38 protein-coding genes are annotated in these 43,840 nt (G+C 36.1%); 19 read left to right on the top strand and 19 right to left on the bottom strand.

Annotated features, from left to right (window positions below):
• Positions 1 to 206: 206 nt before the first annotated feature.
• Together DRF58_RS13195 and ruvC are read right to left on the bottom strand one after the other, a co-directional pair.
• Positions 207 to 2,333: a helix-turn-helix domain-containing protein gene (locus DRF58_RS13195; protein WP_116036121.1), complete on the bottom strand. Its 2,127-nt coding sequence runs from the start codon at positions 2,331 to 2,333 to the stop codon at positions 207 to 209.
• Positions 2,334 to 2,453: 120 nt separating this feature from the next.
• Positions 2,454 to 3,008 carry a crossover junction endodeoxyribonuclease RuvC gene (ruvC, locus tag DRF58_RS13190; RefSeq protein WP_116036120.1) on the bottom strand — a complete coding sequence of 185 codons (555 nt, stop codon included), beginning with the start codon at positions 3,006 to 3,008 and terminating at the stop codon, positions 2,454 to 2,456.
• A 77-nt stretch (positions 3,009 to 3,085) separates the two neighbouring features.
• Here ruvC and DRF58_RS13185 point away from each other — a divergent pair, with 77 nt between their 5' ends.
• The gene (locus DRF58_RS13185; RefSeq protein ID WP_116036118.1) at positions 3,086 to 3,955 is read left to right on the top strand and encodes a phosphatase PAP2 family protein; all 870 of its coding nucleotides are present in this window, start codon (positions 3,086 to 3,088) and stop codon (positions 3,953 to 3,955) included.
• A gap of 127 nt (positions 3,956 to 4,082) precedes the next feature.
• A complete protein-coding gene (locus DRF58_RS13180; RefSeq protein WP_116036116.1) occupies positions 4,083 to 6,815 on the top strand; it encodes a M16 family metallopeptidase in 2,733 nt (910 codons plus the stop codon).
• Between the two features lie 53 nt (positions 6,816 to 6,868).
• On the opposite strand, the gene DRF58_RS18935 is transcribed toward DRF58_RS13180, so the two are convergent.
• The 4 genes from DRF58_RS18935 to DRF58_RS13170 form a co-directional block, all read right to left on the bottom strand.
• Positions 6,869 to 7,000, bottom strand: coding sequence for a hypothetical protein (locus tag DRF58_RS18935; protein WP_262510767.1), 132 nt, complete (start codon positions 6,998 to 7,000; stop codon positions 6,869 to 6,871).
• A gap of 21 nt (positions 7,001 to 7,021) precedes the next feature.
• Positions 7,022 to 7,171, bottom strand: a complete 150-nt coding sequence (locus DRF58_RS19145; RefSeq protein WP_394338496.1) for a hypothetical protein — start codon at positions 7,169 to 7,171, stop codon at positions 7,022 to 7,024.
• A gap of 89 nt (positions 7,172 to 7,260) precedes the next feature.
• Positions 7,261 to 8,319, bottom strand: a complete 1,059-nt coding sequence (gene hemH, locus DRF58_RS13175) for a ferrochelatase (RefSeq protein ID WP_116036115.1) — start codon at positions 8,317 to 8,319, stop codon at positions 7,261 to 7,263.
• A 169-nt stretch (positions 8,320 to 8,488) separates the two neighbouring features.
• Positions 8,489 to 9,367: a NifU family protein gene (locus DRF58_RS13170; RefSeq protein WP_116036113.1), complete on the bottom strand. Its 879-nt coding sequence runs from the start codon at positions 9,365 to 9,367 to the stop codon at positions 8,489 to 8,491.
• 265 nt (positions 9,368 to 9,632) lie between these two features.
• On the opposite strand from DRF58_RS13170, the gene DRF58_RS13165 reads away from it, so the two are divergent.
• Together DRF58_RS13165 and DRF58_RS13160 are read left to right on the top strand one after the other, a co-directional pair.
• Complete coding sequence (locus tag DRF58_RS13165; RefSeq protein WP_116036111.1) at positions 9,633 to 10,151, top strand: gamma carbonic anhydrase family protein; 519 nt, start codon at positions 9,633 to 9,635, stop codon at positions 10,149 to 10,151.
• A 39-nt stretch (positions 10,152 to 10,190) separates the two neighbouring features.
• Positions 10,191 to 11,129 (top strand): YihY/virulence factor BrkB family protein, encoded by a 939-nt coding sequence (locus DRF58_RS13160; RefSeq protein ID WP_116036110.1) that lies wholly within the window; start codon positions 10,191 to 10,193, stop codon positions 11,127 to 11,129.
• A 1-nt stretch (position 11,130) separates the two neighbouring features.
• Here DRF58_RS13160 and DRF58_RS13155 read toward each other — a convergent pair whose 3' ends face one another.
• Positions 11,131 to 11,565 carry a hypothetical protein gene (locus DRF58_RS13155; RefSeq protein ID WP_116036108.1) on the bottom strand — a complete coding sequence of 145 codons (435 nt, stop codon included), beginning with the start codon at positions 11,563 to 11,565 and terminating at the stop codon, positions 11,131 to 11,133.
• A gap of 204 nt (positions 11,566 to 11,769) precedes the next feature.
• Here DRF58_RS13155 and DRF58_RS13150 point away from each other — a divergent pair, with 204 nt between their 5' ends.
• From DRF58_RS13150 to DRF58_RS13140, 3 genes are all read left to right on the top strand, one after another.
• A complete protein-coding gene (locus DRF58_RS13150; RefSeq protein ID WP_116036106.1) occupies positions 11,770 to 12,654 on the top strand; it encodes an ABC transporter ATP-binding protein in 885 nt (294 codons plus the stop codon).
• Entirely contained in the window at positions 12,647 to 16,348 is a 3,702-nt protein-coding gene (locus DRF58_RS13145) for a M1 family aminopeptidase (protein ID WP_157966735.1), read from the top strand. The genes DRF58_RS13150 and DRF58_RS13145 overlap by 8 nt, the downstream gene beginning before the upstream one ends.
• A gap of 167 nt (positions 16,349 to 16,515) precedes the next feature.
• Complete coding sequence (locus DRF58_RS13140; RefSeq protein ID WP_116036128.1) at positions 16,516 to 17,595, top strand: DUF4407 domain-containing protein; 1,080 nt, start codon at positions 16,516 to 16,518, stop codon at positions 17,593 to 17,595.
• Positions 17,596 to 17,669: 74 nt separating this feature from the next.
• Here DRF58_RS13140 and DRF58_RS13135 read toward each other — a convergent pair whose 3' ends face one another.
• The 11 genes from DRF58_RS13135 to DRF58_RS13085 all read right to left on the bottom strand — a co-directional run bounded on the left by DRF58_RS13135 (position 17,670) and on the right by DRF58_RS13085 (position 29,156).
• Positions 17,670 to 18,983 (bottom strand): T9SS type A sorting domain-containing protein, encoded by a 1,314-nt coding sequence (locus DRF58_RS13135; RefSeq protein WP_162300308.1) that lies wholly within the window; start codon positions 18,981 to 18,983, stop codon positions 17,670 to 17,672.
• A gap of 358 nt (positions 18,984 to 19,341) precedes the next feature.
• The gene (locus DRF58_RS18600) at positions 19,342 to 19,998 is read right to left on the bottom strand and encodes a response regulator transcription factor (protein ID WP_206605222.1); all 657 of its coding nucleotides are present in this window, start codon (positions 19,996 to 19,998) and stop codon (positions 19,342 to 19,344) included.
• A 156-nt stretch (positions 19,999 to 20,154) separates the two neighbouring features.
• The gene (locus DRF58_RS13125; RefSeq protein WP_116036102.1) at positions 20,155 to 20,502 is read right to left on the bottom strand and encodes a hypothetical protein; all 348 of its coding nucleotides are present in this window, start codon (positions 20,500 to 20,502) and stop codon (positions 20,155 to 20,157) included.
• Between the two features lie 79 nt (positions 20,503 to 20,581).
• The gene (gene guaB / locus DRF58_RS13120) at positions 20,582 to 22,042 is read right to left on the bottom strand and encodes an IMP dehydrogenase (RefSeq protein ID WP_116036100.1); all 1,461 of its coding nucleotides are present in this window, start codon (positions 22,040 to 22,042) and stop codon (positions 20,582 to 20,584) included.
• 210 nt (positions 22,043 to 22,252) lie between these two features.
• Complete coding sequence (locus DRF58_RS13115) at positions 22,253 to 23,932, bottom strand: BamA/TamA family outer membrane protein (RefSeq protein ID WP_245955454.1); 1,680 nt, start codon at positions 23,930 to 23,932, stop codon at positions 22,253 to 22,255.
• A gap of 37 nt (positions 23,933 to 23,969) precedes the next feature.
• Positions 23,970 to 24,764: an SDR family oxidoreductase gene (locus DRF58_RS13110; RefSeq protein WP_116036099.1), complete on the bottom strand. Its 795-nt coding sequence runs from the start codon at positions 24,762 to 24,764 to the stop codon at positions 23,970 to 23,972.
• A 76-nt stretch (positions 24,765 to 24,840) separates the two neighbouring features.
• Positions 24,841 to 25,419 carry a Uma2 family endonuclease gene (locus DRF58_RS13105; RefSeq protein WP_116036097.1) on the bottom strand — a complete coding sequence of 193 codons (579 nt, stop codon included), beginning with the start codon at positions 25,417 to 25,419 and terminating at the stop codon, positions 24,841 to 24,843.
• 76 nt (positions 25,420 to 25,495) lie between these two features.
• Positions 25,496 to 26,719 carry a 3-phosphoshikimate 1-carboxyvinyltransferase gene (locus DRF58_RS13100; RefSeq protein ID WP_116036095.1) on the bottom strand — a complete coding sequence of 408 codons (1,224 nt, stop codon included), beginning with the start codon at positions 26,717 to 26,719 and terminating at the stop codon, positions 25,496 to 25,498.
• A gap of 80 nt (positions 26,720 to 26,799) precedes the next feature.
• Positions 26,800 to 27,126 carry a nucleotide pyrophosphohydrolase gene (locus DRF58_RS13095; protein WP_116036094.1) on the bottom strand — a complete coding sequence of 109 codons (327 nt, stop codon included), beginning with the start codon at positions 27,124 to 27,126 and terminating at the stop codon, positions 26,800 to 26,802.
• A gap of 2 nt (positions 27,127 to 27,128) precedes the next feature.
• Complete coding sequence (locus tag DRF58_RS13090) at positions 27,129 to 28,520, bottom strand: hypothetical protein (protein WP_116036092.1); 1,392 nt, start codon at positions 28,518 to 28,520, stop codon at positions 27,129 to 27,131.
• A 219-nt stretch (positions 28,521 to 28,739) separates the two neighbouring features.
• Positions 28,740 to 29,156 carry a T9SS type A sorting domain-containing protein gene (locus tag DRF58_RS13085; RefSeq protein ID WP_116036090.1) on the bottom strand — a complete coding sequence of 139 codons (417 nt, stop codon included), beginning with the start codon at positions 29,154 to 29,156 and terminating at the stop codon, positions 28,740 to 28,742.
• Between the two features lie 356 nt (positions 29,157 to 29,512).
• On the opposite strand from DRF58_RS13085, the gene DRF58_RS13080 reads away from it, so the two are divergent.
• The 12 genes from DRF58_RS13080 to DRF58_RS13025 all read left to right on the top strand — a co-directional run bounded on the left by DRF58_RS13080 (position 29,513) and on the right by DRF58_RS13025 (position 42,887).
• Complete coding sequence (locus DRF58_RS13080; protein ID WP_116036088.1) at positions 29,513 to 31,594, top strand: alpha-ketoacid dehydrogenase subunit alpha/beta; 2,082 nt, start codon at positions 29,513 to 29,515, stop codon at positions 31,592 to 31,594.
• Positions 31,595 to 31,843: 249 nt separating this feature from the next.
• Complete coding sequence (locus tag DRF58_RS13075; protein WP_116036086.1) at positions 31,844 to 32,443, top strand: TetR/AcrR family transcriptional regulator; 600 nt, start codon at positions 31,844 to 31,846, stop codon at positions 32,441 to 32,443.
• 40 nt (positions 32,444 to 32,483) lie between these two features.
• A complete protein-coding gene (gene paaE, locus DRF58_RS13070) occupies positions 32,484 to 33,566 on the top strand; it encodes a 1,2-phenylacetyl-CoA epoxidase subunit PaaE (RefSeq protein WP_116036085.1) in 1,083 nt (360 codons plus the stop codon).
• A 271-nt stretch (positions 33,567 to 33,837) separates the two neighbouring features.
• A complete protein-coding gene (gene paaA, locus DRF58_RS13065) occupies positions 33,838 to 34,797 on the top strand; it encodes a 1,2-phenylacetyl-CoA epoxidase subunit PaaA (RefSeq protein WP_116036083.1) in 960 nt (319 codons plus the stop codon).
• Between the two features lie 204 nt (positions 34,798 to 35,001).
• The gene (gene paaB / locus DRF58_RS13060; RefSeq protein WP_063970555.1) at positions 35,002 to 35,289 is read left to right on the top strand and encodes a 1,2-phenylacetyl-CoA epoxidase subunit PaaB; all 288 of its coding nucleotides are present in this window, start codon (positions 35,002 to 35,004) and stop codon (positions 35,287 to 35,289) included.
• Between the two features lie 114 nt (positions 35,290 to 35,403).
• The gene (gene paaC, locus DRF58_RS13055; protein WP_116036082.1) at positions 35,404 to 36,168 is read left to right on the top strand and encodes a 1,2-phenylacetyl-CoA epoxidase subunit PaaC; all 765 of its coding nucleotides are present in this window, start codon (positions 35,404 to 35,406) and stop codon (positions 36,166 to 36,168) included.
• A 131-nt stretch (positions 36,169 to 36,299) separates the two neighbouring features.
• Complete coding sequence (gene paaD, locus DRF58_RS13050; RefSeq protein ID WP_116036080.1) at positions 36,300 to 36,785, top strand: 1,2-phenylacetyl-CoA epoxidase subunit PaaD; 486 nt, start codon at positions 36,300 to 36,302, stop codon at positions 36,783 to 36,785.
• A 144-nt stretch (positions 36,786 to 36,929) separates the two neighbouring features.
• Positions 36,930 to 38,084 (top strand): 3-hydroxyacyl-CoA dehydrogenase NAD-binding domain-containing protein, encoded by a 1,155-nt coding sequence (locus DRF58_RS13045; protein ID WP_116036079.1) that lies wholly within the window; start codon positions 36,930 to 36,932, stop codon positions 38,082 to 38,084.
• 87 nt (positions 38,085 to 38,171) lie between these two features.
• Positions 38,172 to 38,549 (top strand): GxxExxY protein, encoded by a 378-nt coding sequence (locus DRF58_RS13040; protein WP_116036077.1) that lies wholly within the window; start codon positions 38,172 to 38,174, stop codon positions 38,547 to 38,549.
• 148 nt (positions 38,550 to 38,697) lie between these two features.
• Entirely contained in the window at positions 38,698 to 39,903 is a 1,206-nt protein-coding gene (gene pcaF, locus DRF58_RS13035) for a 3-oxoadipyl-CoA thiolase (RefSeq protein WP_116036123.1), read from the top strand.
• Between the two features lie 93 nt (positions 39,904 to 39,996).
• Positions 39,997 to 42,042: a phenylacetic acid degradation bifunctional protein PaaZ gene (paaZ, locus tag DRF58_RS13030; protein WP_116036076.1), complete on the top strand. Its 2,046-nt coding sequence runs from the start codon at positions 39,997 to 39,999 to the stop codon at positions 42,040 to 42,042.
• A gap of 89 nt (positions 42,043 to 42,131) precedes the next feature.
• On the top strand, positions 42,132 to 42,887 hold the full coding sequence (locus DRF58_RS13025; protein ID WP_116036074.1) for an enoyl-CoA hydratase/isomerase family protein: 756 nt from the start codon (positions 42,132 to 42,134) through the stop codon (positions 42,885 to 42,887).
• A gap of 260 nt (positions 42,888 to 43,147) precedes the next feature.
• On the opposite strand, the gene DRF58_RS13020 is transcribed toward DRF58_RS13025, so the two are convergent.
• Complete coding sequence (locus tag DRF58_RS13020; RefSeq protein ID WP_116036072.1) at positions 43,148 to 43,657, bottom strand: hypothetical protein; 510 nt, start codon at positions 43,655 to 43,657, stop codon at positions 43,148 to 43,150.
• Positions 43,658 to 43,840: the final 183 nt, after the last annotated feature.

The following is a 43,840-nucleotide window of genomic DNA, read 5'->3' as shown; positions in this document are numbered from 1 at the left end:
GTCTTGATACCTTTGACACAAAATGGTTCACCCTGTTTCTTGTGAATGATTTTTAAATTATAAATCTAATCTTGTATTTTTTATTTTGCAAACTAAAGGACGCAAAATTCTACTTTACATAAATTTTAAAAGTCGCAAATTAAACTTTGCGACTTTCTTTTTTATTGAATTGAAAATTATTTGCGACTTTGCAATAAAAATTAAAACTATTTCTTCAAATTCAAAAAGTAATTCCAAATCAATCGAATCTCACCATAATCAAAATCCGAAGGCAAGACAGACTTCCAATCATTGATATTCTCTTTTGGATCAGCCTTGAATTGTTTTTCGAAAGCTTCAACTTTATTTTTCGGATAAATTCTTAAAAGGTCATTTCTGTCCAAGAGATTTTGCTCAGCATATTTTGAAAGATGCCCAAAAATCGTGGAATTCACCAAGCCTCTTTCTTTCGCAATCTCAGCAACAGTTTTTCCATTTTGAAACAACTGATAAGTCAAAACGTGCGTCGGAACTTTCTTGATGGTCATAGAAACTTCCACATCTTTTTCTTTATCAAATAATGGCGTTTCCAAAAGGTAAACCTCTTTCAAATCCTTCAGATAATCTTCGATATCGTCCAACCAAACACGGAAATCTTCATTAAAAGCTTTCAAACCTTTTACACCTTTGGTTTCAGAATAGAAATCTTTGAGCGGAGAAAATATTTTCTCATTCACATTCGAGAAAAAGAAATTGACAGCACCTTTGGCCTTGACTTCAATCTCTGTCCATTCTTCCTCATCTTGCAGGAATTTTTGAGTTTTCTGAACCAAGATTCTTTCGAATTTTTGGAAAATAGTAATGTAATTTTCGATATCAGCTTTCAAGCAATGATAGAGATAATTGGCTTTTTCTTTATCAATGAATTTACTGCTTCGGCTGATAACCATCCAGTTTTCCAAAGCGGACTGAAACCATACACAATCGATTCTTCTAATGACTTTTTGAATGCTATAATCGTATTTTTCAGCATTAAGGATTTCCTCGATTTTCGAATTCGCGTGCGTCTCATCCTGAAACTTCGAAACTCGTTTGTCGGAGAAAATAACTTCGGGTGTGATTTTAGATTTAAGGACAATTCCTTCCAAAGTTCGGCAACGCGACAACGCTACATAAACCTGACCAGAAGCGAAACTTTTTCCTGCATCAATAATCAATCTATCAAAGGTCAAACCTTGACTTTTATGAATCGTAACCGCCCAAGCCAGTCGAATCGGAAATTGTTTGAAACTTCCCAAAACTTCCTCCTTGATGTTTTTTTCATCATCCAAAGAATATTTTTTCTGCTCCCAAGTTTCCGCTTTCAAAGTGATTTCTTCTTCGCTTCCATCAAGAATTACTGAGATTTCATCTTCGTCGAGATAAGAGATTTGAGCGAGTTTTCCGTTGTAATATTTTTTATCAGATGAGGTGTCATTTCGGATGAACATAATCTGCGCTCCGACTTTCAACTCCAGAACTTCATCATTCGGATATTGTGTTTCTTTGAATTCCCCTACAACATCCGCGGTGTAAGTATGCGATTTTCCGCCAAGTTCTTTGATCTTTTTTTGATTAATGTCGTCCGCCATTTTGTTATGCGAACAGAGATAAACGTAGGCTTCATCTTTTGGGTCAAAGTCCGGTTGATATCTTGCATTCAGAGCTTCGAAGTCAATGTCTTCTGTAATTCCGTCTCTAATCGCATTTAAAATTTCTAGAAAATGTTCATCGGTTTGTCGATAAACTTTGGTCAATTCTAATGTGATGAAGTTACTGCCTTCCAAAGCTTTGGCGTGAAAGAAAAACGGAGAAGAATAATACATTGATAGAATGTATTCATCTCTCACAACAGGAGGTAACTGATAAAGGTCGCCAATGAACAACATCTGAACGCCTCCAAATTTCTGCTGATTTCTGCGAACGTGACGAAGAGAAAAATCCATCATATCCAAAACATCCGCACGCAACATTGAGGCCTCATCGATAATGATAATTTCGATTTCGCGTAGAAGTTTGAGTTTGTCTTTTCGGTACTTGAAATGTGGCATCAAATCGGCAATGTTGTTCGCCAGATTTTGGTCTATTCTTTCTGTAGTTGGAAGAAAAGTTCTGAGCGGTAAACCAAACATAGAATGGATGGTAACACCGCCTGCATTGATAGCGGCAATTCCCGTAGGCGCAACTACAATGTGTTTTTTCTTGGTTTTTTTTACAAAATCGTTGAGAAATGTAGTCTTTCCGGTTCCTGCTTTTCCTGTGAGAAAAATGCTTCGGTTGGTGTGTTCTACGATTTCAAAAAGAGAGTCATTCATCGATTCAAAGATAGAGAATCGAGAAACAAGAATCAAGTTTAAAGAGACAAGAAAAAGGATTTAATAAAAAGGCTTCGAGAGCCTCAGCCTGACAAAAATCTATCAATAATCAACCAACAACTATTTAATCCTATCAGGATTCTGTTTCAGAAAGCTATCCCAACCAGAATAAGATTTGTCTGTTGAGAGACTTCCGGAATTGAAATGATGACAAACAGCAACCGCCAAACCATCAGATGCGTCAAGATATTTTGTAGGAAATTCTTTTAACTTAAGAAGATTCTGGAGCATTCCTGCGACTTGTTCTTTGCTGGCATTTCCGTTTCCTGTGATAGCCATTTTGATTTTCTTTGGAGAATATTCTATGATGGGAATATTTCTGTGGAGACTTGCAGCCATTGCAACACCTTGAGCTCGTCCTAGCTTCAACATACTTTGAACGTTCTTTCCAAAAAATGGCGCTTCCAAAGCGGTTTCATCCGGATGATATTCATCAATCAAAGCTAAAGTTTTATCAAAAATGACTTTTAGTTTGGTTTCGTGATTTTCGTATTTTTTAAGGATTAATTCGTGGATGGCAATCAGCTCCATTTTACTTCCTTTTACAGAAATAATTCCAAATCCCATTACTGCAGTTCCTGGGTCAATTCCTAAAATTACTTTTTCCACTAACATATTGGCAAAATTACAATTATTATCGAGATGTTTTTCTATTGGCTTATCTTTGCACGTTGAATGTAATCGATAGATTTATGAAGTGTTTTCTTATTCCGTTTTTCCTATTTGTATTTACCAATACCTTTTCTCAAAACTCTGACAGTCTTAAAATTGATAATGTCAATGTAGAAATTGATAGCTCAAAAGTTGATTCCAAAGCATCTATCGGTCGACAACTGGTATTAGATGGTAAACAGATTGTGAATAATATTTTCCATAGCTACACGAGACCCATTTATTGGAAAAAAGATAACTGGTTGGATTTTGGAGGAGTGGCTCTTGGAACAGTTTTGCTCTATTCTGTAGATAATGATACGAGTCGTTTTTTTATGAAACAAGGAGAGAAAGCGCCAGAGGTTCTTAAAAGTTTTGGCTACTACTTCGGAAGTCCACAAAATAATTATGGTATTACAAGTGCGGTTTACCTTACAGGATTATTTACTAAAAATGAAAAAATCCGAAATACAGGTGTGCTGATGATTTCTTCCGCAACCACTGCTGGTGTATTGCAAACATTTATGAAAACCTTAGTTGGAAGAGCACGTCCTGGAGCAGGCGAAGGCAAATTCTATTTCAAGCCATTCAGCGGACAACCAGCTTATAGGTCGTTTCCATCTGGACATACGATTTTGGTTTCAACTACGATGTTTGCATTGGCAAAACAGTTTGAAAATCCTTGGGTAAAAGCCGGAATCTATACTGTCGGAGCTATTACGCCTGTGTCAAGAATGTGGGATGGCGCTCATTTTTTCTCGGATGTCTTTCTGAGTGCGGCAATTAGTTATTTTGTGGTTGAGGGAACTTATCGCTATATGAATCATTACGATGATAAAAAATCTCAAAAAATGGTGAATTGGAAAGTAAGTGCTTCTCCTAATATGTTAGGATTGACAGGCGTTTTTTAGATGGATTGCTTTTTTTTGTTGTTGCATTGATAATAATGTGTTAAGATTTTCACAAACATGAGGCGGGAAGCTTGTTTTAAATGAAAAGTTGTTAATTTTAAACCTCTAAAAAATTAACAATCAAAATATGAAGAATCTTCTACTGACAGCGGCGGTCGTGTTCTATGCAGGTTATGCAACACCTGTGTTTTCTCAAAAAGCCGAAATACCTAAATTCATTGCTAATACTGAAGGAATCAAAGAATATTCTTTAAGTAACGGGATGAAAGTACTTTTGATTTCTGATGCTTCTCAAAGTAATGCTGTCATCAACATCGTTTATAATGTTGGTTCAAAACACGAAGGTTACGGCGAAAAAGGGATGGCGCACTTGCTGGAGCATATGTTGTTCAAAAGCACAAAAAAATTAGGCGATATCAAAAAAATGTTGTCTGATAAAGGAGGAAATGCCAACGGAACAACTTATTATGACAGAACCAATTATTACGAAGTTTTCCCTTCTAAGGATGAGAACTTAAAATGGTTCTTGGAAATGGAAGCTGACAGAATGGTAAATGCAACTATTCTTCAGACAGATTTGGATAAAGAATTTTCTGTTGTTAGAAATGAGTTCGAGATTGGAGAAAACAGTCCAAGTGGTGTTTTGATGGAAAGAATTATGTCAACGGCTTTTCTTTGGCATAACTACGGAAACAGTACAATCGGGAGTAAGGAAGATGTAGAAAGAGTAAAAGCTGTAACGCTTAGAAAATTCTATGAAAAATATTATCAACCAGATAATGCAACCTTGATTGTTGCAGGGAAATTTGATGAGAAAAAAGCTTTGGACTATATTGCTCAATATTTCTCAACTATTGCAAAACCAGCAAGAGTTCTAGAAACACCTTACACGGTTGAACCGGCTCAGGATGGGGAGCGTTTTGTAGAACTGAAACGTTCCGGAGATAGCAAAGTTGTGGGTGCACTTTATCACACGGCTCCTTTTGCAGACAAAGATTATGCAGCTTTGGATGCTTTGCAGGAGATTTTGACGGCTGACCCATCAGGTTATCTTTACAAAGCGATGATTGATTCTCACAAAGCAGCTTCTATCTATGCTTATCAGCCAACGGTTAGAGATGCGAGTTTTATGTATTTCGGATTGGATGTTCCGGCGGATAAAGATATCAAGGCAACTGAGAATGATTTCCGTGCAGTTTTAGATAAAGTAGGAACTATAAAATATACTGAGCAAGACATTGCAAGAGCTAAAGCTAAGTTACTAAAGCAAATCGAAAATGTTAAAAATAACACGATTGGTTACGCTATCAACTTAACAGAGATTGTTGGGGCAGGAAGTTATAAACTGAATTTCCTTTACAGAGATGCTGTTGAGAAATTAACTGTAGCTGATGTTCAAAGAGTTGCTGAGAAATATTTCAGAACCAATAATAGAACGGTTGGGGTTTTCATCCCTGCAAAAGATGAGGTAAGAGTTAAGAATATCGAATATACTAATGAGCAAATCGCTTCTCTTACAGATAATTACAAAGGAAGAGCTCTTGAAAAAGAAGCTGCACCTTTCGAAGCGAGTATCAAAAATCTGAAAGCTAATTTGACAGAAGGCAAACTAAGCAACGGAATCAAATACGGCTTAATCAATAAAGATATAAAAGGAGGAAAAGTATTAGGTAGCTTCAAATTCCCTGTGAGTAATGCTAAGGATTTAAATGGTAAATCTGATGTTGGTTCTCTAATGGCTCAGGTTCTTAAAACAGGAACTAAAACCCACACCAAAGAACAAATCCAAGATATGCTGGACCAATGGAAGTCTAATATCAATTTCGGATTCAGTGGTCAGACGTTGTTCGTTAATTTCAGTACTTACAAAGACAGCTTGCCAAAAGTAACGGCTCTTATCAAAGAAATCCTTACGGAATCTACTTTCCCAGAAGCTGAATTGGCAAAAACAATCAACGAGTACAACACGTATCTTGAAAGTTCATTGAATGACCCTCAGTCAATCGCATTCACAGAAATCGAAAAGATTACTGAGAATTATCCTAAAGAAAGCATCTATTACACCGCTTCTACTCAGGAACAGATTGATAACAACAAGAAAGTGAAGAGAGAGCAATTGGTAGATTTCTACAACAAAATTTTAGGCGGAAACAACGGAGTAGGTTCTGTTATCGGAGATGTTGATAGCAAGACGGTTGCTGGATTATTAGAATCAACTTTCGGAAAATGGAATTCTAAATCAACTTACGAGTACATCAAACCGGAATTGTTCGCAACCAAAAAACAAGACAAAGAATATCTGACTCCAGATAAAGAAAACGGCGCTGCGGTTGGAAAAATCAGTTTCTCTATGGACAGAAAATCTCCGGATTATCCAGCTTTCGTTATCGCTAACGAAATGTTGGGAAGCGGTGGTTTCTTGACTGCGAGAATCCCAACTAGACTTCGTGAGAAAGAAGGAATCAGTTACGGTGCAGGGTCTTTTGTTAATGTTCCAATTGACAACAATGTGGCTTCTTGGTCTTGGTATGCATTCTTCAATCCGACTAAAAAAGATGCCGTTGATAAAGCTTTGAAAGAAGAAGTGAACAAAGCGGTAAAAGACGGTTTCACAGAAGAAGAATTCAAATCTAATTTGACTTCTTGGCTGAACTCCAGAAAAACAGGTCTTGGTAATGATAATACATTGATGGGATTAGTCAATTCTCAGCTTCAGTACGGACAATCTTTAGATGAGTACGATGCTTTGGAAGCGAAAGTTTCTGCACTTAAAGTAAGCCAAGTGAACGATGTTCTAAGAAAATACATCAGCGAAGACAAGTTGACTTCTGTATTTGCAGGAGATTTTAATAAGAAATAGAAATAATTATTTTCTACACCAAAAGAAAACCGCTTCAGGAATGAGGCGGTTTTTTATTTTGTAATTCTAAGGTCAGAAACTATAATCTTGTAATGGTCGTAATCTTCAAAACAGATTCCGTTTTCTTTCCAATAAGGATTTTTAGGTTCGAGGATGGGGACTTTATAAAGTTCAAGATTAGCCACAATCTTCTGAAACTCTTCCAACTATTCCGGATAGAAAACCAAGATGTCATCGTTATCTGATTTAGATTCAGGAATGTTGTTGTCCTGCGTGAATTCCAAATGCCAATTCTCATTCTCCTTTACAAGAAAAACACCGTCATAACCATTGTGTTCCTTGAATTCTCCAAGAATTTTGAAATCTAAAATTTGGTATAAAAACCAATCAGCTTCTCCAAATTCTGAGTATGTCGTGCGTATCGGAAAACCATTGGATTTAGAAATTAATGAAAGTAAAAATCATTCAGCTTTTCTTCACAAAGCGTTTTCACTACATTTACCCAACTTTGTTCCTCATTCAAACACGGGATATAATCGAATCTTTCTCCGCCTCCGTGCAAGAAAATCTCTTTTCCTTCCTCCGAAATCTCTTCCAAAGTTTCCAGACAATCGGATACAAAAGCAGGACAAACTATCGCCAGTTTTTTAATGCCTTTTTTGCCAAGACTTTCCAAAGTAGCGTCTGTGTAAGGTTCCATCCATTTGTCTTTCCCCAATCTGGACTGGAAAGTCACCAATGCTTTCTCTTTCGGGATTCCTAATTTTTGGCAAACCAATTCCGTCACTTTATAACATTGATGTCTGTAACAGAATTGATGTGAAGGATTGTCCTCTTTTGAACAGCAATTATTCAAATTGCAAGTCTTCGTAGGGTCGGTTTTGTAAATATGACGTTCCGGAACACCGTGATAAGAAAATTGTAACAAATCAAAATCCGCAGGTAGTTTCTCTTTGATACTTTCCGCCAGAGAATTGATGTAAATCTCGCGGTTATAAAACGGTTCTACGTAATTAATGTTAATATCCGGAAAGAATTTTTTTCGGACTTCTTCAGCTTTGTCAATTACCGTTTCTGTAGTGCTCATCGCATATTGCGGATAGAGTGGAAACAAAGTAATATTAGTGATGCCTTGGTCAACCAACTCTTGGATTCCGTTTTTTATAGACGGTTCTGCGTAGCGCATTCCCAAGCCAACCGGAACATCCACCAGTTCCTGAAGCTTTTCCTGAAGTTTTTTGGAAATTACAATCAAAGGCGAACCTTCGTCTGTCCAAACAGTTTTGTAAGCTTCTGCCGATTTCTTAGGTCTGGTTTTCAGAATAATTCCCTGAACCAATAATGCTCGGAAAATCCAACGATAATCGATGACTTTTTCATCCATCAAGAACTCGTCAAGATAGTTTTTTACATCTTCAACGCTTGTCGAATTGGGTGAACCGAGATTTACAAGTAAGATTCCTTTACGGTTGTTGGTTGTTGGTTGTTGGTTGTTGGTTTCCAATATTGAAAATAATTATGATTTATAAAGTTTCGACTCTGCTCAGACTGACACTCTTATAACATTTAAGATTAAAATTATCAATCTAAGCAGAGCCGAAGTGTAAAATTAATAATTTTTAATCGAAGGAAAATAATCTATCAACCAGCAACCAAAAACTATCAACTAAATATTATCCATTAACAGCTTCCACATTTTCCACCAATTCCGGAACGAATTGTTTCAGAATACTTTGGATTCCGTTTTTCAAAGTTGCTGTGGAAGATGGACAACCGCTACAAGCACCTTGAAGAAGCATTCTTGCGGTTTTGTTTTCTCCGTCATATTCAATCAGAGAGATTTTTCCACCGTCGTTTTCTACAGCAGGTGCAACATATTCATTCAGGATATCACTGATTTTCTGCTCGTCATTCGTGTATTCTCTGTTGATGATTTTAAGAACAGGATTCTCGTGCTGATGAGGTTCTATAGTTGCAATGGCTTTTCCAGCTTGCAAAAATTCAGCAATGAAAGAACGAACTTGATTCATAATCTCGTGCCATTCAAACTGAGAATCTCTTGTCACAGCCACGAAATTATCACTCACATAGATTTCTTTCACAAAATCAAAAGCTTCGTATAACTCTTGCGCCAAAGGAACACCTTCTGATTCTTCTTTTGATTTTACTTCAATAAATCCGTCCATCAACATCTTGCTGGAAATGAATTTCATAACCGCAGGATTGGGTGTCATCTCAGAATAGATTTGATACATTTCTTTTCTTTTCTGAAGATAGATTCTTGGATTTGCCAAAAGTTCGTCCTCGATGATATTCTTTAGACTTTCTGCAACGTGTTCCCATTCCACAGTATCTTCTTTCGCTACCGCAATGAAGTTGGCAGTGATGAAAATTCTATTAACAAAAGGATAATTAAATAATTCCTGCGCCAATGGAATCTCGGAAATATCAGAATCTCTATCTAATTCTAGTGAACCGGGAATCAAAGTGTAGTCCGTAACGAACTTCATTACTTTTTTATTTTCCGTAGGTTCTATTATGACTTCTTTCATTTGTCTCTATTTATTTTAATTGTAAGATGCAACATCCAGATTTTCAGAAACTGATAAATGTTATCGCTGAATGTTTCATTTTAAGTAATTTGAACTACAAAATTATCGTAAATTGGTGGAAGAAAAAAGCCGACAAATCCCAATCTTGTGTTAAGTTTTGATTATGAGAAGCTTTGCGGATTTTCGATTTTTTCTATGGGTTTGATTTTACTGATTTTTTCATCAAATCAATTATCATTTATTAATTATCAAATTATAAAAAAATATGGCAATTATCAGAGAACTTTTAGGCAAAACGCCTCAACTTGGAGAAAATACTTTTGTGGCAGAAACTGCTGTAATCATCGGTGATGTAACGATGGGGAAGGATTGTAGTATTTGGTTCAATGCGGTTTTGAGAGGCGATGTAAACTATATCAGAATGGGAGATAAAGTCAACATTCAGGATAATGTGATGGTTCATTGTACGTATCAGAAAAGTCCGACTATTATTGGGAATAATGTTTCTATTGGGCACAATGCGATTGTGCACGCTTGTACGATTCAGGATAATGTTTTGGTGGGGATGGGCGCTATTGTGATGGATGATTGTCTTGTGGAAAGTAATTCTATTGTTGCTGCTGGTGCTGTAGTTGTAGCAAACACTCACATCCGTGAAGGCGAGGTCTGGGCAGGCGTTCCGGCGAAAAAAGTGAAAGATGTTTCTCAAAATCTTATCGAAGGCGAAATTAACAGAATCGCAAATAATTATGTTAAATACTCTAGCTGGTACAAAGAAGACTAAGTTGGTATAAAGATTGAATTTCCCAAAGAAATTTAGACTATGAATAAGCTTAAATCTTTTTGGAGAATTTTAAAAGACACTTTCAACGAGTGGATGTCGTCCTCGGCTTCCAAAGAAAGTGCAAGTATGGCTTACAACGCAATATTTTCCCTGCCGGGTTTGCTTATCATCATCATTTGGGTTGCTGGGCATTTTTTCGGTGAAGAAGCTGTGAATGGTGAAATCCGACGTCAACTTCAAGGAATAATGGGTTGCGACGGAGCGAAAAGTATCCAAGACATCATTGCCAGTGCAATGATTGACAAGCAGAATTTTTGGATGAAAACGCTTGGAGTCGGAACTTTGGTTTTTGGTGCAACCAGTTTGTTTTTTCAAATGCAAAGTACACTTAATAATCTTTGGGATGTTGAAGCAGCGCCGAAAAAAGCTTGGCAAAAGTTCATTCTTGACAGAGCAAATTCTCTTGGGATGATTTTGATTATCGCGTTTCTTCTTTTGACAAGTATGTTACTTTCCTCGGTTATTGGATTGGCTAATCAATGGATTACGAGATATTTTGGATTGGAAACTTATGTGATTGTTCAGGTTACTAATTTTCTTCTTGGGTTGGCGATTGTTACAGTTCTATTTGCATTGATGTTCAAAGTTTTACCGGATGTTGAAATCAAATGGAAATCTGTTTGGATTGGTGCCGTTGTAACCGCTGTGCTTTTCAATATTGGGAAAATGCTGATGAGTTTCTACTTTGATGTTTCAAAACCGACTTCTATTTTCGGAGCAGCGGGAACTGTGATTTTGCTGATGATGTGGATTAATTATTCTTGCCAACTTGTATTTTTCGGAGCAGAATTTACCAAGATTTATGCTTATAAAATGGGGCACAAAATCATCCCTTCCAAACACGCCAAATGGAGCAAAGAAAAACTTTATCGAGATGCTGAATTAGAGAAAAATCCAATTCCGTCAGAGAATTTATAGCCTATTTGAAAACAGGTTTTCCATTTTTACAAACGATATTTTCGGGTTGCATTACCAACATACAATCTGAAACCAAATTATATTTCTTATTATATTGTGTAGATTTCTGATTGTAAAGATTGACTTTTTCCAAGAACTTAGATTCATCAATTTTATTAGAATAAGCAATATATTCTACAGGTCCGCCACACGCTTTTACGCCTAATCCTACAGACTTCCAATCAGTCGCATTGGAGCAATTTTCACTTTGAGATAATGCAAGGATTTCTGATTTCAGATTCTGCATTTCTTCGGCTTCTTGTTGTGTTAGATTTCCGTTCTCAGGATTTTCTGTTGGTCTTTGTGGAAGAGGTTTAGGAAGCGTATCTGGATTAATGGTTGATTTGCAAGATAGTGATATCGTCGCGATAATGGCTAAGCACAATAAGTTTTTCATAAAATGTTTTTGAATCTACCATCAAATATAATACCTCTAACTCTTTTTTGCTAATTTAATTTTGAAACTTCGAATACATTATAATTGGTAGACAATGTTATAAAATTCTGAATTGATTCTATTCATATTCTCTAATTTCTCTGATGTTTTGTAACAAATAATATTACCAATCGTCTAATAAATTATAATATTAAAAATATAACTATGGAATTGAGAATAAGTAATATTAGTAAAACCTACGGAAATGGACTGAAAGCTTTGGACAATGTAAATCTTACTATTGGAAAAGGGATGTTTGGATTACTGGGGCCAAACGGCGCCGGAAAATCTTCATTAATGAGAACTATTGCAGGTTTACAGGCTCCAGATTCGGGAGAGATATTCTTGGGAGATTTGAATGCATTGACTCAAAAGGAGGAATTCAGAAAAATTCTAGGTTATCTTCCTCAGGATTTTGGCTTTTATCCAAAAGTGAATGCTGTAGAACTCCTCAATCATTTTGCTATTCTCAAAGGAATTTCTAATAAAAACGAACGTAAAGAAATTGTTGACGGACTTCTTCATCAAACCAACCTTTTCGAAGCCCGAAAAAGAAACGTCAGCGAATATTCTGGCGGAATGAGACAACGTTTTGGGATTGCTCAGGCACTTTTGGGAAATCCAAAACTCATCATTGTGGATGAGCCAACAGCAGGACTTGACCCAATGGAGAGAAATCGTTTCCACAATCTCCTAAGCGAAATTGGTGAAAATACTATTGTTATTCTTTCCACGCACATTGTAGATGATGTCAAAAATCTTTGTAATCGTGTGGTGGTTTTGACTTCTGGACACATTATTTTGGACGGAACGCCAAAAGGTGTGATTGAGGATTTCCAAGGGAAAATCTGGAAAAAACTCATCGAAAAATCCGAAGTTGAGGTGGCGAAAGAACAATTCCAAGTGATTTCTACTCATATTTCTGAAGGTAAAGTGGAGATTCGCGTTTATGCGGAAACTCAGCCAGACTCAGATTTTATTCCAGTGGAATCTAATTTGGAAGACGTGTATTTCTCAAGTATCACCAAAAAAATGGCAACTAATGTTTAAAGAATTATTCTCTTTTGAACTCAGAAACGGTTTCAAAAAATGGAGTACGCAGATTTATTTTTTGGTTTTCCTGACGCTTGGCGTTCTGGTAGGATTGGGAACAACCGGAGCATTTGACACTTCTACATCGGATTCTATTCTTATCAAAAATTCCTCTTTGGCAATTGCAAGGTTGATTGTCGGGATGAGTGGAAATATTATGGTGCTTATCAATGGGATTATGATGATTAGCATAATGGCAACTGCGATTCAGAAGGATTATGCGTATAATTTCCACGGCTTATTATACACAACACCAATTACCAAATCTGGCTATTTTTTCGGTAGATTTTTAGCTAATTTTCTATTGTCGATTTACGTCTTTTCAGGAATCTTGATTGGCTATTTTTTTGGAACGCTTTATGGGCTTGGAACTCCGCAATTAGGACCTGTTAATATCATCAATTATCTGTGGCCATTTCTGATTTTCACCGTAACTAATACTTTGATTATCGGTTCGATATTTTTTGCATTGACGACGTTGACCAGAAGTACTTTAGCTTCTTATCTTTTCTGTGTGATTTTGCTTTTGCTCTCGATTTTGAGCGACAATATTTTGTCTGATATCAAGAACAAAGATTTGGCTTCGCTTCTGGACCCTTTTGGAAATTTTGCATTGAGACAAACCACCGAATATTGGACACCTTACGAACAAAACGAAAACACGATTCCACTTTCCGGTATTTTGCTTTGGAATCGTTTGCTTTGGTTAGGAATTGCAGTTTTTTGTGTTGGAATTACTTATTTCAAATTTGATTTTAATCAATTTTTACAGCCTTTTTCTTTGTTCAAAAAGAAGAAAACAACATTAGTAGAAACTTATACCAATTCTGAAAAATCGTTGCAGGAAATCCTGAATGTTCAAAAAGATTTTGGATGGATTGCAAAATTAAAAGAGCTTTTTTATCTCTCATTCTTCGAAGTGAAGAGAATTGTTTACACGCCATTTTTCGGGATTATCGCCTTTATTTTTGGAGTTCTGATGATTGTGATTTCAAATTATATGAAATCCATGTACGATGCAGAATCTATTCCTGTTACCTTTTTGATGGCTGAATTGGCAGAAGAAGGATTGTCTTTTTTTCTGCTTTTACTGATTGTGTTTTTCGCAGGGAATATCGTTTGGAGAGAACGTGAAAATAAAATTGATGAACTTATTGGTGTAAGTACAGTTTCTAGTTTCAACCTGATGTTTTCCAAGTTTTTGGGAATGGTTTGGATGGTCATCCTAATGCAGATTTTCTCTAATTTGATTTGCATCGGGATTCAGTTTTACAAAGGATTTTATGATATCGAACCTTTGACTTATTTGAAATTTAACCTTTACAATCTGCCTTATTATTTGGTTTTGATAGGTTTCAGTTTGTTTATTCAATTGATTGTCAATAACAAATATTTTGGATTTTTCTTAGGGATTTTTCCTGTCGTTTTCCTTCCGATGTTGTACAATTATTTGGAAATGAATGGCATTTTGTACAGCTTTAATTCCAATGGTCCGCAACTTCCTTATTCTGCTTTGAATGGTTTTGGACAAGTGCTTTATAGTTATTTCATTGTGAAGTCGTATTGGATTTTGATGATGCTATTCTTATTGTTCATTGCGCTTTTGGTTTTCCCGAGAGGAAAGGAGAAAGGATTGTCCAAAAAATATCTTTTAGCGAAAACGTCATTCAAATTAAAACATAAAGCTTTACTGTTTTTGTTCTTGTTCTCGACTGTTGGACTTGGTGGATACATCTATTACAACACGCATATTTTGAACAAATCGTACACAGAAGTTGAAATGGAGAAAATGCGTGTCGATTACGAGAAAAAATATAAGAATCTGGAGAAAATTGACCAACCAAGAATTGTTTCGTCGGATTTGAAAATTGATATTTTTCCTGAAAAATCAGGCTGGAGTGTTGTTGGAATTTACTACATCAAAAACAAACACCAAAAACCGATTGACAGCATCATCCTAAAATATCCGAATAATCTGGATGGACATTATTCTTTCAAGAAAATACAACTGGCAAGTCCCGGGAAAGATATTTTCAATGATGAAAAGTTTGGTTTGAAACTAGTAAAGCTGAATCAACCGCTTCAACCTGGAGATTCTATTGCGCTCAATTTTCAATATACATTTGAGCCGAAAGGTTTTGCTAATTCCGAAACAGAAACGGATGTAGTTAGAAATGGCTCATTTTTCAATTCTAATAATTTACCTGGATTGGGTTACAGCGCAGATACAGAACTGTCGGAAAATTCTGCTAGAAAAAAATATGGACTGAAACCAAAACCAAGATTGGCAAAAGTGAATGATGCAAAAGCAAGGATGAACAATTATATTTCTAATGATTCGGATTGGATTAGATTTCAGACTCAGATTTCAACCGATAATAATCAGATTGCGATTGCACCAGGCTATTTGCAAAAAGAATGGAAAGCGAACGGGCGACGATATTTTACTTATAAAATGGATTCGCCAATTCTCAATTTCTATGCATTTCTTTCTGCAGATTATCAAGTGAAGAAAGCCAAATGGAATAATGTGAACATTGAGATTTATTATCAAAAAGGTCACGAATATAATTTGGATAGAATGATTTCGTCCATTCAAAAAAGTTTGGATTATTACACCAAAAATTTTGGACCTTATCAGCACAAACAAGTCCGAATTATCGAGTTTCCACGTTATGCTTCCTTTGCGCAATCGTTCCCGAATACGATTCCATATTCTGAAGAAATCGGTTTCTTGACAAAGGTTGAACCTGATAAGCCCGAAAAAATCGATTTACCATTCTACGTAACGGCTCACGAAGTTGCTCATCAATGGTGGGCGCATCAGGTGATTGGTGGCAACGTACAAGGAAGTGCGATGATGTCCGAAACATTTTCACAATATTCTGCTTTGATGGTGATGGAACACGAGTATGGCGCTCCGGCAATGAAAAAATTCTTGAGTTACGAGCTTGACAAATACCTGCAAGGTAGAACTAGAGAAACGAAAAACGAAATGCCTTTGATGTTAATTGAAAATCAAAGTTATATCCATTACAACAAAGGAAGTGTCGTGATGTATGCGCTCAAAGATTATTTAGGAGAAGCGAAATTGAATTCGATTTTGAAGAAATATCTGAATCAAACCAAATTTCAAGAACCACCTTACACCAATTCTGTAGAGTTTGTGAATCTTCTGAAGAAAGAAACGCCTGACAGTTTGCAGTATCTGGTGAAAGATATGTTTGAAAATATTACACTTTACGAGAATTATGTTAAGAATCTTTCTTATAAAAAAGTTGGAGCTAAATATGAAGTGAAACTTACCGTTGGAAGCGCAAAATACCGAGTTGACGGAAAAGGAAAATCTAAAAAAGTTCCGGTTGCAGACTATATTGATATTGCTGTTTTAGGTGCAAAATCCAAACAATTTCCGGAAGGTAAAGAACTTGTTTTCCAAAAAGTGAAAATGGATAAGCCGGAAAAAACTTTTACTTTCTACGTAAATGAAGAACCTTTGCAAGCCGGAATAGATCCTTACGCAAAACTGATTGACAGGAATGTGGATAATAATGTTCACGATTTCAAATCAAAACCAGAGAAAGTAAACCTGGACGAAGATGAAAAATCTGGAGGCGCAGGCGTGAAAGTGACTGTGAATACTGGAGATTAATTCTTCTGATTTGATATAAATAATAAAGTCTGCTTTCTGAAAAAGGCAGGCTTTGTTATTTAATATTATAAAATTGATTTTGGTATATAATTAGCTATTTGGTTTTACCTAATACTATTTGTGACAATTTAACGTTTTAAATGACAAATTATGATGAATTACTAAAAATGAAAAATACTAACACTCATAAAATGAATTGGTTTCAGCATTTTCTAATGATATGTTCCGGCGCGAACATTCATTTGCTGAAAAAGTCACCTTCCGAATGGAACAAGTTTGCTGGAATAGGAGGAATCGTTTTGTTTACTGCGGTTTTCGCAACATTATCTGCAGGTTATGCGATGTTCACAATCTTTGATGATATTTGGGCTTCTGCTGGATTTGGACTTCTTTGGGGATTAATGATTTTCAATTTGGATAGATATATTGTCTCCTCAATCAAGAAAACTGGAACTTGGTGGAATCAAATTCTAATGACAATTCCGCGTCTGATTTTAGCGACTTTTCTTGGGATTATTATTTCAAAACCTTTGGAACTTAAAATCTTTGAGAAGGAAGTCAATAAGCAATTGAATACCATTATTCAAAGGAATAAGAAACAATTACAGGCTGAGATGAGCGGAAGAATTCTGCAACAATCTGGACCATTTGATTTGGAAAAGAAACAAATTCAGAATCAAATAAAAACTTATCAATTGGCCTATGATTCAGCTTCGGTGGAATTAGAAAAAGAAATTCTTGGAAAACAATCTGGTTTAACTAGTGGAAAAGTTGGTTATGGAACTAATGCCAAAAGAAAGGCAGAACTCAAAGAACAGAAACGAGCAGACCTCGAAAATTATCAAAAACAACAGCAAGAACGTTTGCAATATCTAGATAAGGAAATATCGAAAGTCTATTACAATCTTGAAACCGAAAGGAAATCGACAGAAAGCATCGAAGATAAATTCAATGGATTTGCAGCAAGATTACAGGCTTTGGATGAATTAGGAAAAAATTCTGCAATCATTGCTTTGGCAGCAAGTTTCATAATGGGACTGTTTGTGTGTCTTGAAATTTCGCCCGTTTTGATTAAACTAATTTCTTCGGTTGGACCTTATGATTACCTTTTGGAAAAGACAGAGAATGAGTTTAGACTTTATTCTAAAGAAAAAATTAGAAAAGGAAATTCTTTAACAGATTATAGAATTGATGATTTTGAAGATGATCTAAAAATCAGGAAAGAAAGAAAATCGGATTTATCATAAAAATAAAATGCTGTTCCCTATAAGAACAGCATTTTTGTAAGATGGTTATTAGTTTTTTTTAATGTTTATTAGTCTTATTTTTTTATAAATTTCAAGCTGATTTTACTACCAGATTCCGAAACTGCGTTAATGAGGTAAACGCCGGGTTTTAAGTTTTGCACAGATGCTTGCTTGCCTTCGAATAGAATGCCTGTGTCCTTCCCACTTATATCATATATTTTTGCCTTAAAAAGTTGGCTGCTTAATTTCAAGGTTTCATAAACTGGGTTTTGCATAATCCTAACATCTTTTGCAGGAGCATTATCGCTCACAGCAAGAACTTCATTTGAAAGGTTGCTTCTCTTTATGTAAATGTTGTTGGCAACCTTATCATAAAATAAGTGATATAATTTTCCATTGGAATGAATATATTCGTCACTGTAGTAATAGTAAGGAGCAGTTGCAGGAATATTAATTTTGTATACACCACCTGTCCCGAAAGTTAGGTCCAAAGAACCATCTGGGTTTACTCTCCTGTATTTCACATCTGTACTGATATGATTCCAGTCGTTATCGTATACGTAACTGTATTCTTTTGCTATAATGCTTCCTTGTGGCTGAAATATAAAATTGTAACCAAAAAACTCATCAAAAGTTGCCGTTCCTCCGTTGGCGAAATTATTTACAAGGTTAAAATTTGAGTCTAGTTTTTTAATGACACTGTAGCTACTTATATCATGAATATAGATATTGTTTCCGAAAAAATAAAAAGAAGAATTCTCCGGCAGGTTATAGGTTTTAGTGTTGCTCGAGCTTTCGTTATCCAGCCTTACAAGCATTTTGTCGCTATAATTGTAAAGGTAGACAGCATCCCCAATCAAGTTTAGTTCTTCAATATTTAATGAAATTGTTCTGGTGCCATTGTTGGCATAGCTGGTATCTAGCATGCCGTTGTCGTTGAATCTCATCATATAATTAGAGCCATACATCAGGAGCTTGCCAGATGGTAGCCTTACAAGGCCATAAGGATAATCATCTTCAGATATGTTTTGTTCACTATATCCGGAAAAGCTGTTGTCTACAGTGCCATTAGCATTTAATCGCATTATTCTTATATCTACGCTTTCTGGGTCAATACCATTATCATATATCGAACCATATAAAACAATTAGCTTTCCGTCGGGCAATGCGATTGCTTTAGAAAAGGTTTCATAGTAATCGTAGCTAGGATATTGATCGATAATATATTTGCCATTTGTCCCAAAAGAAGTGTCTATGCTACCATTTGGCTTTAGTTTGATAATGAGGGCTTTGGATTCTGTTTCTGTTTCGTAGTCGCCACTAAGGATTACGTTGCCATCGGGAAGCTCTGTCGCTTCGAAATAATTCCCCAACCCGGTATGGGTCACGGTGCCATTTGTACCAAAGGAATTATCTAGAGATTGTGCATTTGTCCCTACAGAAGTTACTGTAAACAACAAGAACTGAAGTAAAATGTTTCTCATAATGTTAAATTTTTCCTCAAAGTTAAGTTACATGCTGCTATTCAGTCAATACCACAAAAGGGGTATTTTTAGGATGTTTTTAAATATTTGTATAACAAGATGAATTATTGTTAAAAGTCTGATTCGTTGAAGGGTTTTTATTGATTTTGTATTTAAGTTAAAATATTTTATTGGAAGTATTTTTTAAGAAAAAAAATAATTGAGAAATTGGCATTTTACTGGCGTTGTCTCGTTGAAAGTATATAGGCTAGAATGATTTTTTTTATGAAAAATTTTCGAAATAGCTGGATAACTCTCTAGCATTGCGAACGCCTAACTTTTTGTAAATATTTTTAAGATGGGATTTGACTGTAAATTCTGAAATATTGAGCAGCGAAGCGATTTTTTTAACTTCATTTCCTTCACAGTACAGCTTGATTATTTCTCTTTCTCTTTTGCTTATATTAATAGGTTTTTGGTTGGTGTTTTTAGAAAAAGTCTCAACTTTCATCAGTAGAGTAACAGCATACTCTGCTTTTTTATTAATAAAAATTGATTTTGTGGTGCCTAAGAATTTTTCGTATTTATTATCTGAGTTTTTGAGCTTATATTCCAAGTTCAGATAACCTTCTCCGCCATTTTTAAAATGGATCACAGAATCCAGCAACACACCGTAGCTGGTGGGGTGGATGGTTAGGAAATAATAAAAGTAATCAATGTCACTGAAGATATTGTTTTGGAAACCGTAAAATTCTTTTAGCTTATCATTGATGTAAAGAGGTTTTAGCTTCTGAAGATCGTGGAGTGTAATATAATAAGGATTACAATTGAGCCCAGAAAAAAAAGACTCTTTGAAAGCTTCGTTATGGAGATCAAAATCTTCCAAGCTATACTCGGAGAATAAAATTTCTAAGTTTTTCTGTAGTTCTTCAAAAGCCATTCATTGTTTTTAAATCCTAAAATTAATGAAAAAAATGCTTTTTTTACTGCAATATATCTAAGGAATTTCAACTTTCTTTATTGCTGGAACTCAGGCTTGCTATTGAAATTGAAGATGAGAGTATACAAGAAAAGCTTCCAAATTTGGAAGCTTTGTTTATTTTAAATCACCTACAACAAAAGGTTGTTCGGCGTTGTCGTTATAATCTCTCATAAAACCGATTTCTTTTGATTTTGAAATAATGGATTTAGAAGTCCCTGAAAATCCATCCCCAAAATCGATACTAAAGTCGATATAACTCAATCTATTTTTTGTAAACTGAATCTTATTATAAACAAGAATAATGTTCTTTTCTTTGAGATTTTTTTGCAAACTCATTAGGTCTTGTTTGGTCATTTCTTTGTTAAAAACAACGGCTATGACTTTCTTATTCGGAGCGAAAGACATCAATCCCAAAGCAAAAATAAATAAAAATAATCCTGAGAATAAAGCTCTCTTCTTCATTTTATAAAACTAAGTTGCAAAATTAAAAAACCTTTCACAATTAATGAAAGGTTTTCTTGAAAATATTTTAAATCTTTTATTACAAAGAATAATTTGGTGCTTCCTGTGTAATAATCACATCGTGTGGATGAGATTCCTTCAATCCACTTCCGGTAATCATAACCAGTTTTGAATCTTTTTGTAATGCTTCAATATCTTTTGCGCCACAATAACCCATTCCAGCACGTAGTCCTCCGGTTAACTGGAAAATCACATCTTCTAATTTTCCTTTGTGAGGCACTCTTCCTTCGATTCCTTCTGGAACAAATTTCTTAGCTTCACTTTGGAAATAACGCTCTTTTCCGCCTCGTTTCATAGCAGAAAGAGAACCCATTCCTTGATAGGATTTGAATTTTCTTCCTTGGAAAATAATTTCTTCTCCCGGAGCTTCATCTGTTCCTGCTAATAGTGAACCTAACATTACTGCACCAGCTCCGCTTGCGATAGCTTTTACAATGTCACCAGATAATTTGATTCCACCGTCAGCAATCACGGTTACATTTTTCTTTTTAGCAAATTCGTAAACGTTATAGATTGCGGAAAGCTGAGGAACTCCAACTCCTGCGACAACTCTAGTTGTACAAATTGAACCTGGCCCAACACCAACTTTCAAAACATTAGCGCCTGCTTTTATCAAATCTTTTGCTGCATCTGCTGTAACAATATTTCCTCCAACAATATCCAAATCTGGAAACGTTTTTCTGATTTCTGAGATTTTATCCAAAACACCTTTCGAATGTCCGTGAGCCGAATCAATCGCAACAATATCAACACCAGCTTTTACTAATGCTGTGATTCTTTCAATCGTGTCTTCACCTACACCAACGCCAGCACCAACAATCAGTCTTCCGTTTTGGTCTTTGTTAGCATTTGGATATTCTAATTGATTGTCGATGTCTTTAATTGTAATTAATCCAACCAATTTGTTTTTCTTGTCAACAATAGGTAGTTTTTCGATACGATTCTTTAAAAGAATTTCTTTAGCTTTTTCAAGATTCGTGTTTTTGTCAGAAGTGATGAGGTTTTCTTTTGTCATTATTTCTTCAACCTTGATATCAAGATTTTCCTGATATTTCACGTCACGATTGGTAATAATCCCAATAAGATAATTGTTTTCGTCAACTACAGGAAGTCCAGAAATTTTGTAATTCGACATTAGAGCTTTTGCTTCCGCCAAAGTATGGTCTTTTGATAAAGTGATTGGGTCGGCAATCATCCCATTTTCGGAACGTTTTACGCTGTTAACTTGCGCAGCTTGTTCTGCAATCGGCATATTTTTATGAATGAATCCAAGACCACCAACTCTTGCGAGGGCAATCGCCAAATCAGCTTCTGTAACCGTATCCATTGCAGCGGAAACTATCGGAACATTAAGCGAAATTTTGTCTGTAAGTCTTGATTTTAGGGAAACCTGATTAGGTAAAACTTCTGAATAAGAAGGGACTAGAAGCACGTCATCGAAAGTGATGGCTGTCTCTACAATTTTGTTATGAATAGACATCTTTACTTTCTTTGCAAAATTAAGTTATTTTTATCGAATTTGAAAATATCGTAATTTATTTGATAAATAATTAATATTCAGAGAAATGATGATTGGATGACGAATGCCCTAGCCCTGATGGGAACGGCATCCTTTTGCAAAAATAGCTTTGGACTCGGATGGATTTTGCAAAAGATATAGTGGACAGCAGGTTCCCGGCTCCTAAAAATTTTAGAATCGACTGAGAATTCCCCAATGGATTTTTATTTCGTTGAATTTGAAAGGATTACCGATTTCGTTTCCGTTGGAAATCTGGAAACTCATCAAACCGACGGGAAGAAAAAAGTTGAAACCCAAACCTACACTATAAAGTTTTGGTGTGATTCCCAGAGCTTTGTTAGACATTTGACCGTATTGAGCAAACAAATCGAAGAAGGCTTGGTCGTTGACGAGATAACGATATTCGGCGCCGGCAAATGCATAAAAATCGCTGATGAGACTCTGTTCATTGAAACCTCGCATCGAGTTCCAGCCTCCAAACCGAAAAAGTTCGTTTGTCGATAATTCGTTCTTGGAACTGAGTAAAGCAGATTCTCCTTTGATGTTGAGGAAATGATTTCCGGACAAATTAAAATTGTGTTCTGCAAAAAGAAAATACCGAATTTGGTCAAATTTCTTCTGCGTATCGTCATAGGTTGTTTTAAGGAAATCGGCTTCCAGACGAATATTACTTTTGTTAATAAACAACGGAATGTCAATCCCTTCCTGATATTGATAATAAACACCAATTCCCTTTTTGCTGTAATCGCGACCACTCGTGTAAAGCGAATCCAGAATCGCTGACGACTCAAAAGTTCCTTTGATACCAAGTTTTTGCTTCGGTGAAAGATGATAATAAACGGCAGGTAAAAATTTGACATTCGCAAAAGTGGAATCCTGACGGAAAATATTGACATTTATATTCAAACCAACGTTGCTCCCAAAAGTGTAAGGAATGTCCGTCTGCATATCAAAAGTCTGACCTTTGTCGGGATTTCTCTGCCAATAAACACCAATACTTTCGAAACTGTTGAACATATTTTTGAGAACGACATTCAGGGTTCCGTTGACTGTGAATTTCTCGGAATCGTTGTTTCCGAAGCCAATCATTCCGTCAAAAGTATTGGTTTTTCGTTTTTGGGTGAATAGGAAAACCTGCGTAGAATCTTTTGTAAATAATGTCTGAGGCGGTTTTTCCAACGACACAAACTGATGATTTTGCAAAGATTGATTCATAGAAACCAAGTTCTTGTCATCATAGTTTTTACCAAGATATTGTTTGTTGAGGTTTTTAACGAATTGTTTCGGTAAACGTGTATAACCTTTGAAAACAATACCATCGATTTTTCTTTGTGAAGCTGGAACAACGGAGATTTTGACCGACGGAATTCCGTTTTCCATTTTCTGGAATTTGGTTTTCACGCGATTGAAGGCGAAACCCTTGTCTCGATATTTTTGATTGATATTTTTCTTGAGCGAATCTAAATTCTTGGTGTAAATCTCACTCTTCTGAAACTTCAAATCAGAAACTAAAGAATCCGAAAATCTGACATTGGCTTTGTTGAAATTGGGTCCTTTGTCATAATAGATTTCTGTTCTGTTTTCTATTTTTTTGACGTCCTTCAGTTCTGTGAAGAAGTAATTGTTTTCTGCTAAAGAATCCAAGAATTTAACTGCTTTCGCCGAATCAGAAACTATTTTTTTAACGTTGGTTTCTTTATCGATGAGCCAATATTCTTTTTTTTGAGCATTGATTAAACCACAAAAGGCACAAAAGAAAAAGAGGAATAGTGTGCTATTCAAAAGATTACAAAAGAAATTGTCTTCGATTTCTATCTTTTTTTTTCTTGATATATCGAACTTTTTTAACATTATTCTTTTGTGACTTTTGTGGTTATATAACAGAAAATCAATCCATTTTATTATATTTCTTCATCAGATTTTCATAAGTATTCTGAGGAAGAATCCATTTAAGAGGAACGCCAATTTTCTGCCCGAATTTCCCAAAATAGTAATGCGCTTTCCATTTTGATTTCTGAAGAAGATTATCAACATAAACTGCAACATCCAAAGGTTCTGTTCCGTCGCCAACGTGAGAATTCATCAAAGCATAAACTTTATCGAAGATATTTTTATAAGGTTCAGAAACGTTTGTTTTGACACGGTTTTCTGCAATATTGGTTTTTATATCGCCTAAATGAAGTGAGCAAACGTGGATGTTCCAAGGATAAACTTCGTAGCGCATTGCTTCAGTTACTTTGTCCAAAGCCGATTTAGAAGCGGAATAAAATCCTCGGAATGGTAATCCCATTTCTGATCCGATGCTGGAAATATTAATGATTTTCCCGGATTTCTGCTCACGCATTTTTGGAAGCACAGCCGTCATCATCTGAACTGAGCCAATCAAATTAAGATTAAATAATTTCGAAATATCGTCTTTCGTAGAATCCTCAACTGCGCCCACCATTCCCATTCCAGCGTTATTTATCAGAACATCAATTCTGGTTTCCGTTTTCAGGATTTCAGAAATAGAATTGTCGATTTGGTCTTTTTCGGTAATATCTGTTGGAATCGAAACGAAATAATCGGAGTTGATGACTTTTCTACTAAGCCCGTAAACTTTGTTTCCTTTCTTTCCAAAATATTCTGCCAAGGCAAATCCAATTCCGGATGAAGCGCCTGTGATGATGATGGTTTTACTCAAGGTTTTATTTTTAGTTTTGCCAAAAAAATGAACCTTGCTTATAGGGCAAAGTTCGATTTTTTAATAATTTTTGATTTTAAAATTCGTAAAAGTCTTTGGTGGAAAACTTCAGGTCCGGAAATTTTATCGATTGCAATATTTCTCCATCTGCAACAGGTTTTCTGCTGATATATTCCCCATTTTCCAAACTGTAAATCAGGATGAATTTCTCACTAGAATCCACAACCCAATATTCAGGAATACCAGATTCTTCGTACAAACTGAACTTTAGATTCATTTCTTTTTTAGAATTTCCGGGAGAAAGAATTTCAATTACCAAATCTGGCGCACCAAGACAACCTTTGTCGTCAATCTTTTTTCTGTCACAAATCACACATAAATCTGGCTGAACAACGGTAAGAATTTCTCCATTTTTATTAGGCAAACGCACATCGAAAGGAGCGAAAAATAATTCACACTGTTTTTCTGCAAAAAATGGATAAAGTTTTTGGTTAATTTTTTGTGCCATTCTTTGATGATTTGGCGCAGGAGCAGGACTCATTTTCAAGATTTTACCTTTGATAAGTTCCACTCTTTCTTTGAATCTCCATAAAAGGTAATCAGCAAAAGTATAAGTTTTGTTAAGGTCTAATTGATCGATGTTTGTGATTTCCATAATGCTGTTTTTGAGTTAACGACTTACTAATAACAAAGATAAGTATTTTTTAAACCTCATTTTTTTATCAAAATCTTTATACTATTTTGTTTGTCACTTCAGCAAAATCCTCCCAAAACTCAGGATAAGATTTTTCTACAACATCTTCGTTTTCGATATTAAGTTCTTTAACCAAAGCAAATGGCGCAAAAGCCATTGCCATTCTGTGGTCGTTGTAAGTTGCGATAGAAATATTTTCTTCCGGTTCTGTGAATTCCGAAGATTCGATTTTCTCAACCGTGATATGTGTTTTTGCTCCGATTTTCAATAATTCATTTTGAAGCGCTACCAATCGGTCGGTTTCTTTTACCTTCAAAGTATGAAGTCCGGTAATCACAAACGGAATTTTCAAAGCTGTTGCCGTTACGCAAAGCGTTTGTGCAATATCAGGACAATCATTCATATCCAACGAAATTAATTCCGGATATTCGAAAGCTGGTTCTGGCAAAAGCGTAATCGAATTTTCTGCATAATCAGAAACTGTGTTGATTCCGAAATATTTCCAATAGATTTCTTTAATCACGCTATCTCCTTGAAGTGAAAGTGTATGATAACTTTTTAATGTAATTGATTTTCTTCCAATCGCTGCCAAAGAATAAAAGTAAGACGCTGAAGACCAATCGCTTTCTACTTCGTAATGTTCGATTCTTGCATTTTCTGGATGAGGCAGGATTTCGATGGTGCTTTCTGCGAAATGAGACTTGACTCCGATTTCGTTTAGGATTTTCAAAGTCATTTCGAGGTAAGGACGTGATGTGATTTCGCCTTCCAATTCTAATGTCAATCCATTTTCTAATTTTCCTCCAATTAATATTAATGAAGTCAAAAACTGGCTGGAAACATTGGCTGAAATTTTAACCGAATTTTTCTCCAATTTCTTTCCAATGATTTGCAGTGGCGGAAAACCTTCCTTCTCAAGATAAGTAATATCTGCTCCTAGCGATTGAAGTGCGTCAACCAATGGTTTGATTGGACGATTTTTCATTCTGTCAGAACCTGTCAAAATAGTTTTTCTTCCTTCAAAAATTGAATAATAAGAAGTTAAAAATCGCATTGCAGTTCCGGCGTGATGAATGTCAATTGTTTCGGAATCCGATTCCAAAGCTTTTTTGAGTAAAGTTGTGTCCTGAGAATTGGAAAGGTTGAGCATATCAATATTCCCAAACAATTTCCCTAAAATCAAAAGACGGTTCGAAATACTTTTCGAACCGGTAATTTGTATATTTTTTCCGTCTATTAATTCTGATTTTTTTAATATCATTTTTTTGTATTAATGTAAGGCGTATTAAAGTATTAATGATTCAAATTCGTGAATACATTTTACATTGATACGTTGTACAATTATTTTAATTTTTCATTATTCTGATGTCGGTCTTTGTCTCTATCAGTTTTGATTTTCATTTTTTTATCGAACGCGGATTGCAAATCTGTTCCCGTTTGATTGGCTAAGCAAAGTGTTACAAAAAGAACATCAGCTAATTCTTCGCCTAAATCTTTGGATTTGTCGGATTCTTTTTCAGATTGTTCGCCGTATCTTCTGGCGATGATTCTGGCCACTTCACCCACTTCTTCCGTTAGGATTGCCATATTTGTCAACTCGTTGAAATAGCGGACACCAATGGTTTTTATCCATTCGTCAACTTGATTTTGAAGTGTTGTGATTTCCATTATTAAAACTGATAAGCGCCAATAGTTGGAGAGCTACCTCTGGATTTACCAACAATATCAGTCATTGTAATTCCAGTAGCGTTAATACCCTTCCCAATTGCGGGAGAACCTTCTTTCACTCTCAAATTCATCTTCTGAGTAAAATAATTTTGGAATTTTGGGTCTTCATTTCTGATGATATCGGTTCCAACTGGCGTGAATCCAGAATTAGCGCTTAGTTTCAGCAAAGTATTATCAAAGTGGGCATCAATTGCTGTCCCAGCTTGATTATTACTCAAAGAAACCAAATCTAAAGTGTCTCCGTAAATAATGGAATTCTTTACATTTAAAGTTACAAGACCAGATTCTAGAATACCTTCTTCATTTTCCCAAGTATTGCTTGCAAAAATTCCAACAGCAGACATAGAAGAGTTAAGGTTCCAATAATTGGCAAGAGTAGAATAGTTGATATTATAAGTTCCACTTCCGGCAATCGCCAAATCAGCTTCACCACAGTTGTTCATTACGAGGTTATTAGCTGTAACATTGGAATGAATTCCATAGATTCCAGCATTTTGAAAAGTATGGAAAATAGAATTATTAATTTCTGCAGTACTTTCTTTTAATTGAAGTCCAACATTTCCACCGAAAACTCGAGCATAATTCATTTTAAGCTGTGTGTCTTCTTCCATTTTGATTCCGTTCCAGTTGGCAGGAAGCGTATCGTATTTGGTATCGCTTCTGTCACCTCGGAAAATCACTTCTTCGCCCAAAGCTCCATTGACAGTTAAAGCTGAATTTTTTTCAAAATTCATTCCACTGTTTTTTCTGAAATAGACTTTTGTGCCTTTTTCCATTGTCAAAGTTTTACCTTCAGCAACATTCAGGTTACCGAAAATTACTTTCACTTTATCTTTAGTCCAAGTTGTATTGTCATTAATTGTTACAGGATTATCTTCTGTTTGGATAAAATATTCTGCATCCTGAACGACAGAGAAAAGTGTCACTTTTTGTTCACCAGCTGGTGTATTGAAAACCACTTTGTCTTCAGCAATCGCTTCCGGAGCGTTTGCAATAGGCGCAATTTCTACAAAAACATAAAGGCTGTCTTTTTTTCTAAGCGCTACATTTTCGAAACTAGTTCCAACTTTTCCATCTACATTGATTCTATAAAGCGAACCACTTCCACCTTCCAACGCAATTCTTGGAATCAGAACATCTTTATTTTCGTTATTATAAACTTTCACAGCATAAGTTTCGCTACGCATTTGGTTGTAAACTGTATCACAGAAAACCGTGTCAGTAGAGAAACGCAACAATTGGCTTGGCGATTCAAACGAAATATCATCACGATTACAACCTGCCAAAAGCAAAAGTGACCAAAATGCAATTCCAAAAAATATTTTAATTTTCATCTATTCTTATTTATCTTTTTTAATGGTCAGATGGAACGCCAATAATTGTTTTTATTAATAATATTAAAGAAGTTTTAAACGTTGGCGTTTCATTTATCTTGTTTAATCTTCAAAACTACAAAATTTAAATTTTTATTTTGTGAAGAGGAAGATATTTTAATGTTATTAAACAAAAAATCCTTTCAATAGCTAAAAGGATTATATAATTAAGAACGGAATTTACTCTTTTATAAATTTCTTATTGATTGTTTCTCCAGTTTTTGTTGTAGCTGAGATAATATAAGTTCCTTTTGCAAGTTTGGAAACATTGATGGATTTTTCAGAAGTGGAAATTTGTTTTATGATTTTACCAGAAAAATCTGTTATTTTGATATTAGAAATTTCTTCTGAAAAGTTGAGAATATCTTTTGCTGGATTTGGAAACATACTTAGTGATTTCAATTTAGAATCAGTAACATCCAACATAACACCTCCTACTTCAAAAGAAAAAGATTGTGATTCAATATTTCCTTCATAAACAGCTTTGACAAAGCCAGTAAATGAACTGCCATTATTGTAATTTAGAAAATCACAACCTTCATTAATTCCCCAACGAGAATCACATCCTAAAGAGGTATTAGTTTGAAATCTAAACAATTCATTTCCACGATAGATATTATATTCAATTAACTCATTTCGAGGTGTTTTTGGCTCTTGCCAAGAAAGTGAGAAAATATCATTGTAAGGAAATATATGTGTATGATTCCATTATAAGTTTTGGACAGGATTAGTTTGTCCCAATCCTAAACTAAAAGTAATTACTGTAAAAATAAAAAGGAGAGATTTTTTTATAGGTTAAGTTTTTTATTAAAAGTAATGATTTTCAACGAGATTCAAATATTAATTTAAAAACTAACTAACATTTGTTAGTTTAATAAAAAAGTGTATTTTTGAATAAATCACATTCAATTATCCAAACTGAGAATAATGGACTGAATGTCAAATGTTTAAATATGGAAATTACCCAAAAGCATTTTTTAAACAAAGAAACTAGCCTGACTGATTTACTGAAATCAGCTTATCGCCTGATGTTTACGGCAAAAACAATGACCGATTTGTTCGAGCAGGAAAAAAAGATCACTTCAAAATACGTTCACGCCACTTCTCGGGGACACGAAGCAATTCAGTTGGCTTTGGGAATGCAATTGTTGCCCCAAGATTTTGTGAGTCCTTATTATAGAGATGATTCGATTTTGTTGGGCGTTGGAATTACACCTTACGAATTGATGCTTCAGCTTTTAGCAAAGAAAGACGATCCATTTTCCGGTGGAAGAACTTATTATTCTCATCCAAGTTTGCGAAGAGATGATTTTTCAAAAATAATTCACCAGAGTTCAGGAACAGGAATGCAAGCCATCCCGACAACTGGAATTGCAATGGGAATGAAGTATAAGGAAGAAATCGGAATTGATGATAATCTTGATGAAAAACCAATTGCAGTCTGCTCACTCGGCGATGCAAGTTGTACAGAAGGCGAAGTTTCCGAAGCTTTCCAAATGTCAGCCTTGAAACAATTGCCGATTCTTTATCTCGTTCAGGATAACGAATGGGATATTTCCGCCAGTGCAGACGAAATCCGAGCACAAGACATCACAAAATATATGCAAGGTTTCAATGGTATCGAAACCAGAACCATTGATGGAACAGATTTTATCAAATCTTACGAAACCGTCAAAGAATGTATGAAAATCATTCGTGAAGAAAGACGTCCAATGTTGATTCACGCGAAAGTTCCGTTGCTCAATCATCATACTTCCGGCGTACGAAAAGAATGGTATCGCGATGATTTGGAAGAATGTGCGAAGAATGACCCATTAATAAAACTTAGAAATAAACTTTCAGAATTTAGTATAGAAGATTCAGAAGTTGAATCGATTGAAAAAGAAGTTCAGAATCTGGTAAGAACAGATTTTGAAAATGCAATTTTAGCAGAAGACCCAAAACCTGAAGATGCTTACAAACACGATTTTGCACCAACGCCAATTACTGAAGAAAAAGGAGAGCGTTCTCCAAGTGGAAAAATTCCGACTGTAATGGTAGATTGTGCATTATTCGCGATTAGAGAATTGATGCAGAAACATCCGGAAGCCTTATTATATGGACAAGATGTTGGGTTGAGATTAGGTGGTGTTTTCCGTGAAGCGATTACTTTGGCAGCTCAGTTTGGAGAAAAACGAGTTTTTAATACACCAATTCAGGAAGCCTTTATTGTAGGTTCAACAGTTGGAATGAGCGCCGTTGGTTTGAAACCGATTGTCGAAGTTCAATTCGCAGATTACATTTGGCCAGGTTTGAATCAATTATTTACCGAAGTTTCCAGAAGTTATTATTTGTCTAATGGAAAATGGCCGGTTTCGATGATTCTGCGTGTTCCGATTGGCGCTTATGGAAGTGGCGGACCTTATCATTCGAGTTCTGTGGAAAGTGTTTTATGCAATATCAAAGGCATCAAAATCGCTTATCCATCAACTGGCGCAGATTTAAAAGGTCTAATGAAAGCCGCTTTCTATGACCCAAATCCGGTTGTGATGCTGGAACATAAAGGTCTTTATTGGTCAAAAATTGAAGGAACCGAAGCTGCAAAAACTATTGAACCTGATGAAGATTATATTATTCCGTTCGGGAAAGCAAGAGAAGTTTTACTTTGTGATAATCAAAAAGATAAACCAACTTTGACTATTATTACTTACGGAATGGGCGTTCATTGGGCTTCGAATGCAGCGAAACAGTTTGATAATCAAATTGAAATCATCGATTTAAGAACACTCGCACCTTTGGATGAAAACAGAGTTTTCGAAAGTGTGAAAAAACACAGCCGATGCATCGTTTTGACAGAAGAACCTGTCAATAATAGCTTTGCACAAAGTCTGGCAGCGAGAATCAATGAGCATTGCTTCAGATATCTGGATGCGCCGGTAAAAGTTGTTGGAGCAAAGAATCTTCCTGCAATTCCTATCAATTCCGAATTGGAGAAAGAAATGCTGCCAAACAGAGAAAAATTAATTAAAGAAATAGAACAATTGTTGAAATATTAAATAAACCACAAAAGTCACAAAAGGAGGCATAGAAATCAAGGATGCAAAAGATCAAAAAAGATAACTTTTAAGCCATTTTCTCTTTTTTGGACTTTCAAAAGACTTAAAAAATAAATATAGCTTTTGTGTCTTTTGTGGTTTTAAGAAAATCTTAGCTGAGCGTAAGCGCCTTTGCGAACCTTAAAAATATTTTCAATAATGAATAAAAATCTTTGCGGACTTTGCGTTCAAAAAATATGATTATTTAAAATGGAATTAGATTTATCCACAGAGAAAAAAATCAAAATCAATAAAAAAGAATTGATTTTGGAACAAGCCGCAAAACTTTTCAAAGAAAAAGGTTTTGGCGGAACTAGTATGCGAGATTTGGCTGAAAAAGTAGGAATGGAAGCGGCAAGTATGTACAATCATATCAAATCCAAAGACGAAATTTTGGAATTGATATGTTTCAAAATTGCCAACCAATATATTTCTCAGCTTCAGGAAATCGAAAATACGAACCAAAATTTTCAGGAAAAACTGAGAGCAATTATAGGACTTCACGTTCAGTTGATTATTGAAGATGCAGCCTCGGTTTCTGTAGCGAATAACGATTGGAAATATCTTTCCCAAGAAAAGAAAAATCAATACAAGCAAATCAGAAAATCTTATGAAAAAAGCTTTGCGAATATCATAGAGCAAGGAATGGAAAATGGAGAATTCAAAAAAATGAATGTTTCCGTCGCTTTGTTTACAATGCTGTCTTCGCTTCGATGGATAGAATTATGGTATAAGCCGAGCAGAGAAATTTCGCCGGAGGAGCTGGAAGAAGATTTGAAAACATTATTAATGAATGGTTTAAACTTATAAATGGTAATTGAACTATCAACTGACAACTAACAACTAAAAAATGTCAAAAACATTTCATCCTTTAACCGTCAAAAAAGTCAAGAAAGAAACATCGGATTGTGTTTCTGTGAGTTTTGATGTTCCAGCAGAATTATCGGAACAATTCAAATTCACGCAAGGACAATATTTGACATTCCGACAAATGAATGGCGAGCAGGAACTCCGTCGTTCTTATTCGATTTGCGCAAGTCCGTGCGAAGGTGAGCTGAAAGTCGCTGTGAAGAAAGTTCCCGAAGGTTTGTTCTCTTCTTTTATGAACGAAAATCTGAAAGAAGGCGACATTTTGGAAGTGATGCCACCGATGGGAAAATTCTATACAGAACTCAGTCCCGAAAACAAAAAAACTTATGTAGCTTTTGCTGCAGGAAGTGGAATTACGCCAATTATTTCGATTATCAAATCTGTTTTGAAAAATGAACCGCAAAGTCAATTCATTCTGATTTATGGTAATAAAAATAAAGGAACCATTATTTTCAAAGAAGAAATTGAAGCTTTGAAAAACCGTTTTATGGAACGATTGAGCATTTATCACATTCTCAGTCGCGAAGTTGCAGATGCAGATTTGCTGAGTGGAAGAATCAATTCCGAAAAAGCAGAATCTTTTATAAAGAACATCATCCCAGCAGAAAAAATCGATGAGGTTTTCCTTTGCGGACCAGAAGAAATGATTCTAAGTGTGAGAGATACTTTAATCAATTCTGGTGTTGAAGCTAAGAAAATTCATTTCGAATTATTCTTCAGTGCGGCCTCAGCCGAAAAGAAAAAAGAACACGAATCTGCGATTAATAAATCCGATGATGATTTTAGTAAAGTCACTGTGAAATTGGATGCAACTGCTTTGAAACTGGATTTGGCTTATCACGGACCAACGATTTTGGATGCAGCGTTACAAAACGGTGCAGATTTGCCTTACGCTTGCAAAGGTGGAGTTTGTGCCACTTGCAAATGTAAATTAGAGAAAGGCGAAGTAGAAATGGACATCAATTATTCCTTGGAACCGGACGAGATTGCAGCAGGATTTATCTTGTCTTGCCAAGCACATCCGAGGTCGGAGGAAGTGATTGTGAATTTTGATATTAAATAAGATAATAATTATGGCAGCTTAATCCGCCTTCCGCTCCCAATCTTTTTTGCAGACGATTTCAGTTTAAATAGAACTTGAGTCCACGCAAAAAAGGATTTCCGCTCAAGTCGGGCTGCGGATTCGGGATAAAACAAGTAAGGTTATAACCGCGAAGTTTGTCATTCCGCAGGAAACCCAACGAAGTGGTTTGACGAAGTCAATCTCAGCGGTTTAGATTCCTACGGAATGACAAAAAATAATAAAGAAAGTAATTCCATTAAAACAAAACATTATGGAAACAACAGAAATCAATTTAGAAAAACATTTTCAGAATAAAATAGACAGCGAAATCCGCATCGAACCCAAAGACTGGATGCCAGAAGCATATAGGAAAACTTTGATTCGCCAGATTTCACAGCACGCCCACTCCGAGATTGTCGGGATGCTGCCGGAAGCCAATTGGATTACGCGTTCGCCAACTTTGAATCGTAAAAAAATCTTGTTGGCAAAAGTTCAGGACGAGGCCGGACACGGACTTTATCTCTATTGCGCTGCCGAAACTTTGGGCGTTACAAGAGATGAAACGATTAACGATTTGCATTCCGGAAAAGCCAAATATTCCAGCATTTTCAACTATCCGACTTTGACGTGGGCAGATATGGGTGCCATCGGCTGGTTGGTAGATGGCGCAGCAATTCTGAATCAAGTCCCGCTTTGCAGAGCGTCTTATGGACCTTATGCGAGAGCGATGGTCAGGATTTGTAAGGAAGAAAGCTTCCATCAGAGACAAGGTTATGAGCTGATGATAAAGCTTTGCCAAGGTTCACCGGAGCAGAAAGCGATGGCTCAGGATGCGTTCAACCGCTGGTGGTGGCCGACTCTGATGATGTTCGGACCAAAAGATGCAGACTCCGGAAATACGGAATTGTCGATGAAATGGCGGATTAAACGATTTACCAATGACGAATTGAGACAGCGTTTCGTAGATGTTTCGATTCCGCAGGCAGAATATTTAGGATTAACGATTCCAGACCCAGATTTGAAATTCAATGAAGAAACCGGACATTACGAATTCGGAGAAATCGATTGGGATGAGTTTTGGAAAGTGGTCAAAGGCAATGGACTTTGCAGCAAAGAAAGAATCGAAACCCGCAAAAAAGCCTTCGATGATGGTGCTTGGGTAAGAGAAGCCGCAACCGCTTATCACGAGAAAAGAAAACTAAGAGAAGAACAAAACAGAAAAACAGTGTAATTTGTAAAGTCTTCGACAAGCTCAGACTGACACGTTCTAATTGGAATGGTTAGTATTAGAGATGTCATACTGAGCTTGTCGAAGTGTTTTGCGACTTAAAACGCAATGAAAAAAGAAAGTCTTGCGCCTTTGCGAGAAAGTAATCAAAAGCAGAAAGATGAAAGTCTATTATCTCTCATCTATCTGTCTCTAATCTGAAAAATTATGCAAAATACAGAATGGCCACTTTGGGAAGTTTTTATCAGGAGTAGACAAGGTCTTGACCACAAGCACGTGGGAAGTCTTCACGCTGCTGATGCAGAAATGGCAATCCAAAATGCACGAGATGTTTATACGAGAAGGATGGAGGGCGTCAGCATTTGGGTTGTAGAATCCAAGCATATTCACGCAACCAATCCTGATGATTCCGAAGCGTTTTATGAGCCTTCGGAAGACAAAGTTTACCGTCATCCAACGTTTTACCATGTTCCGGAAGAAGTGAAAAATATGTAATGTGATTTTTATGGCAGCTTAATCCACCTTCAGCTCGCGCTATCCGCCTTTGGCGGATGAGCTCCGCTCAAGTCGGGCTGCTGTAATTCAACGTTTAAAAAAGCGTTATTTAAAATGGAAAACAATCAAAACAACTGGCTCAATTATATTCTGCATCTTGCGGATACAAGCCTTATTCTAGGGCAGCGTCTTTGCGAATGGTGTGGAAAAGGACCGGTCTTGGAGCAGGATATTGCAATGTCCAATATTGCTTTGGATTTGTTGGGAGAATCTTCCAACTATTATCAATATGCGGCGGAAATTCAGAATGAAGGGAAAACAGAAGACGATTTAGCTTTCCTAAGAAATGAGAGAGAGTTTAAGAATTTGCTTTTAGTTGAAAGGGAGAACGGACATTTCGGAGATACGATTGCGAGACATTTTTTCTTCGATGCTTATCATCATATATTATTGACCGAGCTGAAAAATCATTCCGATTTGAAACTCGCTTCCATTGCTGAAAAATCTCTGAAAGAAGTGACTTATCATTTAAAGTGGAGCAGCGAATGGATGATTCGATTGGGCGATGGAACAGAAGAAAGTCATAACAGAATTCAAAAATCAGTCAATGATTTGGTGGACTTCACGGACGAAATGTTCATTCCAACCAACTGGGAATTAGAATTAATTAAACAAAACATAATTCCCGACATCAGAACTTTCCGAACCAAATGGGAAACCAAAGTTTTGGATATTTTGAACGAAGCCACTTTGTCTTTTGATTTCTCAAAATCGAGACAACTAACAGGCGGAAAAGACGGAAAACACACCGAAAAAATGGGTTACCTCTTAGCAGAAATGCAAATGATGCAACGCACTTATCCTAATATGGAATGGTAGATTATAACGCAAAGGCGCAAGTGTTGTGAATACAGCACTGTTATAAGTCGCAAAAATAGAAGCGTCCATCTTTGCGACTTAAAACATCGAATTAATCAAAATTATTTGCGCCTTTGCGATAAAAACAAAAAATGACAATCACAGAAGAACATATCTGGCAAATCTTAAAAGAAGTTCCCGACCCGGAAGTTCCCGTTCTCAATCTTTTGGATTTGGGAATTATCCGTGATGTAAAATTCAATGAAGAGGAGATCGAAGTGATTGTGACACCAACTTACTCCGGATGTCCCGCAACATCGATGATTAATATGGCGATTAAAATGAAGCTGATTGAAAGAGGTTTCAACAATATTAAAATAACAAACCAATTGAGCCCGGCTTGGACCACCGATTGGATGACGGAAGAAGGAAAACAAAAACTAAAAGCTTACGGCATTGCACCACCTGTTTACTCAAAAAATAGTGATGAATTATTCTCAAAAACAGATGAGGTTGAGTGTCCGCTTTGTGGCTCAAAACAGACACATTTGGTAAGTCAATTTGGTTCCACAGCGTGTAAAGCATTATATCAATGTGATGATTGTCGAGAACCTTTTGATTATTTTAAATGTCATTAATTTGGTTGATGGTTGTTAGTTGAGAGTTGTCTGATAAATATTTTCTTCGCTGAGTTTTACGCCTTTGCGAACTTGAAAATGTTTTCAATAATAGAAAAAAACTTTGAGGACTTTGCGTTCAAAAAATAGATTTTACAAAAAGAAATGAAAATAGGAATAGTCGGTAGCGGAGCGATGGGAAACGGAATAGCGCAGGTTTTGGCAACAGCCGGAAACAAGGTTTTGTTGTATGACAGCAATCCGATTGTCGTAGAAAAAGCCGGACAAAATCTGGAAGCTCAGTTTCAGAAATTAGCAGAAAAAGGAAAGCTGACTTATGAAGAAGCGGAAACTTATTTCGATAATATTCGACTAAGCGATAAATTATCCGAGTTAAAAGATTCAGAATTAATTATCGAAGCGATTATTGAAGATTTGGAAATCAAAAAAGAGTTATTCCATAAGCTGGAAAGTCTTGTTTCCGAAGATTGTATTTTGGCGACCAATACTTCATCTTTATCCATTGCATCGATTGCATCGGCTTGTCAAAAACCAAATCGTGTGATTGGAATTCATTTTTTCAATCCTGCGCCTTTGATGGCTTTAGTTGAAATTATTCCTGCTGTCCAAACAGATAAAGATTTAATTTCGAAAACGAAAACTTTAGTGGAAAGCTGGAAGAAACTTCCTGTAATTGCAAAAGATACACCTGGATTTATCGTCAATCGTGTGGCGAGACCTTTTTACGGAGAAGCTATCCGAATTTTGGAAGAAGGAATTGCTGACTGTGCGACGATTGATTTTGCAATGACAAGTTTAGGTGGATTCAGAATGGGACCATTTCAATTGATGGATTTTATCGGTCACGATGTCAATTATAGAGTGACGGAAAGTGTCTTCCAAGAATTCTTCTACGACCCGAAATTCAAACCATCATTCACACAAAAAAGATTGTTTGAAGCTGGCTATTTCGGAAGAAAATCAGGGAAAGGATTTTATGATTATTCTCCAAATGCTGAACAACCAAAACCCAATGAAAATCCGGAATTATTAGAAACAATTTTCAAAAGAATTTTGGTAATGCTAATGAATGAAGCTGCAGATGCTAATTTTCTTGGAATTGCTTCAGCAGAAGACATCGATTTGGCAATGACAAAAGGCGTGAATTATCCAAAAGGATTATTACTATGGGCAGATGAATTTGGTATAGCAAATCTTGAAAAAGAATTAGATCAGCTTTATAATTTCTATCACGAGGACCGCTACAGATGCAGTCCGATTATCAGAAACTTGGTAAAACAAAACAGAAAATTCTATTAAATTTAAACGCAAAGGCGGAAAATATTAGAGAAAATTGCATTGCTTTAAGTCGCAAATTTCCCAATTAATTTAAAAAATACAACACAAATGAATGAAAATGAATTGGCAAAAATCGTTGTTGATTTAGGATATAAAATTTACAAAAAGCTTGGAGCAGGATTATTTGAAAATGTTTATGAGGAATGTTTATTTCACGATATAAAAAAAGCAGGCTTACAAGTTGAGAGACAAAAATATCTACCAATTATTTATGACGATTTAAGAATAGAAAATGCATACAAGATAGATTTATTAATAGAAAACAAGTTAATTCTGGAAGTAAAAACAGTTGATGCGCTGAATGATATTCATAAAGCCCAAATCCTTACATATTTGAAAATGACAGGATGTAAACTTGGGTTGTTAATCAATTTCAGAACTGATTTTTATAAAGATAGTGTGAAACGAATCGTAAATAATTTATGATTCGAATTATATATCACGTTCTCAATTTTTGACTTAAAACACAAAAAATTAGAATAAAGTAAATCTTTGGGAAAAAAATAGACGACAGTCTTTTTTGCGACTTTAAGCATAACATATATAAAACAAAATGCGCCTTTGCGATAAAATTATGAACCAAGTATATATAATAGATGGCATCCGAACACCAATCGGAAAACTTAAAGGAAGTTTATCTTCGGTTCGTCCCGATGATATGGCGGCTTTTGTCATCAAAAAACTATTGGAAAGAAACCCGACCATCGACCAAAGCAGAATCTCCGATGTTGTTTTAGGTTGTGCTAATCAAGCTGGCGAAGACAACCGAAACATTGCAAGAATGTCGGCTTTGTTGTCTGGTTTGGATTATCACGTTCCCGGCGAAACAGTCAATAGACTTTGCGCTTCAGGATTGTCAGCTGCGATTAATGCTGCAAGAGCAATTCAAGTTGGCGACGCCGATTTGATGATTTCCGGTGGTGTTGAAAATATGACACGTGGACCTTTGGTAATTTCAAAATCCGAAAATCCTTTTGGTGGCGACGCAAAAATCTATGATACAACTTTCGGCTGGAGATTCATTAATCCAAAAATTAAGGAAATGTACGGTGTAGATGCAATGGGTGAAACAGCAGAAAACTTGGCTGAACGAGATAATATTTCCAGAGAAGACCAAGATTTGTTTGCTTTTAATTCTCAACAGAAAGCTAAAGTTGCACAGGAAAACGGAAGATTGTCTCAAGAAATTGTCGGCGTTAATATTCCTCAGAGAAAAGGAGAAGATTTGATTTTTGATAAAGATGAGTTTCCAAAAAACGATACAACTTTAGAAGGTTTATCAAAATTAAGAACTGCTTTCAAAAAAGATGGAACCGTTACTGCAGGAAATGCTTCGGGACTGAATGACGGCGCAGCGGTTAATTTATTAGCTTCAGAAAATGCGATAAAAGAATTTGGATTAACGCCGAAAGCTAGAATTGTTTCGAGTGCTGTTGTTGGTGTTGAACCAAAGTTTATGGGAATTGGTCCTGTGAAAGCAGCTGAATTAGCATTACAAAAAGCAGGATTGACATTTAATGATATTGATATTATTGAATTAAATGAAGCTTTCGCTGCACAAAGTTTGGCTTGCATCAGAGCTTGGGGATTGGATGACAACGATTCCAGAATCAATCCAAACGGTGGCGCCATTGCACTTGGACATCCGCTTGGAATGAGTGGTGCGAGAATCCTGAATTCTGCGATGTATGAATTGCAGAATCAGAATAAAAGATATGCTCTGGCAACAATGTGTGTAGGTTTGGGGCAAGGTTTTGCAGTGATTATTGAGAAAGTTTAAAAACAAAGATATTAGAAGCTAGAAATTAGATGTTAGACCTTGCCTCATCTAACCTCTAAATTCTAAATTCTAACCTCTAAATTCTAAAAAATTATGCAACTAGAAAATTACGCGCTCGGCAGATGGGTAAAAGGTGAAGGAGAAGGGCAGGCTTTATATAATGCTATCAATGGAGAATTGGTAGCAACGGCGACTTCCAAAGGCTTGGATTTTGGCGAAATGATGAATTATGCCAGAAAAATTGGTGGTCCGGCATTGAGAAAAATGACTTTCCAAGAAAGAGGCTTGATGTTGAAGAAACTCGCTTTTCATCTGATGGAAAAGAAAGATATTTTCTACAAAGTGAGCTGGGCAACAGGTGCAACCAAAGCAGATTCTTGGGTTGATATCGAAGGTGGAATTGGAAATCTGTTTTCGAATGCATCGTTGAGAAGACAATTTCCTGACTTACCTTATTATATAGATGGCGAATCTGTGAAGCTTTCCAAGGAAGGAACTTTCATCGGTCATCATATTTGTACTCCGAAACGAGGCGTTGCGATTCATATCAATGCCTTTAATTTTCCGGTTTGGGGAATGTTGGAAAAAATTGCGGTCAATCTTTTGGCTGGCGTTCCGGCAATCGTAAAACCTGCCACAGCAACCAGTTTCCTGACCGAAGTTGTCGTTAAAGAAATCATTGCTTCCCAAATTTTACCAGAAGGAAGTTTGCAATTGATTTGTGGTTCAGCTAACGGGATTCTGGATAATGTGACAATGGAAGATGTTGTGACATTCACAGGTTCAGCTTCTACAGGAAAAATGCTGAAAGCACACCCAAAAATTGTTGAAGAATCAGTGCCTTTTAATCTGGAAGCAGATTCTTTGAATGCAATGGTTTTAGGAGAAGATTCAAAACCCGGAACTGCGGAATTTGGTTTGTTCATCAAGGAAGCAGTTCGTGAAATGACGACCAAAGCGGGACAAAAATGTACAGCAGTCAGACGATTGCTGGTTCCTGCAAATTTGGTAGAAGATGTTCAGATTGCGCTTGGACAAAGACTTTCAACCGTAATTATCGGCGACCCGAATGTTGAAGGTGTTAGAATGGGCGCTTTGGCGAATAAAGACCAGGTGAAAGAAGTTTCTGAGAAAGTTCAGGAATTATCCAAAACTCAGGAAATCGTCTTTGGTAATCTGGAAAATTTTGAAGTAAAAGGTGCGGACAAAAACAAAGGCGCTTTCATTTCCCCGATTTTATTCCTTAATTCAGACCCTTTTAAATATACAGATTGTCACAATATCGAAGCTTTTGGACCTGTGAGTACAATCATTCCTTATAATAATTTGGACGAAGCGATTGAGTTAGCGAGAATGGGAAAAGGTTCGCTTTGTTGTTCGGTTGTGACGGCTGATGACGATTTTGCAAGAGATTTTGTTATCGGAGCCGCATCAATGCACGGAAGGATTTTGATTCTCAATTCCGATTGTGCGAAAGAAAGTACAGGTCACGGTTCGCCATTGCCAATGCTGATTCACGGAGGTCCGGGAAGAGCTGGCGGTGGAGAAGAAATGGGCGGAAAACGCGGCGTTCTTCATTATATGCAACGCACAGCCATCCAAGGTTCGCCGACGACTTTGACGCATATCACTCAGCAATATCAATACGGCGGAAAACAATGGGAAGATAATATTCATCCATTCAGAAAACATTTTGAAGAACTGAAAATCGGCGAAACTTACATCACAGCAAAACATACGGTTAAGGAAGCTGATATTACTAATTTTGCGAATGTTTCCGGCGATAATTTCTATGCGCATATGGACGCAACCTCTTTGGACGGAACGATTTTCGAAGGCAGAGTTGCACACGGCTATTTCATTTTAAGTAAAGCCGCAGGTTTGTTTGTTGATGCCAGAAAAGGCCCAGTTTTACTTAATTATGGTTTGGACGAATGTCGTTTTGTAAAACCCGTTTATCCAGGAATGACAATTGGTGTGAAGTTTACCTGCAAAGAAAAAATCAGTCAGGAAAAACGGGATGAAGAGGATATAGCAAAAGGAATTGTCCGTTGGCTGGTTGATGTTTATGACGAAACCGGAGAAACAGTTGCGATTGCTACAATTCTTACAATGGTCAAAAAACTTAATCAAGAATAAACTTAAGAAACAAGAGAAAAGAATAAAGATAAAAGATTGCGATTCAATATTTTAAATCTTTTAACAATTCAATTATTTAATATTAATTAATGGAAGCTTACGTAAAATCAAACATAGAAAACGGAATCGGAACCATCGAGTTCTTTCATCCTCAAAGTAATTCGATGCCGAGTTCTCAACTTAGAAATCTTGTTGAAGAGATTAATAATCTTAGTAAAAATGATGAGGTCAAAGTCATTATTCTAAAAAGTGGAGGAGAAAAAGCATTTTGTGCAGGTGCATCTTTTGACGAATTGATTTCAATCAAAGATTTTGAAACTGGAAAAACATTCTTTTCCGGTTTTGCGAATGTCATTAATGCAATGAGAAAATCTCCAAAACTAATTATCGTCAGAATCCACGGAAAAGCTGTTGGTGGCGGTGTTGGAATTGCTTGCGCTGCGGATTATACTTTTGCAACGGAAAATGCTTCTGTAAAACTAAGTGAATTGGCGGTCGGGATTGGTCCTTTCGTGATAGGACCTGTTGTAGAAAAGAAAATCGGGACTTCGTCTTTTGCACAATTGGCAATTAATGCAACCGAATTTTACTCTGCAGAATGGGCGCAGGAAAAAAGTATGTATCAAGATGTTTATGAAACTCCGGAAGAAATGGATGCAGAAATTAATCTTTTAACAGAAAAGCTAGTCAAATCCAATCCGGAAGCAATGTCTCAACTGAAAGAAATTTTCTGGAAAGGAACAGATCACTGGGATGACTTATTAGCAGAAAGAGCAGGAATCAGTGGAAATCTGGTTCTGTCCGATTTTACTGTAAATGCGATTAATAGTTTTAAAAATAAATAAGAGTAAAAGTAAAATCCCTTTCAATTTTAAAAGGGATTTCTTCATTTAATAGATTAAGCTGGTCCTACTCATCTTAATTTATTTAAATGCTTTCATCATTATTAGTTCTAGAATCTAGTACATTTTATATATGAATTTGTGTCTGTTTCTTTTACAAAAATACTATTGTTGATAGCTTTTAGGTAGGGTGTTAATTACTAATTTTGTGATTACGTATTTCTACTTATTGCTCCTTGTCAAGGGAGGAAGTGTTACTTGTTTTATTGATTAATTCTGGCAATATCTACCATTCTTACACCAATGTTATTTTGTAAACCGGTGGATGCGGCAGTATCCACTCGAAAAATAATCCTATAACCAACACCAATTGATGCACTATCTGCAATAGTGGTAAACATTACTTGAAATGGTGCAACATGACCCGTATCAAGACGTCCTGGTACCACAATAGAGTTTTCATAGATCATAGCACCAGATCCAATAGACTCAACTCTTACGTTGAAATATTTGGACTCAGAAGGAGGATTATTTCCCATTACATATTCCATGTTCAAACGATAAGTGTTTCCATTTCCATTGATTGGAGCTTCTAGAAGAGCATAACCGTTGGAACCTGTGGTGGTGGTTATAATATCTGTTGGAGATCCTGTGGTTACACCGCCGGGGTATACACCAGTCACATATTCCGGATTAATAGTTACGCCTTGATTTTGTGCTAATAATCCAAAAGACTGAGTCCCAGAAAGCGTAAGGAATCCAGTTTGGTTCACCCGGATTTTTACTGCGCCAGGACTGCTGTTTGAATAACTACTTCCGGAAGAACCGGAGTCGCTTAACTTTTTCCATACAGTTCCTGGATGTAGTAATTTAGCGTCCAGTTAAAGTTAAGCATAAAACCTTATTTTTAACCTATGAAACGAGAGAGAAAAATCTATGATCCAACATTTAAAACC

Source organism: Epilithonimonas hispanica, from assembly GCF_003385395.1.
In the GTDB taxonomy this organism is placed as follows: domain Bacteria; phylum Bacteroidota; class Bacteroidia; order Flavobacteriales; family Weeksellaceae; genus Epilithonimonas; species Epilithonimonas hispanica.
The sequence above is the reverse complement of the archived record's forward strand: the minus strand, read 5'-3'. Positions and strand labels throughout refer to the sequence as shown.

Coding starts and splice junctions, on each gene's coding strand:
- paaC (WP_116036082.1), top strand. CDS start 35,404: ATGGAAAACAATCAAAACAACTGGCTCAATTATATTCTGCATCTTGCG.
- DRF58_RS13185 (WP_116036118.1), top strand. CDS start 3,086: ATGAAGTGTTTTCTTATTCCGTTTTTCCTATTTGTATTTACCAATACC.
- DRF58_RS13075 (WP_116036086.1), top strand. CDS start 31,844: ATGGAATTAGATTTATCCACAGAGAAAAAAATCAAAATCAATAAAAAA.
- paaB (WP_063970555.1), top strand. CDS start 35,002: ATGCAAAATACAGAATGGCCACTTTGGGAAGTTTTTATCAGGAGTAGA.
- DRF58_RS13105 (WP_116036097.1), bottom strand. CDS start 25,419: ATGGAAATCACAAACATCGATCAATTAGACCTTAACAAAACTTATACT.
- DRF58_RS13140 (WP_116036128.1), top strand. CDS start 16,516: ATGAAAAATACTAACACTCATAAAATGAATTGGTTTCAGCATTTTCTA.
- paaD (WP_116036080.1), top strand. CDS start 36,300: ATGACAATCACAGAAGAACATATCTGGCAAATCTTAAAAGAAGTTCCC.
- DRF58_RS18600 (WP_206605222.1), bottom strand. CDS start 19,998: ATGGCTTTTGAAGAACTACAGAAAAACTTAGAAATTTTATTCTCCGAG.
- DRF58_RS13150 (WP_116036106.1), top strand. CDS start 11,770: ATGGAATTGAGAATAAGTAATATTAGTAAAACCTACGGAAATGGACTG.
- pcaF (WP_116036123.1), top strand. CDS start 38,698: ATGAACCAAGTATATATAATAGATGGCATCCGAACACCAATCGGAAAA.
- DRF58_RS13115 (WP_245955454.1), bottom strand. CDS start 23,932: ATGTTAAAAAAGTTCGATATATCAAGAAAAAAAAAGATAGAAATCGAA.
- DRF58_RS13095 (WP_116036094.1), bottom strand. CDS start 27,126: ATGGAAATCACAACACTTCAAAATCAAGTTGACGAATGGATAAAAACC.
- paaZ (WP_116036076.1), top strand. CDS start 39,997: ATGCAACTAGAAAATTACGCGCTCGGCAGATGGGTAAAAGGTGAAGGA.
- DRF58_RS13155 (WP_116036108.1), bottom strand. CDS start 11,565: ATGAAAAACTTATTGTGCTTAGCCATTATCGCGACGATATCACTATCT.
- DRF58_RS13040 (WP_116036077.1), top strand. CDS start 38,172: ATGAATGAAAATGAATTGGCAAAAATCGTTGTTGATTTAGGATATAAA.
- DRF58_RS13170 (WP_116036113.1), bottom strand. CDS start 9,367: ATGAAAGAAGTCATAATAGAACCTACGGAAAATAAAAAAGTAATGAAG.
- DRF58_RS13180 (WP_116036116.1), top strand. CDS start 4,083: ATGAAGAATCTTCTACTGACAGCGGCGGTCGTGTTCTATGCAGGTTAT.
- DRF58_RS13160 (WP_116036110.1), top strand. CDS start 10,191: ATGAATAAGCTTAAATCTTTTTGGAGAATTTTAAAAGACACTTTCAAC.
- DRF58_RS13145 (WP_157966735.1), top strand. CDS start 12,647: ATGTTTAAAGAATTATTCTCTTTTGAACTCAGAAACGGTTTCAAAAAA.
- DRF58_RS13090 (WP_116036092.1), bottom strand. CDS start 28,520: ATGAAAATTAAAATATTTTTTGGAATTGCATTTTGGTCACTTTTGCTT.
- DRF58_RS13165 (WP_116036111.1), top strand. CDS start 9,633: ATGGCAATTATCAGAGAACTTTTAGGCAAAACGCCTCAACTTGGAGAA.
- paaE (WP_116036085.1), top strand. CDS start 32,484: ATGTCAAAAACATTTCATCCTTTAACCGTCAAAAAAGTCAAGAAAGAA.
- ruvC (WP_116036120.1), bottom strand. CDS start 3,008: ATGTTAGTGGAAAAAGTAATTTTAGGAATTGACCCAGGAACTGCAGTA.
- paaA (WP_116036083.1), top strand. CDS start 33,838: ATGGAAACAACAGAAATCAATTTAGAAAAACATTTTCAGAATAAAATA.
- DRF58_RS13025 (WP_116036074.1), top strand. CDS start 42,132: ATGGAAGCTTACGTAAAATCAAACATAGAAAACGGAATCGGAACCATC.
- DRF58_RS13125 (WP_116036102.1), bottom strand. CDS start 20,502: ATGAAGAAGAGAGCTTTATTCTCAGGATTATTTTTATTTATTTTTGCT.
- DRF58_RS13080 (WP_116036088.1), top strand. CDS start 29,513: ATGGAAATTACCCAAAAGCATTTTTTAAACAAAGAAACTAGCCTGACT.
- DRF58_RS13195 (WP_116036121.1), bottom strand. CDS start 2,333: ATGAATGACTCTCTTTTTGAAATCGTAGAACACACCAACCGAAGCATT.
- DRF58_RS13100 (WP_116036095.1), bottom strand. CDS start 26,719: ATGATATTAAAAAAATCAGAATTAATAGACGGAAAAAATATACAAATT.
- DRF58_RS13045 (WP_116036079.1), top strand. CDS start 36,930: ATGAAAATAGGAATAGTCGGTAGCGGAGCGATGGGAAACGGAATAGCG.
- guaB (WP_116036100.1), bottom strand. CDS start 22,042: ATGTCTATTCATAACAAAATTGTAGAGACAGCCATCACTTTCGATGAC.